This is a genomic window from Metapseudomonas otitidis (genome assembly GCF_011397855.1).
Taxonomy (GTDB): domain Bacteria; phylum Pseudomonadota; class Gammaproteobacteria; order Pseudomonadales; family Pseudomonadaceae; genus Metapseudomonas; species Metapseudomonas otitidis.
On sequence record NZ_AP022642.1, the window covers coordinates 2228520 to 2284386 of the forward strand.

51 protein-coding genes and 1 pseudogene (2 of these 52 only partly in view) are annotated in these 55867 nt (G+C 68.0%); 19 read left to right on the forward strand and 33 right to left on the reverse strand.

Annotated elements, in window-relative coordinates; genetic code table 11:
* The 14 genes and pseudogenes from PotMrB4_RS10275 to ribBA form a co-directional block, all read right to left on the reverse strand.
* Window positions 1-354: the 5' portion of a hypothetical protein gene (locus PotMrB4_RS10275; RefSeq protein WP_172433179.1), read on the reverse strand. It extends 594 nt beyond the left edge of the window; the window shows 354 of its 948 coding nt (coding positions 1-354); its start codon is at window positions 352-354; the stop codon falls past the left edge of the window.
* A gap of 91 nt (window positions 355-445) precedes the next feature.
* Complete coding sequence (locus tag PotMrB4_RS10280) at window positions 446-1768, reverse strand: two-component response regulator AauR (RefSeq protein WP_172433180.1); 1323 nt, start codon at window positions 1766-1768, stop codon at window positions 446-448.
* Window positions 1765-3658, reverse strand: a pseudogene (locus PotMrB4_RS10285) (sensor histidine kinase). Before PotMrB4_RS10285 ends, PotMrB4_RS10280 begins: the two are co-directional and overlap by 4 nt.
* A 60-nt stretch (window positions 3659-3718) precedes the next feature.
* Entirely contained in the window at window positions 3719-5392 is a 1674-nt protein-coding gene (ggt, locus tag PotMrB4_RS10290; RefSeq protein WP_172433182.1) for a gamma-glutamyltransferase, read from the reverse strand.
* A gap of 65 nt (window positions 5393-5457) precedes the next feature.
* A complete protein-coding gene (locus PotMrB4_RS10295) occupies window positions 5458-6192 on the reverse strand; it encodes an amino acid ABC transporter ATP-binding protein (RefSeq protein WP_044412655.1) in 735 nt (244 codons plus the stop codon).
* Entirely contained in the window at window positions 6189-6857 is a 669-nt protein-coding gene (locus tag PotMrB4_RS10300; protein WP_164707494.1) for an amino acid ABC transporter permease, read from the reverse strand. The genes PotMrB4_RS10295 and PotMrB4_RS10300 overlap by 4 nt, the downstream gene beginning before the upstream one ends.
* Complete coding sequence (locus tag PotMrB4_RS10305) at window positions 6854-7600, reverse strand: amino acid ABC transporter permease (RefSeq protein ID WP_069565661.1); 747 nt, start codon at window positions 7598-7600, stop codon at window positions 6854-6856. The genes PotMrB4_RS10300 and PotMrB4_RS10305 overlap by 4 nt, the downstream gene beginning before the upstream one ends.
* Window positions 7601-7756: 156 nt before the next feature.
* Entirely contained in the window at window positions 7757-8665 is a 909-nt protein-coding gene (locus PotMrB4_RS10310; RefSeq protein WP_074969385.1) for a glutamate/aspartate ABC transporter substrate-binding protein, read from the reverse strand.
* 691 nt (window positions 8666-9356) lie between these two features.
* Window positions 9357-10379 (reverse strand): ABC transporter substrate-binding protein, encoded by a 1023-nt coding sequence (locus PotMrB4_RS10315; protein ID WP_082078254.1) that lies wholly within the window; start codon window positions 10377-10379, stop codon window positions 9357-9359.
* A 280-nt stretch (window positions 10380-10659) separates the two neighbouring features.
* Window positions 10660-11811 (reverse strand): ABC transporter ATP-binding protein, encoded by a 1152-nt coding sequence (locus PotMrB4_RS10320; RefSeq protein WP_074969387.1) that lies wholly within the window; start codon window positions 11809-11811, stop codon window positions 10660-10662.
* An 18-nt stretch (window positions 11812-11829) separates the two neighbouring features.
* Entirely contained in the window at window positions 11830-12642 is an 813-nt protein-coding gene (locus PotMrB4_RS10325; protein ID WP_044407982.1) for an ABC transporter permease, read from the reverse strand.
* Between the two features lie 6 nt (window positions 12643-12648).
* The gene (locus tag PotMrB4_RS10330; RefSeq protein WP_107330469.1) at window positions 12649-13587 is read right to left on the reverse strand and encodes an ABC transporter permease; all 939 of its coding nucleotides are present in this window, start codon (window positions 13585-13587) and stop codon (window positions 12649-12651) included.
* Window positions 13572-14597 carry an ABC transporter substrate-binding protein gene (locus tag PotMrB4_RS10335; protein ID WP_044407977.1) on the reverse strand — a complete coding sequence of 342 codons (1026 nt, stop codon included), beginning with the start codon at window positions 14595-14597 and terminating at the stop codon, window positions 13572-13574. The genes PotMrB4_RS10330 and PotMrB4_RS10335 overlap by 16 nt, the downstream gene beginning before the upstream one ends.
* Window positions 14598-14871: 274 nt before the next feature.
* A complete protein-coding gene (gene ribBA, locus PotMrB4_RS10340) occupies window positions 14872-15981 on the reverse strand; it encodes a bifunctional 3,4-dihydroxy-2-butanone-4-phosphate synthase/GTP cyclohydrolase II (protein WP_074969393.1) in 1110 nt (369 codons plus the stop codon).
* Window positions 15982-16050: 69 nt separating this feature from the next.
* On the opposite strand from ribBA, the gene PotMrB4_RS10345 reads away from it, so the two are divergent.
* Complete coding sequence (locus PotMrB4_RS10345; RefSeq protein ID WP_074969395.1) at window positions 16051-16344, forward strand: DUF1330 domain-containing protein; 294 nt, start codon at window positions 16051-16053, stop codon at window positions 16342-16344.
* A gap of 54 nt (window positions 16345-16398) precedes the next feature.
* Here PotMrB4_RS10345 and PotMrB4_RS10350 read toward each other — a convergent pair whose 3' ends face one another.
* The 13 genes from PotMrB4_RS10350 to PotMrB4_RS10410 all read right to left on the reverse strand — a co-directional run bounded on the left by PotMrB4_RS10350 (window position 16399) and on the right by PotMrB4_RS10410 (window position 28204).
* Window positions 16399-16962: an NUDIX hydrolase gene (locus tag PotMrB4_RS10350; RefSeq protein ID WP_044407968.1), complete on the reverse strand. Its 564-nt coding sequence runs from the start codon at window positions 16960-16962 to the stop codon at window positions 16399-16401.
* Between the two features lie 2 nt (window positions 16963-16964).
* Complete coding sequence (locus PotMrB4_RS10355; protein WP_044407964.1) at window positions 16965-17717, reverse strand: GntR family transcriptional regulator; 753 nt, start codon at window positions 17715-17717, stop codon at window positions 16965-16967.
* 65 nt (window positions 17718-17782) lie between these two features.
* Window positions 17783-18187, reverse strand: a complete 405-nt coding sequence (locus tag PotMrB4_RS10360) for a carboxymuconolactone decarboxylase family protein (RefSeq protein ID WP_044407962.1) — start codon at window positions 18185-18187, stop codon at window positions 17783-17785.
* 19 nt (window positions 18188-18206) lie between these two features.
* Window positions 18207-19658 (reverse strand): NAD-dependent succinate-semialdehyde dehydrogenase, encoded by a 1452-nt coding sequence (locus PotMrB4_RS10365; protein WP_172433183.1) that lies wholly within the window; start codon window positions 19656-19658, stop codon window positions 18207-18209.
* 60 nt (window positions 19659-19718) lie between these two features.
* A complete protein-coding gene (locus PotMrB4_RS10370) occupies window positions 19719-20204 on the reverse strand; it encodes a flavin reductase family protein (protein WP_107330465.1) in 486 nt (161 codons plus the stop codon).
* 10 nt (window positions 20205-20214) lie between these two features.
* Window positions 20215-21696 carry an aldehyde dehydrogenase gene (locus tag PotMrB4_RS10375; protein WP_172433184.1) on the reverse strand — a complete coding sequence of 494 codons (1482 nt, stop codon included), beginning with the start codon at window positions 21694-21696 and terminating at the stop codon, window positions 20215-20217.
* Window positions 21693-22526: an alpha/beta fold hydrolase gene (locus tag PotMrB4_RS10380; RefSeq protein ID WP_172433185.1), complete on the reverse strand. Its 834-nt coding sequence runs from the start codon at window positions 22524-22526 to the stop codon at window positions 21693-21695. Before PotMrB4_RS10380 ends, PotMrB4_RS10375 begins: the two co-directional genes overlap by 4 nt.
* A gap of 26 nt (window positions 22527-22552) precedes the next feature.
* On the reverse strand, window positions 22553-23152 hold the full coding sequence (locus tag PotMrB4_RS10385; RefSeq protein ID WP_172433186.1) for an amino acid synthesis family protein: 600 nt from the start codon (window positions 23150-23152) through the stop codon (window positions 22553-22555).
* 254 nt (window positions 23153-23406) lie between these two features.
* A complete protein-coding gene (locus PotMrB4_RS10390) occupies window positions 23407-23673 on the reverse strand; it encodes a hypothetical protein (RefSeq protein ID WP_172433187.1) in 267 nt (88 codons plus the stop codon).
* Entirely contained in the window at window positions 23670-26492 is a 2823-nt protein-coding gene (locus tag PotMrB4_RS10395) for a DUF4132 domain-containing protein (protein ID WP_172433188.1), read from the reverse strand. Before PotMrB4_RS10395 ends, PotMrB4_RS10390 begins: the two co-directional genes overlap by 4 nt.
* Window positions 26493-26516: 24 nt before the next feature.
* Window positions 26517-26960: a hypothetical protein gene (locus PotMrB4_RS10400; protein ID WP_142010648.1), complete on the reverse strand. Its 444-nt coding sequence runs from the start codon at window positions 26958-26960 to the stop codon at window positions 26517-26519.
* Between the two features lie 90 nt (window positions 26961-27050).
* Window positions 27051-27845, reverse strand: coding sequence for a cytochrome c (locus PotMrB4_RS10405; RefSeq protein ID WP_172433189.1), 795 nt, complete (start codon window positions 27843-27845; stop codon window positions 27051-27053).
* Window positions 27845-28204 (reverse strand): rhodanese-like domain-containing protein, encoded by a 360-nt coding sequence (locus PotMrB4_RS10410; RefSeq protein WP_044407931.1) that lies wholly within the window; start codon window positions 28202-28204, stop codon window positions 27845-27847. Before PotMrB4_RS10410 ends, PotMrB4_RS10405 begins: the two co-directional genes overlap by 1 nt.
* Window positions 28205-28865: 661 nt before the next feature.
* Here PotMrB4_RS10410 and PotMrB4_RS10415 point away from each other — a divergent pair.
* The 4 genes from PotMrB4_RS10415 (at window position 28866) to PotMrB4_RS10430 (ending at window position 33481) form a co-directional block, all read left to right on the forward strand.
* Window positions 28866-30071 (forward strand): acetyl-CoA C-acetyltransferase, encoded by a 1206-nt coding sequence (locus PotMrB4_RS10415; protein WP_172433190.1) that lies wholly within the window; start codon window positions 28866-28868, stop codon window positions 30069-30071.
* A 15-nt stretch (window positions 30072-30086) separates the two neighbouring features.
* Window positions 30087-32231 carry a 3-hydroxyacyl-CoA dehydrogenase NAD-binding domain-containing protein gene (locus PotMrB4_RS10420; RefSeq protein WP_172433191.1) on the forward strand — a complete coding sequence of 715 codons (2145 nt, stop codon included), beginning with the start codon at window positions 30087-30089 and terminating at the stop codon, window positions 32229-32231.
* A gap of 135 nt (window positions 32232-32366) precedes the next feature.
* Window positions 32367-33095, forward strand: coding sequence for a DUF599 domain-containing protein (locus PotMrB4_RS10425; protein ID WP_044407922.1), 729 nt, complete (start codon window positions 32367-32369; stop codon window positions 33093-33095).
* On the forward strand, window positions 33092-33481 hold the full coding sequence (locus tag PotMrB4_RS10430) for an MAPEG family protein (RefSeq protein WP_172433192.1): 390 nt from the start codon (window positions 33092-33094) through the stop codon (window positions 33479-33481). Before PotMrB4_RS10425 ends, PotMrB4_RS10430 begins: the two co-directional genes overlap by 4 nt.
* Window positions 33482-33574: 93 nt before the next feature.
* Here the strand turns inward: PotMrB4_RS10430 and PotMrB4_RS10435 are convergent, their stop codons facing one another.
* The gene (locus PotMrB4_RS10435; protein WP_172433193.1) at window positions 33575-33793 is read right to left on the reverse strand and encodes a hypothetical protein; all 219 of its coding nucleotides are present in this window, start codon (window positions 33791-33793) and stop codon (window positions 33575-33577) included.
* A gap of 67 nt (window positions 33794-33860) precedes the next feature.
* On the reverse strand, window positions 33861-34085 hold the full coding sequence (locus tag PotMrB4_RS10440; RefSeq protein ID WP_074969418.1) for a hypothetical protein: 225 nt from the start codon (window positions 34083-34085) through the stop codon (window positions 33861-33863).
* A 139-nt stretch (window positions 34086-34224) separates the two neighbouring features.
* Here PotMrB4_RS10440 and PotMrB4_RS10445 point away from each other — a divergent pair, with 139 nt between their 5' ends.
* From PotMrB4_RS10445 to htpG, 4 genes are all read left to right on the forward strand, one after another.
* Entirely contained in the window at window positions 34225-34689 is a 465-nt protein-coding gene (locus PotMrB4_RS10445; protein ID WP_044407910.1) for a PaaI family thioesterase, read from the forward strand.
* Window positions 34686-35129, forward strand: coding sequence for a PaaI family thioesterase (locus PotMrB4_RS10450; RefSeq protein ID WP_069561226.1), 444 nt, complete (start codon window positions 34686-34688; stop codon window positions 35127-35129). The genes PotMrB4_RS10445 and PotMrB4_RS10450 overlap by 4 nt, the downstream gene beginning before the upstream one ends.
* A 48-nt stretch (window positions 35130-35177) precedes the next feature.
* The gene (locus PotMrB4_RS10455; RefSeq protein ID WP_172433194.1) at window positions 35178-36419 is read left to right on the forward strand and encodes an MFS transporter; all 1242 of its coding nucleotides are present in this window, start codon (window positions 35178-35180) and stop codon (window positions 36417-36419) included.
* Between the two features lie 157 nt (window positions 36420-36576).
* Window positions 36577-38481 carry a molecular chaperone HtpG gene (gene htpG / locus PotMrB4_RS10460; protein ID WP_142010632.1) on the forward strand — a complete coding sequence of 635 codons (1905 nt, stop codon included), beginning with the start codon at window positions 36577-36579 and terminating at the stop codon, window positions 38479-38481.
* A 68-nt stretch (window positions 38482-38549) separates the two neighbouring features.
* Here the strand turns inward: htpG and PotMrB4_RS10465 are convergent, their stop codons facing one another.
* Both PotMrB4_RS10465 and PotMrB4_RS10470 read right to left on the reverse strand, forming a co-directional pair.
* Window positions 38550-39137: a hypothetical protein gene (locus tag PotMrB4_RS10465; protein WP_044407901.1), complete on the reverse strand. Its 588-nt coding sequence runs from the start codon at window positions 39135-39137 to the stop codon at window positions 38550-38552.
* Window positions 39134-39736: a YajG family lipoprotein gene (locus PotMrB4_RS10470; RefSeq protein WP_172433195.1), complete on the reverse strand. Its 603-nt coding sequence runs from the start codon at window positions 39734-39736 to the stop codon at window positions 39134-39136. Before PotMrB4_RS10470 ends, PotMrB4_RS10465 begins: the two co-directional genes overlap by 4 nt.
* Window positions 39737-39995: 259 nt before the next feature.
* Between PotMrB4_RS10470 and PotMrB4_RS10475 the strand changes: the two genes are divergently transcribed.
* The 3 genes from PotMrB4_RS10475 to PotMrB4_RS10485 all read left to right on the forward strand — a co-directional run bounded on the left by PotMrB4_RS10475 (window position 39996) and on the right by PotMrB4_RS10485 (window position 45569).
* On the forward strand, window positions 39996-40721 hold the full coding sequence (locus tag PotMrB4_RS10475; RefSeq protein ID WP_172433196.1) for a dienelactone hydrolase family protein: 726 nt from the start codon (window positions 39996-39998) through the stop codon (window positions 40719-40721).
* A 145-nt stretch (window positions 40722-40866) separates the two neighbouring features.
* Entirely contained in the window at window positions 40867-44565 is a 3699-nt protein-coding gene (locus PotMrB4_RS10480) for a PAS domain S-box protein (RefSeq protein WP_172433197.1), read from the forward strand.
* A complete protein-coding gene (locus PotMrB4_RS10485; protein WP_172433198.1) occupies window positions 44562-45569 on the forward strand; it encodes a response regulator in 1008 nt (335 codons plus the stop codon). The genes PotMrB4_RS10480 and PotMrB4_RS10485 overlap by 4 nt, the downstream gene beginning before the upstream one ends.
* Before the next feature lie 34 nt (window positions 45570-45603).
* Here PotMrB4_RS10485 and panB read toward each other — a convergent pair whose 3' ends face one another.
* Complete coding sequence (gene panB, locus PotMrB4_RS10490; RefSeq protein WP_172433199.1) at window positions 45604-46434, reverse strand: 3-methyl-2-oxobutanoate hydroxymethyltransferase; 831 nt, start codon at window positions 46432-46434, stop codon at window positions 45604-45606.
* Window positions 46435-46518: 84 nt separating this feature from the next.
* Here panB and PotMrB4_RS10495 point away from each other — a divergent pair, with 84 nt between their 5' ends.
* The 5 genes from PotMrB4_RS10495 (at window position 46519) to PotMrB4_RS10515 (ending at window position 53254) form a co-directional block, all read left to right on the forward strand.
* The gene (locus PotMrB4_RS10495) at window positions 46519-47322 is read left to right on the forward strand and encodes an AraC family transcriptional regulator (RefSeq protein WP_172433200.1); all 804 of its coding nucleotides are present in this window, start codon (window positions 46519-46521) and stop codon (window positions 47320-47322) included.
* Between the two features lie 211 nt (window positions 47323-47533).
* The gene (locus PotMrB4_RS10500) at window positions 47534-48988 is read left to right on the forward strand and encodes an APC family permease (RefSeq protein ID WP_142010616.1); all 1455 of its coding nucleotides are present in this window, start codon (window positions 47534-47536) and stop codon (window positions 48986-48988) included.
* A 68-nt stretch (window positions 48989-49056) separates the two neighbouring features.
* On the forward strand, window positions 49057-50478 hold the full coding sequence (locus tag PotMrB4_RS10505) for an aldehyde dehydrogenase family protein (protein ID WP_172433201.1): 1422 nt from the start codon (window positions 49057-49059) through the stop codon (window positions 50476-50478).
* 11 nt (window positions 50479-50489) lie between these two features.
* A complete protein-coding gene (locus tag PotMrB4_RS10510; protein ID WP_142010611.1) occupies window positions 50490-51839 on the forward strand; it encodes an aminotransferase class III-fold pyridoxal phosphate-dependent enzyme in 1350 nt (449 codons plus the stop codon).
* A 95-nt stretch (window positions 51840-51934) separates the two neighbouring features.
* A complete protein-coding gene (locus PotMrB4_RS10515) occupies window positions 51935-53254 on the forward strand; it encodes an alginate export family protein (RefSeq protein ID WP_172433202.1) in 1320 nt (439 codons plus the stop codon).
* Window positions 53255-53340: 86 nt separating this feature from the next.
* Here PotMrB4_RS10515 and PotMrB4_RS10520 read toward each other — a convergent pair whose 3' ends face one another.
* Window positions 53341-54105: an IclR family transcriptional regulator gene (locus PotMrB4_RS10520; protein ID WP_074969440.1), complete on the reverse strand. Its 765-nt coding sequence runs from the start codon at window positions 54103-54105 to the stop codon at window positions 53341-53343.
* Window positions 54106-54292: 187 nt separating this feature from the next.
* On the opposite strand from PotMrB4_RS10520, the gene PotMrB4_RS10525 reads away from it, so the two are divergent.
* Entirely contained in the window at window positions 54293-55834 is a 1542-nt protein-coding gene (locus tag PotMrB4_RS10525; RefSeq protein ID WP_172433203.1) for an acetolactate synthase large subunit, read from the forward strand.
* Between the two features lie 13 nt (window positions 55835-55847).
* Window positions 55848-55867 carry the 5' portion of an aldehyde dehydrogenase family protein gene (locus tag PotMrB4_RS10530; protein ID WP_074969444.1) on the forward strand. 1468 nt of this gene lie beyond the right edge of the window, so 20 of the gene's 1488 nt are visible here — the first part of the coding sequence; its start codon is at window positions 55848-55850; its stop codon lies beyond the right edge, outside the window.

Genomic DNA, 55867 nt, shown 5'->3' on the forward strand with positions numbered 1-55867 from the left:
GTCGGGGTGCAGGGTCAGGCGCATGTCCAGCGGTGCTCGGCGGGCATCGACGATGGCCTTGAGGGCGGCCTGCAGGGCGGTCTTCTGGGCCGGTTCCAGGCCGCCGAAGATCGGTTCGCTGAGCACCAGCTCCGTGCCCAGGCTGTTCTTGATGCGTGGGGTGATGCGGGTCGGGTCGATGCCTTGTGCCTGCATCAGCGCCTCCAGCTGCTCGCGGTAGACCGGCAGGAGTTCGTCACCGAACGGGGCCTTGCGCACCGAGCGCTCGAAGGTGAGGGTGGCGAAATCACTGTCGCAGCCACCCAGCAGGAGCGTGGTGGCGAGCAGGGGCAGGGCGAGTATCCGTGTGGTCATCGTGCGTCCTTGTCTGACGAGGGGCGGCATTGGACCACAAAACGGTTCGGCCCTGCCGCCATCGGGTTCACACCCGATCCGCCAGGCGGATTCAGAGGCCGTACTTCTTGACCTTGTCGAACAGGGTGGTCTTGGCCATGCCGAGGCTGAGGGCGGCCTGGCTGATGTTGCCGGCGTGGCGCTCCAGGGCCTGGCCGATGAGGTTGCGCTCGAAGACTTCCACCGCCTCGGCGAAGGACGGGGCGTTGCCGTCGGGGGCCTGGCCGCTCTTCTTCAGCGCCGGCAGGCCGAGGGCGTAGCGCTCGGCGACGTTGCGCAGCTCGCGCACGTTGCCCGGCCAGTCGTGGGCCATGAGGCTGGAGGCGGTGGAGTTGTCCAGGGTGGGCGCGGGGCGGTCGAAGCGCAGGGAGGCGAGCTGCAGGAAATGCTCGAAGAGCATGAGGATGTCTTCGCGCCGCTCGCGCAGGGGCGGCAGCTCCAGGGTCACCACGTTGAGGCGGTAGTACAGGTCGCTGCGGAAGGTGCCGGCCTTGCCGGCGTCGTCCAGGTCGGTCTTGGTGGCGGCGATCACCCGGCAGTCCACCGGGATCGGCTGGTTCGAGCCGAGGCGCTCCAGGGTCTGCTCCTGCAGCACGCGGAGGAACTTGATCTGCAGGTTGATGGGCATGCTCTCGATCTCGTCGAGGAACAGGGTGCCCTTGTTGGCGTGCTCGATCTTGCCGATGCGGCGCTTGCCGGCGCCGGTGAAGGCGTGGGCCTCGTGGCCGAAGATCTCGCTGTCGAACAGGTTTTCCGGCAGGCCGCCGCAGTTGAGGGCGACGAACTCGTGGTCGCGGCGGCGGCTGTAGTCGTGCAGGCAGCGGGCGACCAGCTCCTTGCCGGTGCCGGTCTCGCCTTCGATCAGTACGTTGGCGGCGGTGTCGGCGACGTTGGCGATCAGCTCGCGCAGGGCCTGGATCGCCGGGGAGCGGCCGATGATGCGCTGCTCCAGGGACTGGCGCCCGGCCAGTTGGCGACGCAGGGCGCTGACCTCGCGGTCGAGGCTGCGTTTCTCCAGGGCGCGGCGGGCGACCTCCACCAGGCGCTCGGGGGAGAAGGGCTTCTCCATGAAGTCGTAGGCGCCGTCGCGCATGGCGTTGACCGCCATGCTGATGTCGCCGTGGCCGGTGATCAGTACCACCGGCAGGCTGCGGTCGCGGGCCTTGAGGCGGCTGAGCAGCTCCAGGCCGTCGATGCCCGGCAGGCGGATGTCGGTGATGACGATGCCGGCGAAGTCGGCGCCGACCTGGGCCAGCGCGTCCTCGGCACTGCCGACGCCGATGCAGGGAATGTCCTCGAGGATCAGCGCCTGCTGGCAGCCCAGCAGCACGTGGGGGTCGTCTTCGACGATGAGGACGGTGAGGGGCTCGGTCATGTCGGGGTCCTCGGCGCGGGCTCGCGGTGAGCGGCGTAGGGCAGGAGCAGTTCGAAGGCGGTGCCGCCGGCTTCCGGGTGGCGCACGCCGAGGCTGCCGCCGGCGGCGGTGGCCAGGCTGGCGGAGAGGGTCAGCCCCAGGCCGAGGCCGTGCTCGCCAGGCTTGGTGGTGAAGAAGGGCTCGAACAGGTGCACGCGGGCGTCGGGGGCGATGCCGGGGCCGTTGTCGCGTACTTCCAGGCGGTAGCGGCCCTGTTCGTCGCGGCCTTCCAGCCAGATCTGGCCGTCGTCGTGGCCGGCAAGGGCGTCCAGGGCGTTGGCGATGAGGTTGACCAGGATCTGCTCCAGGCGCGTCTGGTCGATGGCCAGTTCGGCTTCGGCGCAGGTGCGGTGCAGGGTGATGGGGCTCTTCTCCAGTCGGGTGTGGAGGATGAACAGGGCAGCGTCCACGGCCTTGCCGAGGGAGGCCTGGCCATGGTCGTCGGCGCGGCGGGCGAAGGCGCGCAGGCTGGCGGTGATGCGGCCCATGCGGTCCACCAGTTCGTTGATGGCGGTGAGGTTGGTGCTGGCCACGTCGAGGGCGCCCCGGGCGAGGAAGCGCACGGTGTTGCCGGAGAGGGTGCGCAGGGCGGCGAGGGGCTGGTTGAGTTCGTGGGCGATGCTGGTGGACATCTGCCCGATGACCGCCAGCTTGCCGGCCTGCACCAGGCCGTCCTGGGCCTTGCGCAGGTTTTCTTCGGTCTGCTTGCGCTCGCGGATCTCGTCCATCAGGCGCTGGTTGCTGGCGATGAGGTCCTGGGTGCGCTCGCCGATCTTGCGTTCCAGTTCGTTGTTGGCGGCCAGCAGGGCTTCGCGGGCGGCGAGGCGGGTGGCGAGGACCTTGCGCCTTTCGTTCCAGGCGATGCCGAGGAAGGCCAGCAGGGCCAGCCCGGCGGCGGCGAGCAGGCCGTGGATCACCGCTTCGCGGCGCAGGTCGGCCAGGGGCGAGAGCAGGGTGAAGTGCCAGCGGGTGTCGTTGAGCAGGCGCGCCTGCGAGAGGTAGGCGACGCTGCCGGTGCCTTCGCCGTTGGGGAAGCTGATGATCTCCAGGCCTTCGCCCAGGTCCTGGCGGGCGCTGGGCTGCCATTCGTCGAGGGCCGACCAGTGGTATTGCAGGCTGCGGGCCAGGCGCTCCCGGTCGTCGGCGGACAGCGGGCGGACCGCCTTCATGCGCAGGGCCGGGTCGCTGGAGAGGATGATGATGCCGTTCTCGTCGCTGACGAAGGCGTGCAGGCGGGCCTTTTCCCAGCGCTCCTGCAGGGCCTCCAGTTTCACCTTGACCACGGCGACGCCGATGATCCGCTGCTGGTAGCGCAGGCCGTGGGCCAGGTAGTAGCCGGCTTCGCCGGTGGTGCTGCCGATGCCGTAGAAGCGGCCCGGCAGGCCTTTCATGGCGTTCTGGTAGTAGGCGCGGAAGGCCAGGTCTTCACCGAGGAAGCTGTCGGCATCGCGCCAGTTGCTGGTGGCCAGCACGCGGCCTTCGGTGTCGAGCAGGAAGGTGGCGCGGCTGCCGCTGCGGCGGTTGAGCCCTTCGAGGTAGTCGTTGACCAGGTTGCGCCGGTAGGGCGTGGGGTTGAGCAGCAGGTGGCTGACGCTGGATTCCAGCTCCAGCAGGCTGGGCAGGTAGGTGTAGCGGTTGATCTCGCTCTCCACGGCGCGGGCGTGGAGTTCCAGCTGGCGTTCGCCGTTGCTGGCCAGGGCGCGGATGCCGGCCTGTTCGCTGAGGTGATAGACCACCCAGCCGGCGCCCAGCATGGCCAGGAGCAGCAGGAGCGTCAGCGAGAGGTGGCGGAGCAGGCGCGGCTTCACGGTGAGGGCGGGCGGGACGGCACGGAGGCTGGTGGAGGGGCATTGCATCATAGTCATCCGGGCCGTGCCAGCCCGCCGCCCGGTCGGCGGCGGGCCGCCTGGGTCAGTGTTTCACCACCCGGCCGACACCACGGCCGCGGGGGTCGGAAGCGGTTTCCAGGGTGCTGCCATCGACGCGGATGGCCTGGATGTCGCCCATGTTCCAGCCCTGGTCCTCCAGGGTGTAGCCCATGGCCTTGAGCTGCTCGGCCACCGGCCCGGTGAGCGGGGCGTGGGCGTCGTAGTAGATCGTGTCCTTGGGCAGCAGCTGGTGATGCACGCGCTGGGCGGCCACGGCCTTCTCCAGGGGCAGCTTGAAGTCGTAGACGTTGTTCAGCACCTGGAAGATCGAGGTGAAGATGCGCGAGCCGCCGGGGGTGCCGAGCACCAGGCTGACCTTGCCGTCGCGGGTGACGATGCTCGGGCTCATGGAGGAGAGCATGCGCTTGCCGGGTTCGATGGCGTTGGCGTCGCTGCCGACCACGCCAAAGGCGTTGGCCACGCCGGGCTTGGCGCTGAAGTCGTCCATCTCGTCGTTGAGCAGGAAGCCGGCGCCCTTGACCACCACGCCGCTGCCGAAGTCCCAGTTGAGGGTGTAGGTGTTGCTGACGGCGTTGCCCTGGGCATCGACGATGGAGAAGTGGGTGGTCTGGTGCGGTTCCAGGCCGGGGCGGACCTTCTCGGTGGCGGAGATGGCGCCGGGGTTCACCTCGCGGGCGCGCTGGGCGATGTAGGTCGGGTCGGTCAGCTGCTGCACCGGCACCTTGGAGAAGTCCGGGTCGCCCAGGTAGTCGGCGCGGTCGGCGAACACGCGCTTCTCGATCTCGGCGAGCAGGTGGATGTAGCGCGCGGAGTTCAGCTCGACGCCCTTGAAGTCGGCGGCGCGGGCTTCCTTGATGCCGATCAGCTGGGCCAGGGCGATGCCGCCGGAGCTGGGCAGCGGGGCGGTGTAGAGGGTGTTGCCCTGCCAGTCGATGCGCATGGGCTCGCGCCACTTGGCGCGGTAGCCGGCCAGGTCTTCGGCGCTGATCAGGCCGTTGTCCTGTTTCATCTGGGCGACCAGCAGCTGGGCGGTCTTGCCCTTGTAGAACTCGTCCGGACCGTTGGCGGCGATGCGTTCGAGGGTGCTGGCCAGCTCCGGCTGCTTGAAGGTCTGGCCGGGCTTGAGGGTGCCGAAGTAGTCGTTGAAGTTGGTCTTGCCGTTGAACAGGGCGAGGGCGTCCTCGCGATACTGGTACTGCTGCTGGGCGACCTTGAAGCCGTTGCGGGCGTAGCCGATGGCGGGGGTGATCAGCTCGCTCCAGGGCTTGCTGCCGAAGCGCTGGTGGGCCTCCCACAGGCCCATCACGGTGCCGGGTACGCCGGCGGCACGGGCGCCGACCAGGCTGAGGTTCTCGATCACTTCGCCCTTGTCGTCCAGGTACATGGTCTTGCTGGCGGCCTTGGGGGCGATCTCGCGGTAGTCGAGGAAGTAGGGCTTGCCGTCCATGTACAGCGTCATGAATCCGCCGCCGCCGATGTTGCCGGCCTCGGGGTAGGTGACGGCGAGGGTGAAGGCGGTGGCGACGGCGGCGTCCACGGCGTTGCCGCCGGCCTTGAGGACGTCGGCGGCGACCTGGGCGCCGTAGCTGTCCGGTGCGGCGACGGCGCCGCCTTCAAGGGGCGCGGCGAGGACGCTGCCGTGGGCGGCGGCCAGGAGCAGGCCGAGGGCGAGGGGGCTGAAGCGCTTCGAGTGCATGACGGGTTCCCTGTTGTTGTTGTGAAGAGGGGAAAGGCCCCCGGCAGGCCGGGGGCGGTGAGGCGTCAGTGTTGCAGGATCTTGGCGAGGAACTGCTGGGCGCGGTCGGAACGCTGGCTGACGTCGCCGAAGAACTCGTCCTTGGCGCAGTCTTCGACGATCTGCCCGCGGTCCATGAAGATGACCCGGTCGGCAACCTTGCGGGCGAAGCCCATCTCGTGGGTCACGCACATCATGGTCATGCCTTCCTGGGCCAGCTCGACCATCACGTCGAGCACTTCGTTGACCATCTCCGGGTCCAGCGCGGAGGTGGGTTCGTCGAACAGCATCACCACCGGGTCCATGGCCAGGGCGCGGGCGATGGCGACGCGCTGCTGCTGGCCGCCGGAGAGCTGGCCGGGGTGCTTGTGGGCATGGGCCTTGAGGCCGACGCGGTCGAGCAGCTTGAGGCCCTTGTCCAGCGCTTCGGCCTTGCCCCGGCCGAGGACCTTGACCTGGGCAATGGTGAGGTTCTCGGTGATGGACAGGTGCGGGAACAGTTCGAAGTGCTGGAACACCATGCCGACGCGGGAGCGCAGCTTGGGCAGGTCGGTGTTCTTGTCGGCGATGGAGGTGCCGTCGACGATGATGTCGCCCTTCTGGAAGGGCTCCAGGGCGTTGACGCACTTGATCAGGGTGGACTTGCCGGAGCCGGACGGGCCGCAGACCACGACCACTTCGCCCTTCTTCACCTCGGTGCTGCAGTCGGTCAGCACCTGGAAGTCCCCGTACCACTTGTTGACGTTCTTGATGGAAATCATACGGCTAACCTTTTCTGCAGGAGTTTGACCAGCTGGGAGGCGATGAAGCTGATGCTGAAGTAGACCAGGCCGGCGAAGATGAGGAACTCATGGGGCTGGCCGATGATGTCGCCACGGGAGCGGGCGGCATTGAGGAAGTCCATCAGGCCGACGGTGTACACCAGCGACGTGTCCTGGAACAGGATGATGCTCTGCTGCAGCAGCAGCGGGGTCATCTTGCGGAAGGCCTGGGGCAGGATGATCAGCCGCATGCACTGGCCGTAGGTCATGCCCAGGGCCTGTGCCGCGCCCATCTGGCCCTTGGGGATGGCCTGGATGCCGGCGCGGACGATCTCGCAGAAGTAGGCGGCCTCAAACATCATGAAGGCCACCAGGCACGAGGTGAACGCGCCGACCGGGGTGTCCTCGCCGGTGATCCAGCGCAGGATGAAGGGCACCGCGAAGTAGAACCAGGTGATCACCAGCAGCAGCGGGATCGAGCGGAAGTAGTTCACGTACAGCCCGGCGATCTTCGACAGCAGCGGGTTGTGGGACAGGCGCATCAGGGCCAACAGGGTGCCCAGGGCGACGCCGCCCAGCACGCCCAGCACCATCAGCTGCAGGGTCATCAGCAGCCCGTCGGCGAGGCCGGGAAGGGCGGGGATGATCGCGGAGAAATCCATCATTTACCCCCTACGGCGATCAGGCCGGGCACGGCGACCTTCCGCTCCACCAGGCGCATGAGCAGCATCAGGCTCATGTTCAGGGTGAAGTAGATGAGGGTGGCCAGGGTGAAGGCTTCGAACAGGTTGGCGGAGAACTCGGCGGTCTGCTTGGTCTGCGCCAGCAGCTCCATCAGGCCGATCAGCGAGGCCACCGAGGAGTTCTTGAAGATGTTGAGGAACTCGCTGGTCAGCGGCGGAATGATGATGCGGAAGGCCTGCGGCAGCAGCACGTAGCGGTAGATGGCCGGCAGGCCGAAGCCCAGGGCACGGGCGGCGCCGAGCTGGCCCTTGGGCAGGGCCTGGATGCCGGTGCGCACCTGCTCGCAGACGCGGGCGGCGGTGAACAGGCCGAGGCACACGACCACGCTGAGGTAGGCGGAGGTGGCCGGGTTGAGGTCCTGCTTGAACCAGATTTCCAGCGGTTCGGGCAGAAGGTCCGGTACCAGGAAGTACCAGAGGAACAGCTGCACCAGCAGCGGTACGTTGCGGAAGATCTCCACGTAGGTGGTGGCAATGCCGGACACCAGGCGGTTCGGCACGGTGCGCATCACGCCGAGCAGCGAGCCCAGCAGCAAGGCGACGATCCAGGCCACCAGGGCGATGGCGATGGTCCAGCCCAGGCCGGTGACGAACCAGTCCAGGTAGATTTCATCGCCGATGCCGGTGGACTTGAAGAATACGCCCCAGTCCCAGTTGTAATTCATCAGGGTGGTCCCCTCAGGGTCTTTGTCGGTCTGCGGTTGACGGCAGCGGAAGGGGGCGCCCCCTGCCGCCGGCAGGGGGACGGGACGAAGGCGGCGTGGTACGCCCGTTCGCCCTCACGCCCGGCCCGCCTCCTTGTGGGAGGCGGGCGCAACAGGTCAGATTTCTTCAGCCGACTTGTCGGTGGGGGTGGCGATCAGCTTCTTCAGCTCGTCGCTCATGGGGAAGTTCAGGTTCAGGTTCTTCGGCGGGATGGGCTGGGTGAACCACTTGTCGTAGATGCCGTTGATCTCGCCGGAGGCGAAGACGTCGGCGATGGCCTTGTCGACCACCTTCTTGAAGGCTTCGTCGCCCTTGCGGACCATGCAGCCGTAGATCTCGTAGGACTGCGGCTGGCCGGTGACGACCCAGTCGTCGGGCTTCTTGGCCTTGGCCATCTCACCGTAGAGCAGGGCGTCGTCCATCATGAAGGCGACGGCGCGGCCGGACTCGAGCATCAGGAAGGACTCGCCGTGGTCCTTGGCGGAGATGATGTTCATGCCCATCTGCTTCTCGGCATTCATGGACTTGAGCAGGCGCTCGGAGGTGGTGCCGGCGGTGGTCACCACGTTCTTGCCCTTGAGGTCGGCGAAGTCGTTGATGCCGGCGGTCTTCTTGGACAGCAGGCGGGTGCCGACTTCGAAGATGCCGACGGAGAAGTCGACCTGCTTCTGGCGCTCGAGGTTGTTGGTGGTGGAGCCGCACTCGATGTCCACGGTGCCGTTCTGCACCAGCGGGATGCGGGTCTGGGAGGTGACCAGGTTGTAGCGGACCTTCAGGTCCGGCAGGGCCAGCTCCTTCTTCACGGCTTCGACGACCTTCAGCTGCAGGTCATGGGAGTAGCCGATGGGCTTGCCCGGCTCGGTGCCGAGGTAGGAGAACGGGATGGAGGCGTCACGGTGACCGAGGACGATGGTGCCGCTGTCCTTGATCTTCTTCAGGGTGCCGGTCAGTTCGTCGGCGATGGCGGGAGCGGAAATCAGGGTCGCAGCGATGGCGGCGGCCAGAACCTTGGGAAGGGTACGCATGTGTTTCAGTCCTCGACTTTGTTTGTTCTTATCGGCGCGATGCGGTTTTCGGCGCCGTCGGGGATCTGTAATGGCAGGATGCGTGCCATCTGTATGGTGCCGGGATTTGTTTATAACTAATTGAATTTATTGGATTTTATTTTTATAGGTGGTTGGGCTTGGAAGGGCTTTGTTCGGTGGTTCGGATATTGGAGGTAAAGGCGTTCGGTTATCCGAACGTAGAGGGTGGTGTTTTCAGGGCCACATTTCGAGAACAAGCTGATCATCGAGTTCTGCTGGTGTTTTCTGTTTCGCCCTCCCGGGCGAGTCCCTTTTCCAGTCGTTGAAAAGGAACCAAAAAACTCGCCCCTGCATCCGGCCCGACTGCGTCGGGTCCCCTCCCTCCATCGTCATTCCAGGGGCCCGCGCTGACGGGCCATCCCTGGCCCGGCAGCGCTCTCGCGACATCCATGTCGCTCAGCCCTCTACATGACGATTCCGCTCGGCCTCCTGAAGGGGCACTGGCCCCGCCCCGCCATTCGGAGTCAGGCAGCAGCGCAGCGTGCGCTCATGACGTGCTAATCGCAGGGAGGAGGAATTGCGGTAGCCAGGCACCTTCACCTTGTGGGAGGGCTGTATCAGAAGCCGGGGTTGCAGCTAGCGGAAGTGCGGCGCTCGCAGCCCGCCCTGACGGCGGGCTACGGGGAGGGGATCAGTGGGCCTGCCAGGCGTTCCAGCGCTGGGCGATGGTTTCGCCGTGGTCGCGCCAGTATTTGAAGTTGAGGGTGATCTGGCCGTCGCGGTGGGCGCTGGGCAGGTCGGCGGCGAGGTCGGCGGGGATCTGCGGGAGGCTCTGCAGGTTCACCGGGGTGTAGCCGGTGGCGACGGCGAAGTCGGCCTGCGGCTTGATGCCGGTGGCGAAGCCGAGGAAGCGCTTGGCGGCGTCGAGGTGCTTGGCACCACGGGGGATGACGAGGAAGTCCCCGGTCACCAGGTTCTGCTCCCAGCCGATGGCCACCGGTGAGCCGGAGCGCTTGAGGGCGGTGACGCGGCCGTTCCAGAACATGCCGAGGCTGGCCTGGCCGGAGCTGAGCAGCTTCTGCGATTCGTCGCCGTTACCCCACCAGACGATGTCCTGCTTGATGGTGTCGAGCTTCTTGAAGGCGCGATCCAGATCCAGCGGGTAGAGCTTGTCGGCGGGTACGCCGTCGGCCAGCAGGGCCATTTCCAGCACGCCGGGGCTCGGCCATTTGTAGAGGGCACGCTTGCCGGGGTAGGCCTGGGTGTCGAAGAGGCTGGCCCAGCCCTGCGGGGCCTTGGCGTGGCGTTCGGTGTTGTAGCCGAGGATGAAGGAGAAGTAGAACGAGCCCACGCCGTAGATGGTGACGAAGCGCGGGTCGATGTTGCGCTGGGCGATCTGCTTGAGGTCCAGGGGTTCCAGCAGGCCTTCGCGGCCCAGGCGCAGGGCCTGGTCGGCCTCGACGTCGATCACGTCCCAGGTGACGTCGCCGGCCTTGATCATCTGCCGCAGCTTGTCGTAGTCGGTGGGGCCGGCCTGGTTCACGCGGATGCCGGTTTCCTGCTCGAAGGGCTTGGCCCAGGCGGCTTCCTGGGCGGCCTGGGTGGTGCCACCCCAGCTGGTGAAGGTGAGCGTCTGTTCGGCGCTGTGCGGGGTGAGGCCGGGGAGGGCGGCCAGGAGGAGGGAGAGCGCCAGTGTGGTGTTTTTCTTGTTCATGATCCTGTCCCAGGATGGATTTCCATGGTCGACTCGCGGCGCCAGGGGCGCGGAGGCAAGGCTGGCCAGGATGAACCCGGGGCTGGATCTCGTCCGGGAGATCATGATGGCCGGCGCCACTATCGCACTCCGCGAAGGGCTCTAGAAGGGGCGCGGGAGCCTCTTTGTCCGACAATTGAAGCAGTTCGCGATTGGTGACGCCGAGCGCACTTTTCGCGCCGTTCCTGGCGGCCACGAGGGGCCTGGAACGGACCGGGGCGGCCATGCCGCCCCGGTGTGTTCAGTGACTGCCAGCGGCCTTGTTCAGGTCGCTTTCGTTCCACTCGGTGTAGACGCAGGCATCGGCGGTGGCCCAGCGCACGCACACGGCATCGCCCGGCTTGAGCGGCATGCCGGCGGCGGAGAGTGCCTTGACGGTGAGCGCGGTGCCGCCGTCGGTGACCACGCTGCAGGTCTGGCTTTCGCCGAGGAACAGCACTTCGCTGACGCGGGCGCGGATCTGGTTCCAGCCGGCGGCCAGGGGCTCCTGCTCGGCCTGCTGGAGGCTCAGGGCCTGGGCCTTCTCCGGGCGCACCATCAGCAGCACGTCCTGGTCCTGGGTGAGGTTGGCGGTGAGGCGGATGGCCAGCGGCTGGTTCTCGAAGCTGGCCACGGCGTTGCCCCGGGCCTTGAGCCGCAGGAAGTTGGAGTTGCCGAGGAAGGAGGCGACGAAGGCATTCGGCGGGTTCTGGTAGAGGTCGTAGCCGCTGCCCAGCCCGACGATGCGGCCGTGGCTGAAGATGGCGATGCGCTGGGACAGGCGCATGGCTTCTTCCTGGTCGTGGGTGACGTAGACGATGGTGATGCCGAGGCGGCGATGCAGCTGGCGCAGCTCGTCCTGCAGGTCTTCACGCAGCTTCTTGTCGAGGGCACCGAGGGGTTCGTCCATCAGCAGGATGCGCGGTTCGTAGACCAGTGCACGGGCGATGGCGACACGCTGCTGCTGGCCGCCGGAGAGCTGGGCGGGGCGGCGGTGGGCGAAGGTGTCCAGCTGCACCAGCTTGAGCATGGCGTCGACGCGGCGTTCACGCTCGGCGCGGGGCATCTTGCGGATGTCCAGGGGGAAGCCGATGTTGTCGCGCACCGAGAGGTGCGGGAACAGCGAGTAGCGCTGGAACACCATGCCGATGTCGCGCTTGTGCGGCGGCACGTTCACCAGGGACTGGCCGTCGACGAGGATTTCGCCGCTGCTCGGGGTCTCGAAGCCGGCGAGCATGGACAGGGTGGTGCTCTTGCCGGAGCCGCTGGAGCCGAGGAAGGTGAGGAACTCGCCGTCCTTGATGTCCAGGTTGATGCTGTCCACGGCGGTGAAGTCGCCGTAGTGCTTGTTCAGGTTGCGCAGGCTGACCAGGGTCTTGTCGGCCTGGTGAGCGGGATCTTTGACTGCACTCATGGGGTACTCCTGGGCGCCTCAGGCGGCGCGAATCTCGTTGCGCCGACGCAGTACGGCGGCGATCACCATGACCAGTACGGAGAGGCCGATCAGCAGCGTCGAGGCGACGGCGATCACGGGCGTCAGGTCCTGGCGGAGGGTGGTCCACATCTTGACGGGCAGGGTCTGCAGGGTCGGGCTGGCCATCATCACGCTCAGCACCACTTCGTCCCAGGACACCAGGAAGGCGAACAGGGCGCCGGCGACCATGCCGGGGCGGATCGCCGGGAAGGTGACCCTGAACACCGCCTGCAGGCGCGAGGCGCCGCAGATCACCGCTGCATCCTCGATGGACTGATCGAACAGCTTCAGCGAGTTGATGATGGAGATGATGGTGAAGGGCAGGGCGACGATCACGTGGCTCACCACGAAGGCGAACAGGGTGCCGGTGAAGCCGAGCTTGAGGAACAGCGCGTAGACGGCCACGGCGATGATCACCAGCGGCACGATCATCGGCAGGGTGAACAGCCCGTAGAGCATCTCGCGGCCGGGGAAGCGCCCGCGCACCAGGGCGAAGGCGGTCGGCAGGCCGAGGGCGACGGCGCAGACGGTGGTCAGCACGGCGACCTTGAGGCTGGCCAGGGCGGCGTTCATCCAGTCGGGGTTGGAGAAGAACTGGCCGTACCACTTCAGCGTCCAGCCCGGCGGCGGGAATACCAGCCACTGGGACGAGCCGAACGACAGCAGGACGATGAACAGGATCGGCAGCAGCAGGAACAGGGCGATCACGCCGGTGACGCCGTAGAGGCCCAGGCGCATGCGCAGGCTCATGGCGGAGGGGGTCAGGAGCATGTCGACTTACCTCGCGTTGCTGGCACCCACCGGGGATTCCGGCTGGAGCTTCAGGTAGACGTAGAACAGCACCAGGGTGATCAGCACCAGCAACGCGGCGGCGGCACTGGCCAGGCCCCAGTTCAGGAACGACTGCACCTGCTGGATGATGAATTCCGGGAGCATCATGTTCTGCGCACCGCCGAGCAGGGCCGGGGTGACGTAGTAGCCCAGGGACATGACGAAGACCATCAGGCCGCCGGAGAACAGGCCGGGACGGCACAGCGGCAGGAACACCCGGAAGAAGTTGGTCCAGGGGCTGGCGCCACAGACCGAGCCGGCCTGCAGGATCATCGGGTCGATGGCCTGCATGGTGGCCTGCAGGGGCAGGACGATGAACGGGATCATGATGTAGGTCATGCCGATCACCACGCCGGTCAGGTTGTGCACCATCTCCAGCGGCTGGTCGATCACGCCCAGGGCCATCAGCACCTTGTTGATCACCCCGGAGGCCTGCAGCAGCACCAGCCAGGAGTAGGTGCGGGCCAGCAGGCTGGTCCACATCGACAGCAGCACGATGTTCAGCATCCAGCGGCCCCAGCCGCGTGGCACCAGGGTGATGGCCCAGGCCAGGGGAAAGCCCAGCAGCAGGCTGAACAGGGTCACCAGGCCCGCCACCGAGAAGGTGTTGATCAGCACCCGGGAGTAGGCCGAGTTGGCGAACAGCTGGGCGTAGTTGCCGAGGCCGGGCTCCGGCTCCAGCACGCCGCGCAGCAGCAGGCCGATCAGCGGGGCGAGGAAGAACAGGCCGAGGAACACCAGGGCCGGACCGAGGTTGCCGAAGCCCTTCCAGCGTTGTGCGAGGCTCGGGCCTTGGTGGGCGGCCGCGCCACCGGTAGCGCGGGCTGCGCTACCGGTGGCGGGCTGACGGGGCATGCTCGCCGTCATTTTCATTTGACCAGCCATTCGTTCCACCGTGTGGCGATGGCCGGACCGTTCTTGGCCCAGTAGGCGAAGTCCAGGGTGACCTGGTCGCTGGCGTAGGCGGTCGGCAGGTTGGGGGCCAGTACGGAGTCGAGGCGCTGGACGCTGTCGACGTTGACCGGGGCGTAGGCGGTGAGGTTGGAGAAGTCGGCCTGGCCCTTGGCGCTGCTGGCGTTGGCCAGGAACTTCATGGCCGCGTCCTTGTTCTTGGCGCCCTTGGGGATGACCAGGAAGTCGGCCATGACCAGGTTCTGCTTCCAGCTCACGCCCACCGGGGCGCCGTCTTCCTGGAGGGCGTAGATGCGGCCGTTCCAGAACTGGCCGAGGGTGGCTTCACCGGAGGCCAGCAGTTGCTGGGACTGGGCGCCGCCGCCCCACCAGACGATGTCCTTCTTGATGGTGTCGAGCTTCTTGAAGGCGCGGTCCAGGTCCAGCGGGTAGAGCTTGTCGGCGGGCACGCCGTCGGCCAGCAGGGCCAGTTCGAGCACGCCGGGGCTCGGCCATTTGTAGAGGGCACGCTTGCCGGGGTAGGTCTTGGTGTCGAACAGGGCGCTCCAGTCCACCGGCTTGTTGGCGCCGAGCTTGCCCTCGTTGTAGCCGAGCACGAAGGAGAAGAAGAAGGAGCCGACGCCGTGGTCGGAGACGAAGCGGGGGTCGATCTTGTCGCGCTGGATCTGGGTGAAGTCCAGGGGCTCCAGCAGGCCTTCGGCAGCAGCACGCAGGGCGAAGTCGGCTTCCACGTCGACCACGTCCCACTGGACGTTGCCGCTCTCGACCATGGCTTTCAGCTTGCCGTAGTCGGTGGGGCCGTCCTGCACGACGGTGATGCCGCTGGCCTTGCTGAACGGGTCGGCCCAGGCCTGCTTCTGCGCATCCTGGGTGGTACCGCCCCAGCTGACGAAGTTCACGCTCTCGGCCGCCATGGCCAGGGTGCTGGCGGTTCCCAGCAGGCCGGCGATCAGTGCGGCAGATACACCTTTTTTCAACACCATTGTGACGCCCTCATTTGTTGTGTTTGTGAGCGGGCTGCTACGCCCGCTTTTCGGGAGCAGTGGGGTCCATCGGAGCCTGTGTGGCGACCGTGCCAGGGGCCTGTTTTCACGCTGTCCGTGACAGGGTTCGCCTGGCTGAAACTGTTCGGTCTACGGAATATCATATTATGGTATTCCAAGCTTTGTGCAAGCACTTTGCCGTGCCGGTCGTCCTGCTGCAGCGCGATTCCCGAGGGGGCTGGCGGGCCACGGGATGCGCGGCCCGCTGCCGCCTTCAGCCGGTGAAGGGAATGCTTTCCACCACCTCCAGGTCGTAGCCGGTCAGGCCGGCGTATTTCAACGGCGGGCCAAGGTGGCGCAGCTTGCCCACGCCCAGGTCCTGGAGGATCTGGGCGCCGGTGCCCACCTCGGAATAGATGCGTGATTGCGAGCGGGTGTACTGGCGCGGTGGCAGGGTGAGCTGCGGCACGCGCTCCAGCAGCGCCTGGGAGGACTCGTGGTTGGCCAGCACCACCACCACGCCGTGGCCTTCCTCGGCGACGCGCTGCAGGGCGGCCCAGAGGGTCCAGTTGGCCGGGCCGTGGTACTCGGCGCCGACCAGGTCGCGCAGCGGGTCGATGACGTGGACGCGGGCCAGGGTGGGGTGGTTGCGGTCGATCTCGCCCATCACCATGGCCATGTGCACGCCGCCTTCGATGCGGTCCTCGTAGGTGAACAGGCGGAAGGTGCCGTGCACGGTGGGCAGCTCGCGCTCGCCGATGCGCACCACGGTGTGCTCGTGGCTGAGGCGGTAGTGGATGAGGTCGGCGATGGTGCCGATCTTGATGCCGTGCTTCTCGGCGAAACGCTCCAGGTCCGGGCGACGGGCCATGCTGCCGTCGTCGTTCATCACTTCGACGATCACCGAGGCGGGGCTGAAGCCGGCCAGGCGCGCCAGGTCGCAGCCGGCCTCGGTGTGGCCGGCACGGGTCAGTACGCCGCCTTCGCGGGCGCGCAGGGGGAAGATGTGGCCGGGCTGCACCAGGTCTTCCGGCACGGCGTCCGCCGCCACGGCAGCGGCCACGGTGCGGGCGCGGTCGGCGGCGGAGATGCCGGTGGTGACGCCGGTGGCGGCTTCGATGGAGACGGTGAAGGCGGTGCTGAAGGCGCTGCCGTTGCTCGGCACCATCTGCTCCAGGCCGAGGCGCTGGCAGTGCTCGTCGGTCAGGGTCAGGCAGATCAGGCCACGGGCCTCCCGGGCCATGAAGTTGATGGCTTCGGGGGTGCAGCGCTCGGCGGCCAGCAGCAGGTCGCCTTCGTTCTCGCGGTCTTCGTCATCCACCAGCAGCACCATCTTGCCCTGGCGGTAATCGGCGATGAGTTCTTCGATGGGGTGGAAGGCCATGGGCTTCTCTCTGTGGGGTGTAAGACGTAATGTGGTATACCATAATACGAATTAACGAGAGAGGTCATCATGAAGGCTTACTGGATTGCTCATGTAGACGTAGAGGACGCCGATCAATACAGCCAGTACACCCAGCGCGCGCCGGCGGCGTTCGCCCGCTACGGGGCGCGCTTCCTGGCACGGGGCGGGCGCAGCGAGGCGCTGGAAGGGCGTGACACCCCGCAGCGCAGCGTGGTGATCGAGTTCGACTCCTACGAGCAGGCATTGGCCTGCTACCACTCGCCGGAATACCAGGAGGCCCGCCGCCACCGCGAAGGCGTGGCACGGGCCGAGGTGATCATCGTCGAGGGCATGGCGCCCTGAGCCGGGCGGCTTGTGTTCAGCACGCGCCCCTGAGGGGCGACGCGGTGATGGCGGCTAGCGGATGAAGTGCACCTTGCCGCTGTCGTCGTTGCCCATGTAGATGCCGTAGACCCCCGCCTGGCGTTCCTCGATATAGCGTTCGAGGATCTGCCGGATGGCGGGGTAGTAGATGGCGTCCCAGGGAATCTCGTCGGGGGCGAAGAAGCGGCAGTCCTGGGTTTCCGGGCCGTACTGGCCGGTGTCTTCCAGGACGATGGCGCGGAAGATGATGTAGACCTCGCTGATGCGCGGCACGCTGAAGATGGAGTAGGGCGAAAGGATCTCGGCGCGCACGCCGCTCTCTTCCCACACCTCGCGCAGGGCCGCCTGCTCGGTGGTCTCGTTGCCTTCCATGAAGCCCGCCGGCAGGGTCCAGGTGCCCGGACGCGGCGGGATGGCGCGCTGGCAGAGCAGGTACTTGCCGTCCCGCTCGATGATGCAGCCGGCGATGATCTTCGGGTTGACGTAGTGGATGTAGCCGCAGGCGCGGCACATCAGGCGTTCATGGGTGTCGCCCGCCGGCCGCTGAAGGCCGAGGTCCTGGCTGCCGCACTGGGCGCAGAAGTTCGGGCGACTCATGTTCAGCGGCCTATGCGCGGCTCTTTGAGGGCGATGGGGGCGGTGATCTCGGGAAGGTCGCCGCTCTCGTCCTGCTTGCGCTTGAGGTACTCCAGCGCCACCTTCGCGGCCGCGCGGACGTGGTCCACCGAGGCCTGGTGGGCGGCCAGCGGGTCGCCGCTCTTGATGGCCTCGACGATGCGCTCCATCTCCTGGTTGCTGGCGCCGCGACGGTTCTCCTGGGACACCGAGGTGGCGCGCAGGTAGCTGATGCGGGCCTGCAGCTGGCGCAGCTGGGTAGCGGCGATGTGGTTGCCGGAGCCTTCCAGCAGCACGTCGTAGAAGCCCTGGACGGAGTCGAGTACCTGTTGCAGCTCGCCGTCCTTGAGGGCCTTGCGGTTCTCTTCCAGGGCCTTTTCCAGCGCCTTGATGTCCTTGGCCTTGGCCCGCAGGGTGAACAGCTGGACGATCAGGCCTTCGAGCACGCAGCGCAGCTCGTAGATATCGACGGCGTCTTCCAGGGTGATGATGGCCACGCGCGGGCCCTTGGCATCGGCGAATTCCACCAGCCCTTCGGACTCCAGGTGGCGCAGGGCCTCGCGCACCGAGGTACGGCTCACGCCCAGGCGGTCGCAGAGGTCGCGTTCCACGAGGCGGTCACCGGGCAGGAGCTGGAAGTTCATGATGGCGCTTCGCAGCTTGTCCAGCACGATTTCACGGAGCGTGACGGGGTTGCGATTGACCTTGAAGCTGTCGTCGAGTGGCAGGCGTTTCATGGGGTCCGCTCTTTATGGGCTGTCCATGCGAAACGAGCACGATGCGCAGTGATCGTGCTCGTCATCTAAACAGCCGGGGTTTGACTGGAGGCTTCGGCGTCGGCTTCGGCGAAGGCTTCCCGGGCGAGCCGGAAACTGTCCACGGCTGCTGGAACACCGCAATAGATACCGACCTGAAGCAGGATTTCGCGTATTTGTTCACGACTCAGACCGTTGCGCAAGGCGCCCCGCACGTGCAGCTTGAGCTCGTGCGGCCGGTTCAGGGCCGAAATCATGGCCAAGTTTATCATGCTGCGTTCCTGGGGCGACAAACCCTCACGGCCCCAGACATGGCCCCAGCAGTACTCGGTGACCATCTCTTGCAGCGGGCGTGTGAAGTCGTCGGCGTTCTCGATGGAGCGCTTTACGTAGGCCTCGCCCAGCACGCGGGTGCGGATCTCCAGGCCCTTCTCGTATTTCTCGTTGCTCATGCGTCCAGCTCCCGGCGGCTCACAGGCCGCCCATGAGGGTGTATTTGATTTCCAGGTAGTCCTCGATGCCGTAGTGCGAGCCTTCGCGGCCCAGGCCCGAGGCCTTGATGCCGCCGAACGGCGCGACTTCGGTGGAGATCAGCCCTTCGTTGATGCCGACCATCCCGTACTCCAGCGCCTCGCTCATGCGCCAGGCGCGGCCCAGGTCGCGGGTGTAGCAGTAGGCCGCGAGGCCGAACTCGGTGTCATTGGCCAGGCGCACGGCCTCGGCTTCGTCATGGAAGCGGAACACCGCCGCCAGCGGGCCGAAGGTTTCCTCGTGGGCCACCTTCATGCCGGTGTTGACCTCGGCCAGCACCGTGGGCGGGTAGAAGCCGTGGCCCAGCGGGTGGCGCTCGCCGCCGCAGAGCAGGCGGGCGCCCTGGGCGAGGGCGTCGCGCACGTGGTCTTCCACCTTGGCCACAGCGCGCTCGTTGATCAGCGGGCCCTGGGTGACGCCCTCGTCGAAGCCGCTGCCGACCTTCAGTTGAGCCACGCGCTCGGCCAGGCGGGCGACGAAGGCATCGTGGATGCCGTCCTGCACCAGGAAGCGGTTGACGCACACGCAGGTCTGCCCGGCGTTGCGGAACTTGGCCACCAGGGCGCCTTCCACGGCTCGCTCCAGGTCGGCGTCGTCGAAGACGATGAAGGGCGCATTGCCGCCCAGCTCCAGGGACACCTTCTTCAGGGTCGGCGCGCACTGGGCCATCAGCAGCTTGCCGATGGCGGTGGAGCCGGTGAAGGAGAGCTTGCGCACGGCCGGGCTGGCGGTCAGCTCGCCGCCGATGGCCACGGCGTCGCCGGTGATGACGTTGAATACCCCGGCCGGGATGCCCGCCTGCTCGGCCAGGGCCGCCAGGGCCAGGGCGGAGAAGGGCGTTTCCGGTGCCGGCTTGACGATGCACGGGCAGCCGGCGGCCAGGGCCGGGCCGGCCTTGCGGGTGATCATCGCGGCAGGGAAGTTCCACGGGGTGATGGCGGCGACCACGCCGATGGGCTCCTTGGTCACCACGATGCGTGCATCGCCCTTGTGGCTGGGGATGGTGTCACCGTAGATGCGCTTGGCCTCCTCGGCGAACCATTCGATGAAGCTGGCGGCGTAGACGATCTCGCCGCGCGCCTCGGCCAGGGGCTTGCCCTGTTCCAGGGTGAGGATCTGCGCCAGGGTCTCGGTGTGCTCGATCATCAGCGCATGCCAGCGCTTCAGGCGTGCGCTGCGCTCCTTGGCGGTCAGCGCGCGCCAGGCCGGCCAAGCGCGTTCGGCGGCCTCGATGGCCTGCCGGGCCTCTGCGGCGCCGAGGTTCGGCACCTGGCCGATGCAGGAACCGGTGGCGGGGTTGAAGATGTCCTGTCGCGCGCCGTCGGCGGCGTCCAGCCACTGGCCGTCGATGTAGGCCTGCTGGCGGAAGAGGGGGGAAGCGGTCGGGTTCATGCCCACTCCAGAAAGAAAAAAGAGGCCGTGGGGTGACAGATCACGGCCCCATAAAGGGGATCAGGCGAGGGGCGGCACCGCACCCAGCTTGCCCTTGTGATAGAGCATCGGGATGACCGGCTCCTCGGGCAGGATCAGGTTCTTCACCGCGCCGACGATGATGGCGTGGTCGCCACCGTCGTACTCGCGCCACAGCTCGCACTCGATGATCGCCGTGGCCTTGGCCAGCAGCGGGTTGCCCAGCTCGCTCAGGTGCCAGTCGATGCCCTTGGCCTTGTCCTTGCCCTTGCCGGCGAAGGCATAGGCCTCGGCGGTCTGCTCGGCGGCCAGCAGGTGGATGGCGAAGCGCTTGCTGTCCCGCAGCACCGGGTAGGTGTCGGAGGCGTAGTTGGGGCAGAACAGCACCAGGGCCGGGTCGATCGACAGGGCGCTGAAGGCGCTGGCGGTGATGCCGACGATCTGGCCATCCGCGTCGAGGGTGGTGACCACGGTCACGCCCGACGGGAAGCGGCTCATCACGTCTTTGTAGATACCGGGTTCGATCATGGCGTGCCTCTCAGCGCATCACGAAGGGGTCAGGCATCGGCGCCTGGGACAGGTTGATCCACACCGTCTTCTGCTCGGTGTAGGCGATCACCGACTCGATGCCGCTCTCGCGGCCGTAGCCGCTGTTCTTGAAGCCGCCGATAGGCGCCATGGCGGACACCGCGCGGTAGGTGTTGACCCAGACGATGCCCGAGCGGATGTCCCGGGCCAGGCGATGGGCGCGGCCCAGGTCGCGGGTCCAGATGCCGGCGGCAAGGCCGAACTGCGAGTCGTTGGCGATCGCCAGGGCTTCGGCCTCGTCCTTGAAGCGGATCACCGAGGCCACCGGGCCGAACACCTCTTCCTGCATGATCTTCATCGAGTTGCGGTCGCACTCGAACAGTGTCGGCTCGTAGAACCAGCCCTGTTCCAGGTGCGCCGGGCGCTTGCCGCCCAGGCGCAGGCGTGCGCCCTCGGCCAGGGCGTCGGCCACCAGGCCCTCGACCACGGCGAGCTGCTGCGCGGTGGCCATGGGGCCCATCTCGCTGGCGTCGTCCTGCGGGTTGCCGATGCGGATGCGCTGGGCGCGTTCGATCAGGCGGCTGACGAATTCGTCGTAGATGCTGTCCTGCACCAGCAGGCGCGAGCCGGACACGCAGCTCTGCCCGGAGGCGGCGTAGATGCCGGCCACGGCGCCGTTGACGGCGCTGTCCAGGTCGGCGTCGGCGAAGATGATGTTCGGCGACTTGCCGCCCAGCTCCAGGGACAGCTTGGCGAAGTTCTCCGCGCTGCTGCGCACCACGTGGCGGGCGGTGGCGGCGCCGCCGGTGAAGGCGATCTTGCGCACCAGCGGGTGGCGGGTGAGAGCGGCGCCGGTGCTCGGGCCGTAGCCGGTCACCACGTTGACCACGCCCGCCGGGAAGCCGGCCTCGAGGGCCAGGCGCGCCAGTTCGAGGATGGTTGCCGAGGCGTGCTCGGACGGCTTGAGCACGATGGCGTTGCCGGCGGCCAGGGCCGGGGCCAGCTTGATCGCCGTCAGGTACAGCGGGCTGTTCCAGGGGATGATCCCGGCCACCACGCCCAGCGGCTCGTGCACGGTGTAGGCGAACATGTCCGGCTTGTCGATCGGCAGGGTGCCGCCTTCCAGCTTGTCCGCCAGGCCGGCGGTGTAGTGGAAGAACTCCGGCAGGTAGCCGACCTGGCCGCGGGTCTCGCGGATCAGCTTGCCGTTGTCCCGGCTTTCCAGCTGGGCCAGGTGTTCCTTGTTCTCGGCGATCAGGTCGCCCAGGCGGCGCAGCAGCTTGCCCCGCGCGGTGGCGGTGAGGCTGCGCCAGGCCGGCGCTTCGAAGGCGGTCTGGGCGGCCTGGACGGCGCGCTCGACGTCGGCTTCGTCCGCGTCGGGCAGCTCGGCCCAGGGTTCGGCCAGGGCCGGGTTGAGGCTCTGGAAGGTCTTGCCGGACAGGGCGTCGACCCATGCCCCGCCGATGCACATCTGGAAGCGTGCGAGTGTCATGCAACGATCCCCTTGATTGGATTGGGTCGGGCCTGCGCCGTGGCCAGGAAGTCCAGCAACAGCTGGTTGACCAGGCGCGGCGACTCGACCGGCATCATATGCCGTTGTTCGGCCAGTACGGCGGCCCGCGCACCGGGAATGCGCTGGGCGAGCTGCTCGGCCATCTCCGGCGTCGAGCCCGGGTCCAGCTCGCCGGTGGCGATCAGGGTCGGCACGCGGATGTTGCCCAGGTCGTCGGCGCGGTACATGTCCTGGGTGGCGAACAGTTCGTAGGTGGTCAGGTAGCCCTGCGGGTCGTTGCTCGCCAGGGTCTGGCGGATCGCCGCGATCTGCGCCGGGTTGGCGGCCTGGTACTCACGGCTGAACCAGCGCGACAGCGCCGCCTCGGCGTTGGCGTCCGGCCCGTGCCGGGCGGCCTGGGCGGTGCGGGCGATGACGCCGGCACGCTGTTCCGGCGTGCGGTTGAACACGCTGTTGAGCACCACCAGGCCCTGCAGGTACTGGGGGTAGTGCAGGGCGAAGGCGCGGGCCACCAGCCCGCCCATGGAGAAGCCGATCACCGTGACCTGGGTCAGGCCCAGGTGATCGAGCAACTCGCGCAACTGGTCGGCGTAACCGAGCAGCTCGGTGCCGGGCTCCGGGCGCGGGCTGTCGCCATGACCCAGCATGTCGTAGGCGATCACGCGGTACTGCGTGGCCAGGCCGACGACCTGGCCGCCCCACATTTCTTTGTTGAGGCCCACACCGTGGATCAGCACCACGGGTTGGCCTTGTCCGGTCGCCAGGTAGCTGGTGCCGGCGGGGGTACGTTCAGCGGTGAGCCGAATCATGGAGCGCTCCTGCACTTCTTGTTGGATCAGCGGTTCTGCTCGGCTTTCTCGGCAGCCAGCTCTTCCAGATCGATGTAGCGGTTGCCGATGCGCGGGTGCAGGCGGCCACCGTCGGCGGCACCGAGCACGACGATGATCTCGTCGGCACGCGGGGCGTCCTCGATCTGCATTTCCAGGGTGATGTAGTGGGAGCGCAGGCCTTCGTCGTCCTTGTGCATCATCGGGATCTGGATGGAGGTGCCGGGGCCACCGCGCTTGTTGGTGAAGCTCAGGTAGCTCTTGGCGTCCACCGCCTGGCGGTAGTGGTTGCCGAAGCGCAGGGTGTGGATCACCGCCGAGGCGTGCTCGACCTCACCGTCTGCACCGACCACGGCCGCCTTGCCGTAGGCCTCGATCTTGTCGGCGCCGCCGACCAGGGCCACCAGGCGCTCGACCATCAGGGCGCCGAGGTCGGAGCAGTTGGCCTTGATCTCGGGCTTGAGGTCTTCCACGAAACCGCGGCCCAGCCAGGGGTTCTTGATCACGACAGCCAGCCCGGCCATGGTCACGGGCTTCTCGGCGGCCTTGCCGCCTTCGATGAAGGTTTCTTCGACGTAGCTGACGATCTTGCGGATTTCAAAACTCATGAACGGCTCCAGTCAGGTGGGCGGAAGTGTCTGTGCGTATGATGGTATACCATAATATCAGCAGTGCAAGTATCAGCTGTGACTTTCTGAAGGGGTGCAGATGGCCGGCGCCGTGTAGCCACATGCCGCGACGGTTGCAGGAAGGCGGAGGAGACCGGCGTGGCGTGCTGCCGAAGGGCCGGTTAACAGGCCGGACAACGGGTGCGCGTACCCGGGCGCGGCCGGGTACGCGTCAGCCCGCTATGGAAGAGCGGCTATTCGTAAAGACTGCCGCACAGCAGAAAGGTGGCGGCACAGCGCCAGGGGTTGGCGCCTGCCAGGCCCTGGCGGGCGCCGAAGTCGCTGTCGTCGGCCCAGGCCAGGGCGCCGTCGAGGAAGTCCTCGATGCTGTCGTGGGCCCAGGCGCCGGTCTCCGGGGCGGCGAGGGCGCGCAGGCGGTCTTCGCGCAGGGCGCGGACGAAGGCGAGGAAGCTGGCGGCGTCCTCCACCTGCTCCAGTCGCTCGTTCAGCGTGGCGCTCATGCCGGCGCCTCGCTGCGGCGGATCTGTTCGAGGATGCTCGGGTCGTCGATCGCCCCGTCGTCCAGCAGCAGGAACAGCTTGCTGATGATCTCGCTGGTGCGTGCGTCGCTGTCGGCGAAGGGCAGGTAGAGGTCATCCGCCGGCTTGCCGGCCGGGACGATGCACAGGTAGTTGCCCGGCTCGATATGGATGACGCCGCTGCCCAGGTGCAGCCGGTAGCGCGCGCGGCTGCCGGTGATGTGCGCGTGGTGGCCCTCGCAGCGCACGTTGGCCAGCCCCAGGCTGCCCACCAGGGCCTGCACCAGCTCGGCGCGGCGCTGGATGACCTCCGCGCTGCCGGCGTGGGTGCCGGTCTCGCCGGTGAAGGCCACGGAGACGATCAGGTCGGCGTCGCGCAGGGTCTCGGAGAACACCAGCGGCGGGACCTCTTCCAGGGGAAGGGGCGCGCGGTCGCGGACGAATTCGATGGCCTGCAGGGTGATGGTCTCGGTCAGCGGCAGGTAGCGCTGCGCATCGGGGAAGTCGACGAAGGCGTACAGGCCCTGGCCCCAGTTGCGGAACACCTCCTCGCCGTCGTGGGTGGTCCAGCCCCGGGCCCGCAGCAGGCGGGCGGCCACGGCGCTGCGCAGCACGTGACCGGCGAAGCGCATGGACTTCAGGCCGTTCTCCCGTTCGGCCGGGGTCAGCAGGTACAGCTCGCGGAACACCTGCTTGAAGGGCTGCACCCGGCGCTGGGCCACCAGGGCCTGCTGCCAGGCGGAGAGCGCGCCGGCTTCGTACAGGTGCAGCGGGTGGGCGATCAGCAGCGGGCCTTCGATGGGGCGCGCCGGTCCGGTCAGCGGGCGCAGGGCGAATGCGTCGCCGTCCAGCCAGCCCAGCAGGCCGTCGCCATCGCGCAGTACCAGGTGGTCCAGCAGCAGGCGCGCCGCCGGCATGCGCAGCAGCTGGCGCAGTTGCGCCGGCTCCAGGGCTTCGCCCCGGGCCATCATGGTTTCCAGGGTCAGGCGGAAGCGGCGGATCTGGTCCTTCATGCGGCCCTGCAGGGCCTTCAGCTCCGCGTGGCCGTCGTGCTTGCGCAGGCCGGCGGGTACGGACTTCAGGCGCTTGCCACCCTTGCTGGCGACCATGACCGGGTTGAGGCCCTGCAATTCCAGCCACAGGTCGTAGCCGTCCAGGTGCAGGCGGTCCGGCGTCTGCTCGGCGATCTCCGCTTCCATTGCCCATTCCAGGCGGGTGGCGTCGCCGTAGCCGGCGGTACGGGCGAGGTTCTCCAGCCCGGCCTGGATGGCGGCCTGGGAGTTGGCCTGGCGTTCGGCACCGTAGCGCTCGACTTCGCGGTGGTAGCGCTTGAGGGCCAGGTAGCGCTCGCGGGTTTCGTCCGTGCCGCTTGTGGGCAGCAGGCCGTAGGCGCGCAGGGCGGCCTGGGCGTGGCGTTGCAGCTTCTTCTCCAGGGCCTTGCGCTCCAGGCCGCGGAAGGCGTCCAGCAGCAGGCGGGTGTTGGGGAAGGCCCAGGGGGTGCCTTCCAGCGCGGTGAAGTAGTCGGCCAGGTGCCCGGCGTCGGCCTGGTCCAGGGCGGCTTGCAGGGCGTCGCGGTCCACCACGCCCAGCTCCGGGTCGTCGCTGCTCTGAAGGTCTTCCACCAGGTGCCCGGTGTGGTCGACGGCCAGCGCCAGGTCGAGGTAGAGGCGCTGCAGGGGCTTCAGGTCGCTCCAGCCGAGGGCGTCCAGCACCGCTTCGCTGGCTGCACCGCTAAAGGGCAGGGCGGTGAGCAGGCTGGCGCGGGGGAAGCCGGCGAGCTGTTCGGCCAGTGCGGCCTCTTCGTCCTTTTCCAGGTGGCCGACGTCGAGCAGGGCGGTCAGTACGCGGCCCTGATGGTTTTCGTAGTGCCTTTCGAGGGCTTCTGGCTCCAGGCCGAGGCGTGCCAGCTCGCGCACGCCGGCCAGCAACCAGTGGGCGGTGGAGGTGCCGCGCTCGCCGATCATGCTGCGCAGCTGCTCGGCGCTTTCCGGCAGTTGGGCCAACGAGCGCTGGACGAAGTCGGCGTTAAGCGCGTCCAGCCGTTGTTCGCCAGGGCTGCCGCCTGCTGCGAGCGGCGGCAGGGTGCACAGGCTCTCGGCCCAGGTGCGCACGGCGTGCTCGTGCTGGGCGGCATCCAGGCGGCCGGCGTCGGCCAGGCCCACGGCGAAGCGCCGGATGGCGTCCTCGGCCCTGCCCTGGTAGCTCCCGGCCAGCCGTGGGTGATAGGCGTCTTCGAGGGGGTTGCGGCGGTCCCAGTCGCCGCTGAGCAGCCACTGGGCAACGTCCAGCCAGGCATTGTCGACGGGGTGTTCGGCCAGCAGCTCCAGGCAGTCTGCCAGGTTGGGGGTGGTCCAGGCGTTGGCGGGGTCGTGCCAGTAATAGCGGGCCACGTAGCCAGGGCGGAGGGCGTGGTCGCTGTCTTCGAAGGCGTGGGCCAGTATGTGCCGCACGCGCCGCTCCAGGGCCTGGAAGCTGCGGGTGCTCGGGTAGGCGGCGACACCGGCGCTGCTGGTGATCTGCAGCAGGCGTTGGCGGGTGTAGAGGTGTTCGGTTTCGTCGTGGCCCAAGCTGTGCGGGAAGACCAGGGCGTCCACCAGGGCCTGCTGGCCGTCGGGGCCGGCTTCGGCGAGGAAGGCATCGGCCAGGGCCAGGCCGTCCACCTCATCCCAGAACGGGTGATGGTGGCCGTCTTCGGCCAGCAGCGCGTCGCGTTCGGGCAGGGCATCCAGGGTGCGGTCGAGGAAGGCTTCGAGCAGGGCGATGCGGGCCTGCTGATGGGCATCGGCTTGGTAGTGCTGCATGGGGGGTGTCCGTTCGTGTTGGGGTCAGCCGCCGACCAGGGGCACCAGGCGCAGGAAGGTGAGCCGGGCCTGGGCGGGCAGGTCGAGGGAATGGTCGAGGTCGTTGAGCATCTGGCCGTCGAGAAGGATGCGGTAGCGGCGCTGGCGAAAGCCCTCCAGGGCGCGCTGAACTTCGGCTTCGGCGTCGATCCGGGGGGCGTCGGGCCGCTCGGCGTGCGGCTTGATGGCACCTCGCGCGGCCTGGCGGCGGATCTCGTCATCGCTGAGGTAGTCGGCAGGGGGGCTGGCCTGGAGGCGGTCCAGCCAGCCGGCGACCGTCCGTTCGGCCACCTGGTGCAGCACCACCCGGCGGATCAGCTCGCCCAGGGTGAGCCGGGAGTCCGCCAGGTGCAGGTTGAGGTCGGGGGTGAAGGCTTCGTTGCGGGCCCCGCGAAGGACCAGGCTCTCGACGTGCAGCTCGGTGCTCATGCTGGCCCTCCAGGCCGGCGATTCAGGTGAGCGAGCGTAGCGCTGGCGAGGCCGGCAGGAAAGGCCGGCTGCGCGGGTTCGTGGCGGCGGTCACGGCGTCTTGCGGCCGCTCATGTGGCGCAGGTAGGCGACCAGTTGTTCCAGCTGCGCGTCATCGATGACCTGGGCGGGGAAGGCCGGCATGTGCGCTTCCGGCCAGCGGCGCAGGCTCTGCGGGTCGCGGATGTAGCGTTGCAGGAAGCCTTCGGCGAAGTATTCGGTGGGGTTGTAGGGCAGGTTCAGGTCGGGGCCGAACTGGGCGTCCCCGGCGCCGTTGAGGCGGTGGCAGGCCAGGCAGTTCTTCTGGAACAGGGCGAAGCCGGCCTGGACGTCGGCGTTGGCATCCGAGGCTGGCAGCAGCGCGGGGAAGCGCTCGGCGATGGAGGCCAGGGCGCGGATCTTCACCACCTGGAAGGGCCATTGCTCGGGGCTGATGCCGCCGGCTTCGGGGGCGGTCCACACCAGGTAGAAGGGGCCGGCGCTGGGCTTGCCCTTGGCCAGGCCCGGCCAGGGCTTGGCCGGGTCTTCCACGGCCAGCCAGGCGCGGGCCCCCTCGCGGGCCAGCAGCGGGGCGGCGCTGAGTTCGGCGGCGAAGCCGTCGGCCGCCACGGCCTGCAGGTGCTGCTCCGGTGCCACCCCGGGCAGCAGGGCCGCCAAGGGCACGGCCCGGTAGGTCATGGCGCGCTTGTAGGCGACGTCCTGGGGGACGCGCACCTCCTGGGCCTGAGGATGGGCGAGCAGCTCGGCGGTACTCAGGGTGCGGGTACCGCCGGGCAGTTCCAGGGTCAGGTCGGCGGCGCGGGCCAGGCCGGTGGCGAGCAGCAGGGCAAGGAGCAGGTGGCGCATCAGGGGGCGTTCTCCAACAGGGGCTTGAGCCGGGTGTAGCCGCCGGCATTCTGCACGTTGGTATAGCCCCGGGCGAGCAGGTCGTCCTGGGCGATGCCGGAGCGCCGGCCGCTGCGGCAGTACAGGACGATGGGGGTGGATTTGTCCGGGGCGACCTCGGCGATGCGCTCGCCGATGTCTTCGAAGCCGATGTAGCGGGCACCGGGGAGCGCACCTTCCTGGATCTCCTCCGGCGTACGCACATCGATCAGCACGGCGCCCTCCTGCTTCAGGGCCTCCAGGGCGGCGGCCTGGTCGACGTCGCCGGCGACCGCGTGGAGGCTGAGGGAGAGGGCGAGCGGGGTGATCAGATAGCGCATGGGTTCAGTTCCTTCCAAACAGTGACCGGTTGGACCCTAGCACACTCCAAAAAGGCTGTTCGACCGCTTTGGAACGCGGGTTCCAGCCCTGCGGGGGATGTCGTTTTGATGGCGTGCGGACGCTCCTTGCCCGCGCTGCGCCGCGTTGAGCGGGGCGTAGCGCAGGCAGGCGGTGGTCAACCGACCAGGCGAGTCAGATTGGGAAGGATCAGGATGAGCGTGGTGGCAAAGACGATAAGGCTCGCCTGCCGCATCTTCGGCTGTTTGAACATGGCCAACTGCCTTTCTTCTTGTTGGGGCGCGGCGTCGGGCCCTTACGGCCTGGCCTGGTGCTGGCGCCCCGTGGCGTTGCTGATCGACCGCTCCGGCATGACCCGGCAACGGCCCCTTGCCCGTTGAACACTAGGTGCGGCCCGCCCGGCGGCTTAGAACGCTTGGGATCAAGCCGCCGGCCTTTACCCTCGGCTTTGCCATAGCGGCAGGGGCGAGCCTTGGGCCAGAGCCTCGCGTTGACCCCGGGGTCAGCCGACCGTTCGTCTGAGCGCCGTGGTCAATGGCGCTGAGCAGTTCGGTCATTGAGCCGGCGGGCGTCGCCGTTAAGGTAGACCCACCGTGGTCGGCCCCGGGTCGGCCCGTCTGCCTAACGACAAGAGAGAACGCCATGACCGAAGCATTTATCTACGACGCGGTGCGCACGCCCCGCGGCAAAGGCAAGAAGGACGGGGCGCTGCACAGCGTCAAGCCGGTCAACCTGATCGCCGGGCTGCTCAGGGCTCTGGAGGCGCGCAACAAGTTGGATACCAGCCAGGTGGACGACATCGTCCTCGGCTGCGTGACCCCGGTGGGCGACCAGGGCGCCGACATCGCCAAGACCGCCGCACTGGTGGCCGACTGGGACGAGACCGTTTCGGGCCAGCAGATCAACCGCTTCTGCGCGTCGGGCCTGGAGGCCGTGAACCTCGCCGCGATGAAGGTGCGCTCCGGCTTCGAGGACCTGGTGGTGGCCGGTGGCGTGGAATCCATGTCGCGCATCCCCATGGGCTCCGACGGTGGCGCCTGGGCCATGGACCCGGAAACCAACCTGCACACCCACTTCGTGCCCCAGGGCATCGGCGCCGACCTGATCGCCACCCTGGAAGGCTTCAGCCGCCAGGACGTGGACGCCTTCGCCCTGCGCTCCCAGCAGAAGGCCGCCCGCGCCAGCGCCGACGGCTCGTTCAGCAAATCCCTGGTGCCGGTCACCGACCAGAACGGCATCGTGCTGCTGGATCACGACGAGTTCATCCGCGGCGAATCCACCCTCGAAGGCCTCGGCGCCCTCAAGCCGAGCTTCGAGATGATGGGCCAGATGGGCTTCGACGCCACCGCGCTGCGCAAGTACAGCCACGTCGAGCGTATCCACCACGTGCACACCCCGGGCAACAGCTCCGGCATCGTCGACGGCGCCGCCGCGATGCTCATCGGCTCTGCAGCCAAGGGCAAGGAACTGGGCCTCAAGCCCCGCGCACGCATCGTCGCCACGGCGGTGACCAGCACCGACCCGACCATCATGCTCACCGGCCCGGCGCCGGCCACCCGCAAGGCCCTGGCCAAGGCCGGGCTGTCGGTGGCGGACATCGACCTGTTCGAGGTCAACGAAGCCTTCGCCTCGGTGGTGATGAAGTTCATGAAGGACATGGGCGTGCCGGAGGAGAAGGTCAATGTCAACGGCGGCTCCATCGCCATGGGCCACCCCCTGGGCGCCACCGGCTGCGCCATCCTCGGCACCCTGCTCGACGAGCTGGAGAAGCGCCAGCTGCGCTACGGCCTCGCCACCCTGTGTGTCGGCGGCGGCATGGGTATCGCCACCATCATTGAACGGGTTTGAGGCCGGAGAACAAAAATGACTGACGCCATCCGTTACGAAAAAGGCCCGGACAACATCGTCGTCCTGACCATCGACATGCCCGGCCAGAGCGCCAACACCATGAACGCGGTGTACCGCGAGGCCATGGGCGCCACCGTGGACCGCCTGGAAGCCGAGAAGGATTCCATCGCCGGGGTCATCGTCACCTCCGCCAAGAAGACCTTCTTCGCCGGCGGCGACCTCAACGAGCTGATCAAGGTCACCCAGGCGGACGCCAACGGCTTCTACCAGATGATCCTCAAGATCAAGGGCCAGCTGCGCCGCCTGGAGAGCCTCGGCAAGCCCGTGGTCGCCGCCATCAACGGCGCGGCCCTGGGCGGCGGCTGGGAAATCTGCCTGGCCTGCCACCACCGCATCGCCCTTGACGAGAGCCACGTCCAGCTCGGCCTGCCGGAAGTCACCCTGGGCCTGCTGCCCGGTGGCGGCGGCGTGGTGCGCATGGTGCGCCTGCTGGGCATCGAGAAGGCGCTGCCGTACCTCGCCGAAGGCAAGAAGGTGCGCCCGGACCAGGCCCTCAAGGCCGGCCTGATCCACGACATCGCCAAGGACCGCGACGAGCTGTTGGCCAAGGCCCGCGCCTTCATCGCCGCCAACCCCACGGCCGTGCAGCCCTGGGACGTGAAGGGCTACAAGATCCCCGGCGGCACCCCGTCGACCCCGGCCGTGGCGCAGATGCTGGCCATCGCCCCGAGCGTACTGCGGGACAAGACCAAGGGCTGCTTCCCGGCGCCGGAGAAGATCATGTGCGCCGCCGTCGAAGGCGCCCAGGTGGACTTCGACACCGCCCAGCTGATCGAGGCGCGCTACTTCACCGAGCTGACCACCGGCCAGGTGGCGAAGAACATGATCGGCACCTTCTGGTTCCAGCTGAACGAGATCAACGCCGGCAGCTCTCGGCCCAAGGGTCCGGCCCGCTATGAAACGAAGAAGGTCGGCGTGCTCGGCGCCGGCATGATGGGCGCGGGCATCGCCTACGTCTCCGCCGCCGCCGGCATCGAGGTGGTGCTCAAGGACGTCTCCATCGAGGCCGCCGAGAAGGGCAAGGCCTACTCCGCCGGCCTGCTGGACAAGAAGGTCGCCCGTGGCCACCTGAGCGCGGAGAAGCGCGACGCCTTCCTCGCCCGCATCAAGCCGACCGTGGATGACGCCGACTTCGACGGCTGCGACCTGATCATCGAGGCGGTGTTCGAGAACCGCGAGCTGAAGGGCAAGGTCACCGCTGCCGCCGAGGCGGCGGCCCTGCCGGATGCGGTGATCGCCTCCAACACCTCCACGCTGCCCATCACCGGGCTGGCCACCGCCGTGGCCAAGCCGGAGAAGTTCATCGGCCTGCACTTCTTCAGCCCGGTCGACAAGATGCCGCTGGTGGAGATCATCCGGGGCGAGAAGACCTCGGACGAGACCCTGGCCCGTGGCTTCGACTACGTGCTGCAGATCAAGAAGACCCCCATCGTGGTCAACGACAGCCGCGGCTTCTTCACCTCGCGGGTGTTCGGCACCTTCACCAACGAAGGCATCGCCATGCTCGGCGAGGGCGTGTCGGCGGCGATGATCGAGAACGAGACCCGCAAGGCCGGCATGCCGGTGGGCCCGCTGGCGATCTCCGACGAGGTCTCGATGAGCCTGATGACCCACATCCGCAACCAGACCGCCGCCGACCTCAAGGCCGAAGGCAAGGCGATGCCGCAGCACCCGGCCTTCGCCGTGATCGACCTGATGGTCAACGAGTTCAAGCGCCCCGGCAAAGCGGCCGGCGGCGGCTTCTACGAGTACCCGGCAGGCGGCAAGAAGCACCTGTGGCCGGAGCTGAAAGCGCGCTTCGAGAAGGCCGACCGGCAGATCCCGCAGGAAGACGTGCGCGACCGCATCCTGTTCATCCAGGCCATCGAGACTGTGCGCTGCGTGGAGGAGGGCGTGCTGCTGTCCACCGCCGACGCCAACATCGGTTCGATCTTCGGCATCGGCTTCGCCGCCTGGACCGGCGGGGCGCTGCAGTTCATCAACCAGTACGGCCTGGACGACTTCGTCGCCCGTGCCCGCTACCTGGCCGAGCAGTACGGCGAGCGCTTCGAGCCGCCGGCGCTGCTGCTGGAGAAGGCGGCGAAAGGGGAAACCTTCTGAGCCCCGCGCGGGTCTGTCACCACAGGCCCGCACCCTGCTGAAAAACGTGCGGATAGCGACCTGCAGGGCGCTGTCCGCACGCGCTCGGGCGACTGCCGGCCGTTATAATGCGCGGCATTCTGCCTAGGAGCCTTCATGTCGAGCCACGCCCTGCACAACGTCATCGCAATCATCTGGTTCATCGTCTGCTGGGTCGGCTACACCCGCTACGCCATCTGGAAGGGCCGCGACACCCCCTGCCTCGCCTCGGTCATGCACCTCTACCGCGAGGACTGGATGCGCCGGCTGCTGATGCGCGACAACCGCATCGCCGATGCCAGCGTGATCGCCAACCTGGAGCGCAACGCGTCGTTCTTCGCCTCCAGCACCCTCATCATCCTCGCCGGCGTGCTCACCGTGCTGGGGTCCACCGAGCGCGCGGTGTCGATCCTCGCCGACCTGCCGTTCGTGCAGTCGGCCACCCGGGGCATCTCCGAGGTCAAGCTGCTGTCCATCGCGGTGGTTTTCGTCTACTCCTTCTTCACCTTCAGCTGGTGCATGCGCCAGTACAACTTCGCCGCCGTGCTGGTGGGGTCGGCGCCGCTGATCGGTGAGCGCAACGTGGGCGACCAGGAGCGCAAGGACTTCGCCGAGCGCACCGCGCGGGTCATCTCCCTGGCGGCCAACCAGTTCAACCTGGGCCTGCGCAGCTACTACTTCGGCCTGGCCATGCTGGCCTGGTTCATCAACCCCTGGTTCTTCATGATCGTGACGGCGGGCGTGGTGCTGGTGCTGTACCGCCGCGAGTTCCATTCCGCCGTGCTGGACGTGATGGTCTATACCCCGACCCGGGCGCCCGAGCCGCCCAAGGAGAAAGAGGAATGAGCCTGCCGTTCTGGTGTGTGCTTCTCGCTGTGCTGTTGACCTACATCCCACGGATTTTCGTGGGCAAGGCAATGAAGGAGGAGGGCAGTGGTTACGACAACCACAACCCCCGGATCCAGCAGGCGCGCCTCACCGGGCTCGGGGCGCGGGCGCTGGCGGCGCACCTCAACAGCATCGAGATTTTCCCGCTGTTCCTCGCCGGGGTGCTGATGGCCCACACCACCGACACCCGTGGCTGGCTGGTGGACGGCCTGGCGCTGACCTTCATCGCGGCGCGGCTGGTGTTCCTGTTCTGCTACTTGCGCGACCTGTCGACGCTTCGCAGCCTGGCCTGGTTCGTCAGCCTGCTGTGCTGTCTGGTGCTGATGCTCAGCCCGGCACTCTGATCCCATGGCCCCGGCCAGGCCGGGGCACCCTCCTGCCGGGCGCTGCCTTGCTGGCAGCGCCCGGCCCTTCAAGGCATTCCTGCGCGTGCAACCTCACCCATCACGGGCGGTGGACGGCTGTCCGGCGGAGGTATCCCGGGTGGCCGGGCGGGCCGGTTCGGCCTGGGGCGGCTGGCTGGCCGCGAGCAACGAGTCCAGCGCCTGGGAGGCGGACTCCTCGGCGGCGGCGAGGCGGTCTTCGGTTGTGGGTTCGCAGGCACTGAGCGCCAGCGTGAGGGCGAGGCAGAGGGGCAGGGCGAGGCGTTTGCGCACGGTGGTCCTCCTGGACAAGGCGGACGGTAGGGCATGAGGCCGCCAGCCGGGGCTGGCGGCCTGCAGGTTACTGCTGGGTGCCGCCTTGCGGGGCGGCCGGCGAAGTGGTTTCGCCCGGTGCAGTGCTGGGTGCGGCAGGGGCGGGTGCCGGCTGGGTCGGCGGAGTCGCTTCCGGTTGCGTGGTGGCCGGCGGGGTCGCCGGTTGGGCGGCTTTCTCATCCGAGGGCTTGTCGCAGGCGGCCAGGCCCAGGGCAGAGGCGAGCAACAGGCTGTAGGCGAGAGGCTTTTTCATGTAGGTCTCCTTGGTCCGATGAATGTCGAGACCCCCTTTCGAACCCCATGGTCGGCCGGAAGTTCAGTCGGGCCTGCCCGGCGGTTGGTCGGCGGCGGTATCATGCGCGCCTTACCGCCAACGCCATGGGAAGTACCGGATGAGCGAAAACCCGATCTTCGACAACGCCCAGCGATTCCTCGCTGTGCTGCGTCATTGCCAGGTCCTCGGGATGCGCGTGCACAGCGCCGACCGCCAGGGCCTGACCCTCTGCCTGCCGTACAGCGAGCAGATCATCGGCAACCCGGAGACCGGCGTGATCCATGGCGGTGCCATCACCACATTGATGGACACCACCTGCGGCATCTCCACCGTGTGCGTGCTGCCGTCCTTCGAGATCTGTCCGACCCTGGACCTGCGCATCGACTACATGCACCCGGCCGAGCCGAACAAGGACGTCTACGGGTTCGCCGAGTGCTACCGAGTCACCCCGAACGTGATCTTCACCCGTGGCTACGCCTACCAGGACGACCCCGAGCAGCCCATCGCCCACGTGGTCGGCGCCTTCATGCGCATGGGCAAGGCCATCGGCGGGAAGACCGGGAAATCCGGAGGTGCGGCATGAGCCTGGACCTGAGCGCCCTGGTGCGCGAAGCCCACGAGAAGAACGACTACGACGCCCTGGTGAGTGCCATTCCCTATGCGCGCCTGCTGGGCATCGAATGCCTGCGCTTGGGCGACGACATGGTCTTCCGCCTGCCCGCCAGCAAGGACAGCATCGGCAACCCGACCTTGCCGGCGATCCACGGCGGGGTGATCGCGGGGTTCATGGAACACGCCGCGATGCTTCACCTGCTGACCTTCATGGGCACGCCACATTTGCCCAAAATCATCGACTTCTCGATAGATTACCTGCGCGCCGGGCACTATCGTGACACCTACGCCCACTGCCAGGTCTGGCGACAGGGGCGGCGCGTCGCCAACGTCGCCATCACCGCCTGGCAAACCACTCAGACCGAGCCCATCGCCACCGCTCGAGCCCACTTCAAGGTCGACGAACCCTGACCCGTGGCCGGGCGCGATGCGCCCGGTCCATGCAACAAGGAATCCTGGATGGATGCGCTCCTGATCCTCGGCGGCCTGCTGTCGATCCTCTTCAGCCTGGTCTGGCTGGTCATGCTGGCTTTCGGTACCAGCTTGCTGTGGGGCTTCGGCAGCCTGCTGCTGCCGCCGATCACCCTGGCCTACATCGCGGCGCACTGGCGCACCGCGCGCAAGGCCGTGATGCTCCTCGCGCTGGGCATCATCCCGCTGGTGGTGGGCCTGACCATGCTGGCCTACCGCGACCCCGAGCGCCTGCATGCGCTGCTCAGCCTCGACTGGGCCAAGCCGGAGAAACAGGCCCCGGGCGAGCTGGCCATCCACCTGCGGGGCGAGCTCAACGGCGAGCCCTTCTTGCCCCAGCAGGCCGAGCTGATCGACGGCGTGCTGAGCCTGCGCGAAGGGCAGGACTTCTTCGCACGGCGCGAGGTGAGCATCCGCCTGCCCAGCCAGCCCGAGGGCGACGTGCGCCTGGACATCCTCCCGGAAGACCCGGGCAGCAAGCCCGAAGTGGAGATCAGCTGGCTGCTCCCCGAGCAGGAGCTGCCGGAGGCCCGCCGTCTGAGTAAGGGCTACACCCTGCACCTGGACCTCAAGCGCACCGGCCCCAATACGCTGGCCGGCGGCTTCCACCTGGTGCTGCCGCCGCAACTGCGTACTACCCTGAGCGGCGACCTGGAGCTGTTCACCGACCGCCTGCGCTACGCCAACGGCCAGGTCGACCTGCGCCACGACTCCCAGGACACCCTCGCCTACGTCGCCCGTGACTACCTGCAACGTCGTTTCGCCACCCGCGAGGTGCAGGTCACCCACCTGCCGCCGGTGAGCCTGCCCTCCCGCGACCTGGATCTGGACGTGGAGGCCCGTATCGACGGCGTGGCCCAGCGCCTGCCGCTGCAATTCTTCAAGAGCGACCTGCGTGGCTGGGGCATCCGTGGCGATGCCTTCCCGCCGTTGCCGGCCGTGGAGGCCAAGCCCGCCACCGCCGAGGCCGAGCCCGAAGAGGCGCGCCCCAGCCGCCCGGTGGACCGCCGCCAGCGCTTCTCCCTGGAGCGCCTGCTGACCAACCCCAACCGCTACCAGAACCTCACCGTACGGGTGCAGACCGCCCGAGGCAGCCAGGTGGAAGGGCGCTTCACCGGGATCAACCCCGATGGCCAGGTGGTGATCCAGCGCAATGTCTCCGGCGCCGGTTCCGCCAGCTTCGTGCTGCGTCCCGAGGAAATCGCCCGGATCGAATTGCTGGAGCCCTGACCCCGCTTCCACCGCGCCAGGCGTGCGCTTCCGCGCATCCTGGCGACGCCGCTCGTAGCGTCGTGTGAAAAAAGCCCTTGAAATTCCACAGCATGGCCCCATCTCGGCTGACATCCGCCGCCCCTGCGGCTTCAACCGTCCTTGGAGCTAGATGACCATGAGTGTGGAAACTCAAAAAGAAACCCTGGGCTTCCAGACCGAGGTGAAGCAACTGCTTCACCTGATGATCCATTCCCTCTATTCGAACAAGGAAATCTTCCTCCGCGAGCTGATTTCCAACGCCTCCGACGCCGCCGACAAGCTGCGTTTCGAAGCCCTGGCCAAGCCCGAGCTGCTCGAAGGCGGTGCCGAGCTGAAGATCCGCGTGAGCTTCGACAAGGACGCCAAGACCGTCACCCTCGAAGACAACGGCATCGGCATGAGCCGCGATGAGGTCATCGCCCACCTCGGCACCATCGCCAAGTCCGGCACCGCCGACTTCCTGAAGAACCTGTCGGGCGACCAGAAGAAGGATTCGCACCTGATCGGCCAGTTCGGCGTGGGCTTCTACTCCGCCTTCATCGTTGCCGACAAGGTGGACGTGTTCACCCGTCGTGCCGGCCTCTCCGCCGCCGATGGCGTGCACTGGTCCTCCCGCGGCGAGGGCGAATTCGACATCGCCAACGTCGAGAAGGCCGAGCGCGGCACCCGCATCGTCCTGCACCTGAAAGCCGGCGAGGAAGAGTTCGCCGATGGCTGGCGCCTGCGCAATGTCATCAAGAAGTACTCCGACCACATCGCCCTGCCCATCGAACTGCCGAAGGAGCACCACGGCGAAGAGAAGGACAAACCGGCCGAGCCGGAGTGGGAAACCGTCAACCGTGCCAGCGCCCTGTGGACCCGTCCGCGCACCGAGGTGAAGGACGAGGAGTACCAGGAGTTCTACAAGCACATCGCCCATGACTTCGAGAACCCGCTGTCCTGGAGCCACAACAAGGTCGAAGGCAAGCTGGAATACACCTCGCTGCTCTACGTACCGGGCCGCGCACCGTTCGACCTGTACCACCGCGAAGCGCCGAAGGGCCTCAAGCTCTACGTCCAGCGCGTGTTCATCATGGACCAGGCCGAGCAGTTCCTGCCGCTGTACCTGCGCTTCATCAAGGGCGTGGTGGACTCCAACGACCTGTCCCTGAACGTCTCCCGCGAGATCCTTCAGAACGGCCCGGTGATCGACTCCATGAAGTCGGCACTGACCAAGCGCGTGCTGGACATGCTGGAGAAACTGGCCAAGAACGAACCCGAGCAATACAAGGGCTTCTGGAAGAACTTCGGCCAGGTCCTCAAGGAAGGCCCGGCGGAAGACTTCGCCAACAAGGAGAAGATCGCCGGCCTGCTGCGCTTCGCCTCCACCCACGACGAGAGCGGCGAGCAGAGCGTCGGCCTGGCCGACTACCTCGGCCGCCTGAAGGACGGCCAGGACAAGGTCTACTACCTCACCGGCGAGTCCTACGCCCAGGTGAAGAACAGCCCGCACCTGGAAGTCTTCCGCAAGAAAGGCATCGAAGTGCTGCTGCTCACCGACCGCATCGACGAGTGGCTGATGAGCTACCTCACCGAGTTCGACGGCAAGCAGTTCGTCGACGTCGCCCGTGGCGACCTGGACCTCGGCAAGCTGGACTCGGAAGAGGACAAGAAGGCCCAGGAAGAAGTCGCCAAGGCCAAGGAAGGGCTGGTGGAGCGCCTGAAGGGCGCGCTGGGCGAGCAGGTGGCCGAGGTGCGTGTCTCCCACCGCCTGACCGACTCCCCGGCGATCCTCGCCATCGGCGAACAGGACCTGGGCCTGCAGATGCGCCAGATCCTCGAAGCCAGCGGCCAGAAGGTGCCGGACTCCAAGCCCATCTTCGAGTTCAACCCCAGCCACCCGCTGATCGAGAAGCTGGACAACGAGCAGGATGAAGAGCGCTTCGGCGAGCTGTCCCACATCCTCTTCGACCAGGCCGCCCTGGCCGCCGGCGACAGCTTGAAGGACCCGGCCGCCTACGTGCGCCGCCTGAACAAGCTGCTGGTGGAACTCTCCGCCTGAGTCGAACGGTCGCAACCGCTGCCATGAAAAAGCCCGCGTCAGCGGGCTTTTTCATGGGGCATTGGCGATCAGAAGATGCCTTTCTTGCTGGCCTCCAGGATGGTGGCCTTGTTGTTGTCGTAGTGAACCTGGTTGATTTTGGTGAAGGGGTTGGCCACGAAGGCGCCCGGAAGCAGGAGGATCTGGATCCAGGTGCGGACGCCATCCTCCTTGGTCAGCGTGGCCAGCACCTGCCCGTTGCGATCGCGGTAGATGGTTTCGGTGATCACGCGGTCTTCACCGGTTGCCGGGATGACGCCGAGTGTGAAGCCGCTGATGAACGCCAGCGCCATGCTCCCGTGGCCATCGTTGGTCACCTTGACCTCCGCCGTGATGTCGGCATCGCCAAAGCCTTCGTTGACCGACGAGAACAGGTTCGACTCCTGGTAGGCCTTGCCAACGATGTCGGACCACGACTTGACCACGGCCGGTGCAGCTGTGCTGTCCGCGTCGTTCATCTTCATCCGGCCTTCCACGACATAACGCAGCGAAGGCTTCTGTTCCTTGGCCGCCGGCCAGGCGCCCAGGTCAGCGGTTTCGCCGGAGCGGAAGCCCGCGCAACCGGTGAGCAGGGCCAGGCCCAGGAAGAGGGCGGAGATTCGCAGGAGACGGGTCATTTCGTGTGTTTCCCAAGGTCGGATTGATACTGGTTGAGCAGGTCTTCGAGCGCGCTGCGGCGCTCCGGGCTGCCGTTGACGGTGCCCATCGAGTAGAGCGAGACGCTGTGTTCGGCGTGCTGGCGGGTCTGGTAGCTGTAGAGCAGCTTGCCCTGCGCATCGCTGACCTGGAGGCGGCCGCTGACGTTGGACTCGTCGATGTGGGTCGTGCCGCCGAACCAGATGTAGCCGGTCAGGGTCACGATGGCGAAGGGGAAGTAGCCGCCATAGGGCCGACGGTGGACGTTGTAGGTGTCGAAGCTGAACGAGAGCACTTGGTCATCGGCCGCGACGGCCTGGCCGGGCATGCGCACATTGCTGAACCGATTGCTCGCCTTGAGGTAGTTGCCCAGGCTGAGGGTCATGCCGGTGGACTGGGTCTTTCCGGCATTCCAGTTGACGAAGGTCTTGTCGGTGACCTCCACGCTGGCCAGGGCGACGCTTTGCTGGCTGGTGGTGGCGGTCTTGTCGGGAGTGGGGAAATCCGTGCCCTGGGGCACGGTAGCGCACCCCGTCAGCATGGACAGGGCGAGAAGGACAGCGGCGAAAGGCCCCTTCATGTCACGCTCCTTGTGAGGGAAATGGTCGAGTGTTCTTGGCGCCGGAAAAACGGCGGCGGAATGATGCCGAGATGATGGCTCGCTCGCAATGGGGCGCGGTGAATCCGTGCAGCGAAACGCGAAACCCTGCACGAATGGCCGGCGGAGCCTGTCCAAACGGTCGCATGCGCTTGGTGCGCGGTGGCGCTAAGCTCCACTGCCGGCCGATGAGGCCCGCCGAGTGGCTGCCCAATCCCATCCGTCCCGAGAGAGGTGATCCATGACCCAGATCCGCGCCCATGCCATCCGTTACGAACTCGACGGGCAGGCCTTCGAAGGCCAACTGGTCTACGACCCCAGCGTGCAGGACCCGCGCCCCGGGCTGGTGATGGCGCCCAACTGGTTCGGCATCACCGAGACCGCCGTGGAAACGGCGCGCCAGGTGGCCGAGGAGCGGCGTGTGGTGCTGGTGGCGGATCTCTATGGCGCCGAAGTGCGGCCGAAGGATGCCGAGGCGGCGGCTGCCGCCATGCAACCGCTGAAGGAGGATCGTGCCTTGCTGCGCCGCCGCATGCAGGCTGCGCTGCAGGCCCTGCTGGAGCAACACGCGGTGGCCATCGACCCCCGGCGTCTTGCGGCCTTTGGCTTCTGCTTCGGCGGCACCTGCGCGCTGGAACTGGGCCGAGCCGGGGCCGAGCTCAAGGCCTTTGTCTCCTTCCATGGCGCGCTGGACACCCCCGACCCCGCCGACGCCCGCCACATCAAGGGCGCCGTGCTGGTGCTGGACGGCGCCTCCGACCCGCTGGTACCGCGCACGCAACTGCCGGCCTTCGCCGAGGAAATGAGCGCCGCCGGGGTCGACTGGCAACTGCTCAGCTACGGCGGAGCGGTGCATTCCTTCACCGATCCCGAGGCGAATCGCCCCGGCGTCGCGCAGTACAACCCCAAGGTGGCGCGACGGGCCTTCGCCGCCATGGACGCGTTGCTGGACGAAGTCTTCCTGTAGCGGCCAGCCGGCGCTTGGCAAGGGGGCGGGATGATGGCATTTTGCCGGAGCCCCGCCCCCTGATTTCCGCCCATCGGCATTTGACCGGATGGGCAAGAGGGCATTGACTCCAGACACGCCAGTCGCTGCCCTCGAGACCCACCCGATGTTCGAGTTCTCCCGGTTCTTCTTCGACAACGACCAGCCCACGCTGCTGGTCTTCGGCAGTCACAATCCCTGGCTGGTGCTGTTGTCGGTCTGCATCGCCATCTTCACCTCCGCCATGGCCCTGCAACTGGCCGGCATGGCCCGCCTCAGCCGCGTCCCGCTGTACCGCCAACTGGCCATCGGCACCGGTGCCGTGGCCCTGGGTGGCGGCGTCTGGGCCATGCACTTCATCGGCATGCTGGCCTTCCAGCTGTGCGCCGCCGTGCGCTACGACCCCGGCCTGACCGTGCTCTCCATGCTGCCCAGCCTGTTCGCCTCCTGGATCGCGCTCAACCTGCTGTCGCGCCGCCGCGTGTCTCCGGTGCAGTTCGTCATGGGTGGCGTGCTGGTGGGGGCGGGGATCGGCGCCATGCACTACAGCGGCATGGCGGCCATGCAACTGGCGCCGCTGCTGCGCTACGACCCGCTGATGTTCGGGCTGTCGATCCTGGTGGCAGTGGTGCTGGCGATCATTGCCCTGTGGGTGCGTTTCGGCCTGCGGGGACGCGTCAGCGGGGTGCGCGCCATCCTGCTCAGCGGCACGGTGATGGGGCTGGCCATCAGCGGCATGCACTACACCGGCATGGCGGCGGCGCGTTTCACCGGCATCGAGGAATTCAGCATGCCGCAGCCGGTGGTGGGCGCGGCCTACCTGGCGATGGCGGTGGCCATGGCCACCGTAGCGCTGAGCCTGCTGGTGGCGGCGGTCAACGGCCTGTTGCGCTACCGCGAGCTGTTCCGCGAACTGGAGGCCGGCCGCGACCACCTCAACTCGCTGCTGGATGCCGCCTTCGAGGTGATCTTCACCATCGACCACCAGGGCGTCATCCGCTCCGTCAACAATGCCGTCTCCGGCCTGTATGGCTGGCAACCCGAGGAGCTGATCGGGCGCCACATGAGCCTGCTGATGCCCGAGCGGCATTCCCGGCAGTTCACCGAGGCGCTGGAGCAGTACCGGCTGACCGGGATGTCCCGTCTTTCCGGCAGCGAGCTGGAGGTGTCGGGCATCGGCCGCGATGGGCGGGAGATTCCCGTGCGGGTCAGCCTGGGCGTGACCCAGCGCGACGGTAACCCCTGGTTCGTGGTGTTCGTCGCCGACATCAGCGAGCGCAAGGCCATGGAGCAGGCCCTGCGTGACAGCGAGCAGCAGTACCGCTCGCTGATCCGCAACATCCCCGGCGTGTCCTTCCGCTGCCTGATGGACGAGCGCTGCAGCACCCGCTTCGTCAGCGACGCGGTGCGCCGCGTCACCGGCTGGCCGGCGGAGTCCTTCATGAGTGGCGAGCGCTCGCTGATCGAGCTGTGCCACCCGGATGACCGCGAGCGGGTGCTGGACGAGGTCAACGACGCCGCCCGCCTGGGGCGCAGCTACGTGGTGGAGTACCGCCTGTTCGACCGCGATGGCCACGAGCACTGGGTGTGGGAGAGCGGCAGCGTCGACGTCGATGCCCAGGGCGTGCCGCGCTGGGTGGACGGCGTGATGCTGGACCAGACCGAGACCAAGCTGCGCAACGCCGAATACGAGGGCAAGGTGACCGCCATCAGCAAGGCCATGGCACTGATCGAGTTCGACCTCACCGGCCACGTGCTGGAGGTGAACGAGAACTTCCTCGACCTGTTCGGCTACACCCGCGAGGAACTCATCGGCCAGCACCACCGCATCTTCTGCGACGCGGACCTGGTGGCCAGCGAGCGCTACCGCCTGTTCTGGGAAGACCTGCGCGAGGGCCATTTCCGCTCCGGGGAGTACCGCCGGCTCGGCAAGGACGGCCGCGACGTGTGGATCCAGGCCACCTACAACCCGATCCTCGATGCCGACGGCCGCCCCTTCAAGATCCTCAAGCTGGCCACCGACCTGACCCCACGGCGAATGATGGAGCAGGACCTGCGCAACGCCCGCGACCGAGCCGAGCAGGCCGCCGCCGCCCGCAGCAGCTTCCTGGCCAACATGAGCCACGAGATCCGCACGCCGATGAACGCCATCATCGGCTTCACCGAGCTGCTGCTGGACACGCCCCTGGGCGAGACCCAGCGCCGCCACCTGCGCACCGTGCAGCACTCCTCGCGCTCCCTGCTGGGCTTGCTCAACGACATCCTCGACACCGCCAAGCTCGACCGGGGCGCCATCGAGCTGGAGGACATCGATTTCTCCCTGCGCGAACTCTGCGAGCAGGTCTGCGACTCCCAGCGCCTGGGCGCCGAGCGCAAGGGGCTGAGCCTGGAGCTGGACTACGCCGAGCACCTGGGCGACTACTTCCGCGGCGACCCGCTGCGCCTGCAGCAGGTGGTCACCAACCTGCTGGGCAACGCCGTCAAGTTCACCGAGCGCGGCCGCGTGCGCCTGGTGGTGGACGGCGCCCCCGGCGCCCTGCGCCTGGCCATCCACGACACCGGCATCGGCATCGCCGCCGACCGCCTGGAGAAGATCTTCGACCCCTTCGCCCAGGCCGACGCCTCCATGAGCCGGCGTTTTGGCGGCACCGGGCTGGGCACCACCATCTCCCGCCAACTGGTGGAACTGATGGGCGGACGCATCCGCGTCGAGAGCCGGGAAGGCGAGGGCAGCGTATTCACCGTCGAGGTGCCGCTGGCCGCCGGTGAGCGTGCCCACGTCAATGCGCTGCGCCAGAGCGCGCCCACCTTGCCGCCGCTGCGCATCCTGGCAGCGGACGACGTGGCGCAGAACCTGGAACTGCTCACCCTCAACCTCGAACGCCTGGGGCACCGCGTGCACGGCGTGGAAGACGGCGCAGCCGCAGTCGCCGCCTTTGGCGAGCAGGCCTTCGACCTGGTCCTGATGGACGTGCAGATGCCCGGCATGGACGGCCTGGAAGCCAGCTGTGCGATCCGCCAGCGCGAGCAGGCCGAAGGCCGGCGCCCGGTGCCGATCATCGCCCTGACCGCCAGCGTGCTCGACCGTGACCGGCAGAACGCGCTGGACGCCGGCATGAACGGCTTTGCCGGCAAGCCGCTGGACATGGCCGAGCTGCTGCACGAGATGGCCCGGCTGCTGGGCGTGGAGCCGGGCCGTGATACCGACCCGGCAGCGGTCCAGTCGCCGGCGGACCCGGATGCGCTGTTCGACTGGGTCCGGGGCCAGCAGCTGTGGGGCGGCGCTGTGCAGATGGCCGCCGCCATCGTGCGCTTCCTCGACGAGCAGGAGCGGCTCCTCGGCCACCTGCGCGAGGCAGTCCGACAGGGCGACTTCAGCGACGTGGTGGCCAACGCCCACCGCCTGCGCGGCGCCGCCGCCAACCTCGGGCTGGACGAGATGGCCGCCTGCGCCGCCGAGCTGGAACATGCCGGCAGCGGCGGCCAGCCGCAGGCCCTGGAGGCGCTGCTGCAGCAACTGGCGGCTATCATGACCAGGGTCCGCGCCGCGGTCCCGGTGTTCCCGGCGGAGGCCGAGGTGGCGTCCGCGCCGGTCCCGCGGGAGGCCCTGCTGGAGGCCAGTCGCCGCCTGGCCGCCGAGCTGGCCCGTGGCGGGCTGGACGACGAGGCCCTCGCCCTGTTGCGCCAGGGGCTGGAGGGGCAGGCCGCCCAGGCACGCCTGCACGCGCTGCAACATGCCATTGACGATTTCGACTTCGACCAGGCCCTCCAGCAGCTCACCGAGCTGCAGGCCTGGCTGGAGACAGGAGAGCTATCCCCATCATGAGCCCGACTTCGCCGGACCCGCGCCAGTGCCTGCTGCTGGTGGACGACGAACCCACCAACCTGCAGGTGCTGCGCCACATCCTCCAGGACGACTACCGCCTGCTGTTCGCCAAGGACGGGCCCAAGGCCCTGGAACTGGCCGGCCGCGAGCGGCCCGCCCTGGTCCTGCTGGACGTGATGATGCCGGGCATGACCGGCCATGAGGTGTGCCAGCAGCTCAAGAACGACCCGGCCACCCGCGAGATCCCGGTGATCTTCGTCACCGCCCTGGCCGATACCGAGGATGAGGCCAAGGGCTTCGAGGTCGGCGCCGTCGACTACATCACCAAGCCGGTCAGCCCGGCCATCGTCAAGGCGCGGGTGCGCACCCACCTGTCCCTGGTGCGCATGGACGAGCTCAAGCGCACCCGCCTGGAGATCGTCCAGCGGCTCGGCCTCGCCGCCGAATACAAGGACAACGAGACCGGCCTGCACGTCATCCGCATGAGCCATTACTCGCGCATCCTCGCCCGCGCCCTGGGCTGGAGCGAGGCCGACTGCGACGACCTGCTCAACGCCGCACCGATGCACGACGTGGGCAAGATCGGCATCCCCGATGCCGTGCTGCGCAAGCCCGGCAAGCTGGATGCGGACGAGTGGGCGGTGATGCGCCAGCACGTCAGCATCGGCGCCAACATCATCGGCGAGCACCCCTCCGGATTGCTGCGCATGGCCCAGCGCATCGCCCTGACCCACCACGAGAAGTGGGACGGCAGTGGCTACCCCAACGGCCTGGCGGGTGAAGGCATCCCCATCGAGGGCCGCATCGTCGCCATTGCCGACGTGTTCGACGCCCTCACCAGCGAGCGTCCCTACAAGCAGGCCTGGCCGGTGGAGGAGGCGGTGGCCTTCCTCCGCGAGCAGAGCGGCCAGCACTTCGACCCGGACCTGGTGGAGCTGTTCATCCAGCAACTGCCCGCCGTGCTGGAGGTCAAGGCGCGCTGGGCCGAAGGGCGCATAGCGTAGCCTCGCCCCAGGGCGGGCCGGGCGGCGCTCGGCTTCAGCCCACCGCCGTCTTCACGCCAAAACAGTGCCCCAGTTCGGGGAAGCGCCCCTGGCGCACGTCCTCGGCATAGGCCGCCAGGGCCTGCTCGATGCTCGGCGCCAGCGCCGCATAGCGCTTGACGAAGCGCGGCTGGTAGTCGCCGAACAGGCCCAGCGCATCCTCGGTCACCAGCACCTGGCCGTCGCAGGCCGGTGACGCGCCGATGCCGATGGTGGGGATCGCCAGTTCCTCGCTCAGGTGCCGGGCCAGCGGCTCGGCGATGCCCTCCAGCACCACCGCGAAGGCCCCGGCTGCCTGCATCGCCAGGGCATCGCGGCGCACCCGTTCGGCGCCGGCTGCCTCCAGCCCTTGGGCCTTGAAGCCGCCCAGCACATTCACCTGCTGCGGCATCAGCCCCACGTGGGCCAGCACCGGTACGCCGCGCGCCACCAGGAAGGCCACGGTTTCGGCCAGCGCCTCGCCGGCCTCCAGCTTCACCGCGGCCGCCCCGGTTTCCCGCAGCACCCGCGCCGCGGCGTGGAAGGCCTGCTCCGGGCTGGCCTGGTAGCTGCCGAAGGGCAGGTCGACTGCAACGCAGGCCCGTTCCGAACCGCGCATCACCGCCTGGCCGTGGGCGATCATCATCTCCAGGCTCACCCCCAGCGTGCTGGGCAGGCCGTAGAGCACCATGCCCAGCGAGTCGCCGACGATGATCAGGTCCGCCTGGGCGTCCACCCAGCGCGCCATCGGCGTGCTGTAGGCGGTCAGCGACACGATGCTGCCGGGGCCCTTGCGCCGGGCGAGTTCGGGGACGCTGATGCGGGAAACGCGGGTGTGGCTGCTCATGACGGACTCCGGGGGAGGGCAATGGAAACGCGAGGCAGGCTACCATCGGCCTTTCGCTTCCCACTTGAGCAGAAGAGACAGCCCATGCCGCACCGGGGACAAGATGCCGTGATCCCGCCGATACCCACCTGCGCGCGCCTGCCGCGCCCGGTGTACCCGCGCATGTTCGACATTCCGGGAGGCCACCCCATCGCCCTGCACAGCCACCCCTGGGTGCAGTTCACCTACGCCCGCTCCGGGCTCATGCAGGTGCTGACCGAAGACCACAGCTACCTGGTGCCGCCACAGTGCGCCCTGTGGGTCCCGCCGGGCCTGGCCCACACCGCCTCCAGCGAGGGCACCCTGGAATTCCGCAGTCTTTACCTGGACGCCAGCATCCTCGATGGCTTCCAGCGGCCCTGTGCCGTGCTGCAGGTCACCCCGTTGCTGCGGGAGCTGATGGAGCGCGCCGCCAACTTCACCCCGGACTACCCCGAGGACGGCGTCGAAGCGCGCCTGCTGCGGGTGCTGGTGGACGAGATCCGCGCCTTGCCCGAGGCGCCCTTCAAGCTGCCGCTGCCCACCGACCCGCGACTCACGCGCATCACCGACAGCCTGCGCGCCGACCCCGGCGACGGGCGTGGCATCGAGGCCTGGGCCCAGGAGGTGGGCGCCACCCGCCGCACCCTCGCACGGCTGTTCCAGGCCCAGACGCGACTCTCCTTCAGCGAGTGGCGGCAACGCCTGCGCCTGCTCGCCGCGCTGCCACGCCTGGCCGAAGGCGTCAGCGTCACCGCGCTGGCGGGCGAGCTCGGCTACGACTCCACCTCCGCCTTCATCGCCCTGTTCCAGCGCCACTACGGCTGCACCCCGGGTGCCTGGGCCAAGCGCCTGGGCGGGGCCGCCTGACCGACGCGGGAGGCGGCCCAACCGGCGCGCCTCCCTCTGCCTGACCTGACCGTCGCCCAGGGGGCGAGGGTGACCGATGCTGCCGATTTGGGTTAACGCGCCTGGGGGGATCTCCCTAGGATCGAACCTGCCTGTGATTGCACAACAACAAGCTCCATCCGGTTCCCGGGCGAACCTCACATCGGCTGCCTCATACAACAAGGTCAAGAAAATGAGCGTATCTATGTCGGTCAACGGCTCCTCATCCAACGAGCTGAGGCGCGGCGCACTGGGCGTCGGCTTCATCATCTTCTTCGTGGTCTCCGCTGCCAGCCCGCTGAGCGTCATCGCCGGCGGCTTCCCCATCGGCATCATGCTGGGCAACGGCCCGGGCACGCCGGCGCTGCTGGTCCTGGCGCTGCTGGTGCTGCTGGCGTTCTCGGTCGGCTACACCACCATGTCCCGCCATGTGACCAACGCCGGCGGCTTCTACGCCTTCTCCTCGCGCGGCCTCGGAGGCCTGGCGGGTGGTGCCGCCGGCGTCCTCGCCATGTGCGCCTACAACATCCTCCAGGTGGGGCTTTACGGCATGTTCGGCGGCGTCGCGGCCGGCACCCTGTCCAGCGTCTTCGGGCTGGACCTGCCCTGGTGGGCGTACTCGCTGCTGGCCATGCTGAGCATCGCGATCCTCGGCTACCGCAACATCGACCTCTCGGCACGGCTGCTGTCGGTCATCGTCATCGCCGAGTACCTGGCGATCCTCACCCTCGACGTGGCGATCCTGCGCAGCGGCGGCGACAGCGGCATCAACTTCGCCTCCTTCGAGCCGACCCACGTCCTCAGCGGCGCGCCCGCCATCGGCCTGCTGTTCTGCTTCGCCGCCTTCATCGGCTTCGAGGCCACCACCATCTACGGCGAAGAGGCCAAGGACCCGCAGCGCACCATCCCCATCGCCACCTACGCCTCGGTCCTGCTGATCGGCTGCTTCTACGCGCTGTCCATCTGGTCCCTGGTGATCGGCGTCGGGGTCGACAAGATCGTCCCGACCCTGCTGGCCCTGCCGGACCCGACCACCTTCATCTACGGCATGTCCGACCACTTCGTCGGGCCGGGCCTGACCTCGCTGATCCGCGTGCTGTTCATGGTCAGCATCTATGCCGGCCTGCTGGCCTTCCACAACGCCGCCGCCCGCTACTTCTACGCCATCGGCCGCGACGGCCTGCTGCCGCGCCAGCTCGGCACCACCCACCGTCTGCACCAGAGCCCGCACATGGGGTCGGCCCTGCAGAGCCTGATCGCGGCGGTGGTGGTGCTGGCCTTCGCCGCCCTGGGGGCCGACCCGATCCTGCAGCTGTTCGCCTGGTTCTCCAGCCTCGCCACCCTCTGCCTGGTGCTGCTGATGGCACTGACCTCGGCGGCGGTGCTGGTGTACTTCAGCCGCCACCCCGAGCTGCGCCTGGGCATCCTGCGCAGCCGCATCCTCCCGGGCTTCTCCTGCATCGCCCTGCTGGGTGTGCTGGGCATCGCGGTGCTGCACTTCGACGTGCTCACCGGCTCCAGCAAGCTCCTGTCCTACGGGCTGTGCGCGGTGATCCCGGTGGCGCTGCTGCTCGGCGTCGCCATGGCGGCGCGGCTGCGCAAGCTCTCCCCCGAGCGCTTCCACGCCCTGGGCAGCCACAAGCTGTAGCGGCGCCTTTCCCAACGCAAACCCTGTAGCCGCCGGCCCAGCCGGTGGCACGTGAATGGAAGACGGTCATGCACGACTATCGAATGCTCATCGACGGCGCCTGGGTAGCAGGCGAAAACGGTCACTTCGAGGTGATCAACCCCGCCAGCGGACGTGCCTTCGCGCAGTGTCCCGCCGGCTCCCTGGACCAGGTCGACCAGGCCGTGCACGCGGCCCAGTTGGCCTTCCGCCAATGGCGGCTGAGCAGCCACGCCACCCGATGCACGGCCTTGCAGCGCATTGCCGACGACATCGAGGCCGAAGCCGAGGCCCTGGCCACCCTGGTGGTGCAGGAGCAGGGCAAGCCCTTCGCCCTGGCGATGTCGGAGATCATGGGCGGCGCCGCCTGGACCCGCTACAGCGCCGAGAGCGAGATCCCCGTGCGGCTGGTGGAGGACACCCCGACCCAGCGCATCGAACTGCACCACAAGCCGCTGGGCGTGGTGGCCTCCATCACCCCCTGGAACTGGCCGTTCATGATCGCCGTGTGGCACATCATGCCCGCCCTGCGCGCCGGCAACTGCGTGGTCAGCAAACCCTCCAGCCTCACGCCCCTGAGCACCCTCAAGCTGGTGGAGATCATCGCCCGCCACGTGCCCCGGGGCGTGATCAACATCGTCACCGGCGAGCGCGGCTTCGGCGGCGCCATCGCCAGCCACCCGGGCATCCGCAAGATCGTCTTCACCGGCTCCACCGCCACCGGCCAGAGCGTGATGCGTGCCGCCGCCGGCAACCTCAAGCGGCTGACCCTGGAACTGGGCGGCAACGATGCCGGCATCGTCCTGCCCGGCACGCCGGTGGAGCAGGTGGCCGAGGCCATCTTCCAGGCTGCCTTCCTCAACATGGGGCAGACCTGCGCAGCGCTGAAGCGCCTCTACATCCATGAGTCCCAGTACCAGGCGTTCTCCCAGGCCCTGGTCGAACTGGCCGGGCGTCAGGTGATCGGCGACGGCCTGGACGCCGACGTCACCTTCGGCCCGGTGCAGAACGCCGAGCAGCTGGCGCTGGTGGAGAACCTGGTGGCCGATGCCCAGGCCCGGGGCGGCCGCGTGCTGTGTGGCGGCGCGCGGCTGGACCGGGAGGGCTTCTTCTACCCGCCGACCCTGGTTGCCGACGTCACCGACGGTCAGCGCCTGGTGGACGAGGAGCAGTTCGGCCCCGTGCTGCCGCTGATCGCCTACCGCGATGTCGAGGACGTCCTGGCCCGCGCCAACGCCAGCGACATGGGCCTGGGCGGCTCCGTCTGGGGCGCCGATGCCGGCGAGGCCCAGGCACTCGCCCAGCGCCTGGAAAGCGGCGTGGCCTGGGTCAACTGCCACGCCCAGATCCAGCCCAACACCCCCTTCGGCGGCTGCAAGCTTTCCGGCTTCGGCGTCGAGTTCGGATTGGAGGGCCTGCTGGAGTTCACCACCCAGCAGTTGCTCTACGTACGCAAGCAACAAGGCCAGTGAGGAGCAGCACCATGTACGAGCGCTACAAGACCGCCGAGAAGAAGTTCTGGCACCCCATGAGTGCCTCCGCCGCCGCCCATCGCGGCAAGACCCTGGTCATCGCCCGGGGCGACGGCAACCACATCACCGACATCGACGGCAATCGCCTGCTGGATGGCGTCGGCGGGCTGTGGAACGTCAACGTCGGGCACAACCGCGCCGAAGTGAAGGCCGCCATCGCCGCGCAACTGGACGAGCTGGCCTACTACCAGACCTTCGACGGCATCGCCCATCCCCGGGTCTTCGACCTGGCCGACCGGCTGACCGCGATGTTCGCCCAGGAGCGCATGACCCGGGTGCTGTTCAACTCCGGCGGATCGGACGCCGTGGAAACCGCCCTGAAGATGGCCCGCCAGTACTGGATCGCCGCCGGCCAGCCCGGTCGCACGCGCTTCCTGTCGCTGCGCAACGGCTACCACGGCGTGCACATCGGTGGCACCTCGGTGGGGGGCAACGGCGTGTACCACTACAACCACGGCCCGCTGCTCGGCGGCTGCCACCTGCTGGACACCCCCTGGCTCTACCGCAACCCCTGGGACTGCCGCGACCCGGAGCAACTGGTGGAGCACTGCATCCGCCAGCTCGAAGAACAGATCGCCCTGCTCGGCGCCCAGACCATCGCCGCCTTCATCGCCGAGCCGGTGCAGGGCGCCGGTGGCGTGATCGTGCCGCCGGCCACCTACTGGAAGCGTCTGCGCGAGGTCTGCGACCGCCACGAGATCCTGCTGATCGCCGACGAGGTGGTCACCGGCTTCGGCCGCTCCGGCTGCATGCTCGGCAGCCGTGGCTGGGGCGTCGCCCCTGACATCCTCTGCCTGGCCAAGGGCATCTCCGCCGGCTACATCCCCCTGGGCGCCACGCTGTTCAACCAGCGCATCAGCGACGCCATCGAGCACGGCCCCGGCTTCAGCAACGTGGTCATGCACGGCTACACCTACAGCGGGCACCCTACCGCCTGCGCCGCCGCCCTGGCGGTGCTGGACATCGTCGAAGCCGAGGACCTGCCCGGCAACGCCGCACGGGTCGGGGCGGCGCTCATCGAGCAACTGCTGCCCCTGGCCGAGCGCTACGACGTGGTGGGCGAGGTGCGTGGCAAGGGGCTGATGATCGCCCTCGACCTGGTGGCCGACAAACGCACCCGGCAACCCCTGGACCCGGCTGCCGGCCACGCCGCACGCATCGCCGAGAGCGCCCGTGCCGAAGGCGTGCTGGTACGCCCGGTGGGCAACAAGATCATCCTCTCGCCGCCGCTGACCCTGACCCTGGACGAAGCCGGCACCCTCGCGGCCGCGCTCGACGCAGCGCTCGCCCAGAACCGCTGACAACGCGGCCCCGCCCGCGCGGCCAGCGCCGCGCGGGCCTTCCTCTGCCCAGAAGACCTACAACAACCTCCCAGCGCGGATGAGGAGCATCAGTCATGCAGCAACGAAAAACCGGCAAGGCCATCACCGGCGGATTCATCCTGGCCCTGGGGCTCGGCGGCCAGGCCAGCGCCCATGAGCTCTACGCCGACGACGACACCCACCTGAACGCGGATGTTCTCGCCGTGTTCGGCTGGATGAACAGCCGCAAGAACTACGACGGCACCTCGGGCGGCTCCACCTGGCGCGAAGGCTTCGTCAAGTACGGCCTCAGCGGCGACCAGGGGCTTGGCGGCCGTGGCAGCGCCTACGGCGCCCTCAACTGGGTCAGCTCCGGCACCTGGGGCGATGGCGATGCCGGCGGCAACACGATCGGCCGCGAGCGCACCACCCGGATCGAGGACGCCTATCTGGGCTGGCGCTCCGGCGACCTGCTGCCGCAACTGGGCCAGGACGGCCTGGACCTCTCCGCCGGCCGCCAGGTGGTCAAGCTGGGGCGCGGCTTCATCGTCAACGACGACGGCCCCAACCTCGGCCAGGGCCCGGCCGACGGCGCTCTCGACCGTGGCGGTGCCTACTACATCGCCGCACGCCATGCCTTCGACCGCACCGCCGTCGTGCGCCTGGGCGGCGAGGACGGCCTGCACGGCAGCGCGGTGTGGCTGAAGTCGGACAACCGCGCCCAGGCCGAAACCGAACTTGCCGCCGGCACCCTGGACTACACCGGCCAGGCCGGCACCCTGGGCCTGACCTGGGTGCATGGCCTCGACGTGACCGACCGCTGGGCCAGCGACTTCCAGAAGCAGCGCGAAGGCATGGACATCGTCAGCCTGCGCGGGGAGGGCGATGCCGGCATCGAACACGCCCACTTCGCCTTCGAGTACGCCTGGCAGGACAAGGATGCCGGCCGCGAGAAGGCCTGGTACGCCGAGGCCGGCTACACCTTCGCCGAGCTGCCCTGGACCCCGGACCTCACCTACCGCTACACCCGCTACTCCGAAGGCTGGGATGCGCTGTTCACCGGCCTCAGCACCACCTACGGCACCTGGTTCCAGGGCGAGGTGGCGGCCAACTACGCCGGGCCGTTCAACCGCAACACCGGCATCCACCACCTTGGCCTGACGCTGCAACCCACCGAGACGGTGAAGGTCGGTGCGCTGTACTTCGACTTCCGCACCCTGCACGATCGCCAGAGCCTCGACCTGGATGCCCGCGAGCTGGACCTCTACGTCGAATGGGCGGCCACCGAGCACCTGATCATCACGCCGCTGATCGGCCTCTACCAGCCGGACAAAAGCGCCAGCAACGGCGGTAACCAGGTGGGCGGCAATGGCACCAATGTCTACAGCCAACTGGTGGTGGCGGTGCCGTTCTAGGACAGGAGGCGGGCCTGGCCGCTGGCGTTCAGGCCCGCAATCGACCCCATGCAGCGGATTGCAAATCCGCTGCATGTTCCCCGGCGTCAGCCGCCCGAACCCCCTTGCCGCTGCATGTTGGCGGCGATGCGGCGGGTGGTGTCCACCAGCATGTCGGTCACCGTTTCCTGGCGCAGCAGCTTGAAGTCGTGGGTGGGGCCGACCACGGAGAGGCTGCCGAGGATGCTCTTGTCATCGAGGCTGAGGATGGGCGCGGCGATGCCGGTGAGGCCGATGTTCAGCTCGTCGCGGGTCAGGCAGTAGCCGTCCTTGCGGATGCGCTTGGCGGCCCGTGCGAACTCCGACCAGCTGCCGGCGCTGTAGGGGTTGCCGGGGTCCTTCGAAATGCGTTCCTCGAACAGCTTCTGCAGGCGCTTGCCCTTCTGGTAGGCCACCAGCACCTTCGACTGTGCGCCCCGGAACAGGGGCAGCGGCTGCCCCCGGCCGAAGGCGAAGTGGTAGGTGTCGCTGTTCTCGGTGATGTAGGTGTTGATGATGCGGTCGTCGTAGAAGACGCTGGCGAACACCGCCAGCCCGGTCTCTTCCGCCAGGGCGTGCATCAGCTCGCGGCCGGCGCTGAGGATCGGGTCGTACTGCCGCATCATCCAGTCCAGTTCGATGATGCGTGGCCCCAGCCCATAGCTGCCGGCACCCACCCGGGTGAGCAGGCCGGCTTCGCACAGGTCCTTCACGTAGCGGTACACCGTGGCGCGGGAAAGCCCCATGCGCGATGCGATGGTGTCCGGGTCCACCTGGAGTTGGTCGGGGCCGAAGAGGTCGAGGACGGCCAGGGTCTTGCTCAAGCTGCTCATTGGAGGCGTACCTGCGGGGCGGGCTGGGCGGTGGACGGAACGATACCGCGTTATGGCGTTTGAAAGGGGCTGGAAAATCTCATTTATCTCGTATTTTGAGCTTTTCGAATCGTAATGCGTTGTAGAGCGTCATTCCGAGTGGAATAAATCTCACACCGAGTCATGCAACCCAGTGAGATCGCTTCCCATGAATGGTGCCGAACTGCTCATCAAGGCCGCTGTCGCCAGCGGGATCGAATACTGCTTCGCCAACCCCGGGACCACCGAGATTCCCCTGGTCGCCGCCCTGGCCGGCGAGCCCCGCCTGAAGCCCGTGCTGTCGCTGTTCGAAGGGGTCTGCACCGGCGCTGCCGACGGCTACGGCCGCATCGCCGAGCGACCGGCGCTGACCCTGACCCACCTGGGGCCGGGCTTCGCCAACGGCATTGCCAATCTGCACAACGCCCGCCGCGCCCACACGCCGATCGTCAACGTGATCGGCGACCACGCCTCCTGGCACGTCAACTACGACCCGCCCCTGGCCAGCGACATCGATGCCCTGGCCGGCGCCGTGTCCGGCTGGGTGCGCACCACCCGCAGTGCCGCGCTCATTGGTGAGGATTTCCAGAGCGCTGTGCAGGCCGCCTGGCAGCCCCGTGGCCAGGTCGCCAGCCTGGTGCTGCCGATGGACTTCCAGGCCCAGGCGGTCGGCCCGCTGCGGCCCCTCACGGCCATTCGCGCGCCGCAACGCCGCTACGACGACGCCAAGGTGGAGGCGCTGGCCCGCGCGCTGCGTGCCGGCAAGCGCCTGGTGTTCATCGTCGGCGACAGCGGCCTGTCGGAGGCCGGCCTGAAGGCGGCCGGTCGCCTGGCCGGCCTGCCGGGCGTGCGCTGCTTCGCCGAGACCTTCCCGCGTCTCAGCCAGCGGGGCGGCGGCCTGCCCGACCTGGACCGGCTGCCGTACTTCCCCGAGGTGGCCATCGAGATCCTCGACCAGTACGACGCGGTGGTCTGTGCCGGCGTGCCTGAGCCCATCAGCTACTTCGGCTACGAGGGCATCCCCTCGCGCCTCGCCGAGCGCGACCGGTTGCTGCACCTGGCCGAGGTGGGGGACGACGTGGCCGCCGCCCTCGATGCGCTGGCCGAGCTGATGGAGGCGCCGGACTGGGTGGCGACCCCGGTGGGTGTCGAGCTGCCGGCGGCCGATGCCGCCCTCACGCCGCAGTCCGTCGGCCGGGTGCTGGCGGCGGCCCTGCCGGAAGACAGCATCGTCTCGGTGGAGGGGGGCACCTGCGGCTACCCGTTTTTCACCGCCTCGGCCAACGCCGCGCGGCACCGGGTGATGACCAACACCGGCGGCGCCATCGGCCAGGGGATTCCGGTGGGCTTCGGCGCGGCCCTGGCCGAGCGCGGCAACCGGGTGTTCTGCCTGCAATCCGACGGCAGCGCCCAGTACACCATCCAGACGCTGTGGAGCATCGCCCGCGAGCAATTGCCGGTGGTGATCCTCATCGCCGCCAACCACCGCTACGCGATCCTGCAGAACGAGCTGCGCCGCTTCGGCGTCAGCGAACTCGGCCCCGAAGCGCTGAGCCTCACCGAGCTGGACCGCCCCCGGGTCGACTGGAAGGCCCTGGCCAAGGGCTACGGCGTGCCCGCCAGCACCGTCCACAGCAACGCCGAGCTGCAGCGCGCCCTGGCGGTCGCCAGCGCGGCGGACGGTCCCTGCCTGATCGAAATGGCACTCTGACGGAGGCCCGCCCATGCACCCGATTCCCTTGCT

Coding starts and splice junctions, on each gene's coding strand:
- PotMrB4_RS10475 (WP_172433196.1), top strand. CDS start 39,996: ATGACCCAGATCCGCGCCCATGCCATCCGTTACGAACTCGACGGGCAG.
- PotMrB4_RS10455 (WP_172433194.1), top strand. CDS start 35,178: ATGGATGCGCTCCTGATCCTCGGCGGCCTGCTGTCGATCCTCTTCAGC.
- PotMrB4_RS10280 (WP_172433180.1), bottom strand. CDS start 1,768: ATGACCGAGCCCCTCACCGTCCTCATCGTCGAAGACGACCCCCACGTG.
- panB (WP_172433199.1), bottom strand. CDS start 46,434: ATGAGCAGCCACACCCGCGTTTCCCGCATCAGCGTCCCCGAACTCGCC.
- PotMrB4_RS10380 (WP_172433185.1), bottom strand. CDS start 22,526: ATGATTCGGCTCACCGCTGAACGTACCCCCGCCGGCACCAGCTACCTG.
- PotMrB4_RS10335 (WP_044407977.1), bottom strand. CDS start 14,597: ATGGTGTTGAAAAAAGGTGTATCTGCCGCACTGATCGCCGGCCTGCTG.
- PotMrB4_RS10425 (WP_044407922.1), top strand. CDS start 32,367: ATGTCGAGCCACGCCCTGCACAACGTCATCGCAATCATCTGGTTCATC.
- PotMrB4_RS10495 (WP_172433200.1), top strand. CDS start 46,519: ATGCCGCACCGGGGACAAGATGCCGTGATCCCGCCGATACCCACCTGC.
- PotMrB4_RS10305 (WP_069565661.1), bottom strand. CDS start 7,600: ATGAATTACAACTGGGACTGGGGCGTATTCTTCAAGTCCACCGGCATC.
- PotMrB4_RS10325 (WP_044407982.1), bottom strand. CDS start 12,642: ATGCTCCTGACCCCCTCCGCCATGAGCCTGCGCATGCGCCTGGGCCTC.
- PotMrB4_RS10320 (WP_074969387.1), bottom strand. CDS start 11,811: ATGAGTGCAGTCAAAGATCCCGCTCACCAGGCCGACAAGACCCTGGTC.
- PotMrB4_RS10315 (WP_082078254.1), bottom strand. CDS start 10,379: ATGAACAAGAAAAACACCACACTGGCGCTCTCCCTCCTCCTGGCCGCC.
- PotMrB4_RS10480 (WP_172433197.1), top strand. CDS start 40,867: ATGTTCGAGTTCTCCCGGTTCTTCTTCGACAACGACCAGCCCACGCTG.
- PotMrB4_RS10440 (WP_074969418.1), bottom strand. CDS start 34,085: ATGAAAAAGCCTCTCGCCTACAGCCTGTTGCTCGCCTCTGCCCTGGGC.
- PotMrB4_RS10330 (WP_107330469.1), bottom strand. CDS start 13,587: ATGGCTGGTCAAATGAAAATGACGGCGAGCATGCCCCGTCAGCCCGCC.
- PotMrB4_RS10450 (WP_069561226.1), top strand. CDS start 34,686: ATGAGCCTGGACCTGAGCGCCCTGGTGCGCGAAGCCCACGAGAAGAAC.
- PotMrB4_RS10410 (WP_044407931.1), bottom strand. CDS start 28,204: ATGCGCTATCTGATCACCCCGCTCGCCCTCTCCCTCAGCCTCCACGCG.
- htpG (WP_142010632.1), top strand. CDS start 36,577: ATGAGTGTGGAAACTCAAAAAGAAACCCTGGGCTTCCAGACCGAGGTG.
- ribBA (WP_074969393.1), bottom strand. CDS start 15,981: ATGGCCTTCCACCCCATCGAAGAACTCATCGCCGATTACCGCCAGGGC.
- PotMrB4_RS10445 (WP_044407910.1), top strand. CDS start 34,225: ATGAGCGAAAACCCGATCTTCGACAACGCCCAGCGATTCCTCGCTGTG.
- ggt (WP_172433182.1), bottom strand. CDS start 5,392: ATGCACTCGAAGCGCTTCAGCCCCCTCGCCCTCGGCCTGCTCCTGGCC.
- PotMrB4_RS10520 (WP_074969440.1), bottom strand. CDS start 54,105: ATGAGCAGCTTGAGCAAGACCCTGGCCGTCCTCGACCTCTTCGGCCCC.
- PotMrB4_RS10360 (WP_044407962.1), bottom strand. CDS start 18,187: ATGAGCAACGAGAAATACGAGAAGGGCCTGGAGATCCGCACCCGCGTG.
- PotMrB4_RS10505 (WP_172433201.1), top strand. CDS start 49,057: ATGCACGACTATCGAATGCTCATCGACGGCGCCTGGGTAGCAGGCGAA.
- PotMrB4_RS10365 (WP_172433183.1), bottom strand. CDS start 19,658: ATGAACCCGACCGCTTCCCCCCTCTTCCGCCAGCAGGCCTACATCGAC.
- PotMrB4_RS10525 (WP_172433203.1), top strand. CDS start 54,293: ATGAATGGTGCCGAACTGCTCATCAAGGCCGCTGTCGCCAGCGGGATC.
- PotMrB4_RS10485 (WP_172433198.1), top strand. CDS start 44,562: ATGAGCCCGACTTCGCCGGACCCGCGCCAGTGCCTGCTGCTGGTGGAC.
- PotMrB4_RS10350 (WP_044407968.1), bottom strand. CDS start 16,962: ATGAGTCGCCCGAACTTCTGCGCCCAGTGCGGCAGCCAGGACCTCGGC.
- PotMrB4_RS10385 (WP_172433186.1), bottom strand. CDS start 23,152: ATGAGTTTTGAAATCCGCAAGATCGTCAGCTACGTCGAAGAAACCTTC.
- PotMrB4_RS10355 (WP_044407964.1), bottom strand. CDS start 17,717: ATGAAACGCCTGCCACTCGACGACAGCTTCAAGGTCAATCGCAACCCC.
- PotMrB4_RS10390 (WP_172433187.1), bottom strand. CDS start 23,673: ATGAGCGCCACGCTGAACGAGCGACTGGAGCAGGTGGAGGACGCCGCC.
- PotMrB4_RS10295 (WP_044412655.1), bottom strand. CDS start 6,192: ATGATTTCCATCAAGAACGTCAACAAGTGGTACGGGGACTTCCAGGTG.
- PotMrB4_RS10400 (WP_142010648.1), bottom strand. CDS start 26,960: ATGAGCACCGAGCTGCACGTCGAGAGCCTGGTCCTTCGCGGGGCCCGC.
- PotMrB4_RS10500 (WP_142010616.1), top strand. CDS start 47,534: ATGAGCGTATCTATGTCGGTCAACGGCTCCTCATCCAACGAGCTGAGG.
- PotMrB4_RS10465 (WP_044407901.1), bottom strand. CDS start 39,137: ATGACCCGTCTCCTGCGAATCTCCGCCCTCTTCCTGGGCCTGGCCCTG.
- PotMrB4_RS10370 (WP_107330465.1), bottom strand. CDS start 20,204: ATGATCGAACCCGGTATCTACAAAGACGTGATGAGCCGCTTCCCGTCG.
- PotMrB4_RS10420 (WP_172433191.1), top strand. CDS start 30,087: ATGACTGACGCCATCCGTTACGAAAAAGGCCCGGACAACATCGTCGTC.
- PotMrB4_RS10345 (WP_074969395.1), top strand. CDS start 16,051: ATGAAGGCTTACTGGATTGCTCATGTAGACGTAGAGGACGCCGATCAA.
- PotMrB4_RS10515 (WP_172433202.1), top strand. CDS start 51,935: ATGCAGCAACGAAAAACCGGCAAGGCCATCACCGGCGGATTCATCCTG.
- PotMrB4_RS10300 (WP_164707494.1), bottom strand. CDS start 6,857: ATGATGGATTTCTCCGCGATCATCCCCGCCCTTCCCGGCCTCGCCGAC.
- PotMrB4_RS10470 (WP_172433195.1), bottom strand. CDS start 39,736: ATGAAGGGGCCTTTCGCCGCTGTCCTTCTCGCCCTGTCCATGCTGACG.
- PotMrB4_RS10395 (WP_172433188.1), bottom strand. CDS start 26,492: ATGCAGCACTACCAAGCCGATGCCCATCAGCAGGCCCGCATCGCCCTG.
- PotMrB4_RS10415 (WP_172433190.1), top strand. CDS start 28,866: ATGACCGAAGCATTTATCTACGACGCGGTGCGCACGCCCCGCGGCAAA.
- PotMrB4_RS10310 (WP_074969385.1), bottom strand. CDS start 8,665: ATGCGTACCCTTCCCAAGGTTCTGGCCGCCGCCATCGCTGCGACCCTG.
- PotMrB4_RS10510 (WP_142010611.1), top strand. CDS start 50,490: ATGTACGAGCGCTACAAGACCGCCGAGAAGAAGTTCTGGCACCCCATG.
- PotMrB4_RS10405 (WP_172433189.1), bottom strand. CDS start 27,845: ATGCGCCACCTGCTCCTTGCCCTGCTGCTCGCCACCGGCCTGGCCCGC.
- PotMrB4_RS10430 (WP_172433192.1), top strand. CDS start 33,092: ATGAGCCTGCCGTTCTGGTGTGTGCTTCTCGCTGTGCTGTTGACCTAC.
- PotMrB4_RS10375 (WP_172433184.1), bottom strand. CDS start 21,696: ATGACACTCGCACGCTTCCAGATGTGCATCGGCGGGGCATGGGTCGAC.